The 57,671-nt window shown below is 34.7% G+C and carries 52 protein-coding genes (2 of these 52 cut by a window edge); 14 read left to right on the top strand and 38 right to left on the bottom strand.

What is annotated here, in order from left to right; all coding sequences use genetic code 11:
- The 3 genes from GTR01_RS21325 to GTR01_RS21315 form a co-directional block, all read right to left on the bottom strand.
- Positions 1 to 2,479, bottom strand: partial view of a hypothetical protein gene (locus tag GTR01_RS21325; protein ID WP_160139745.1) — the 5' portion only. 311 nt of this gene lie to the left of the window's left edge; the window shows 2,479 of its 2,790 coding nt (coding positions 1-2,479); it begins with the start codon at positions 2,477 to 2,479; its stop codon lies beyond the left edge, outside the window.
- A gap of 12 nt (positions 2,480 to 2,491) precedes the next feature.
- The gene (locus GTR01_RS21320; RefSeq protein WP_160139744.1) at positions 2,492 to 4,144 is read right to left on the bottom strand and encodes a T9SS type A sorting domain-containing protein; all 1,653 of its coding nucleotides are present in this window, start codon (positions 4,142 to 4,144) and stop codon (positions 2,492 to 2,494) included.
- 374 nt (positions 4,145 to 4,518) lie between these two features.
- The gene (locus tag GTR01_RS21315; protein WP_160139743.1) at positions 4,519 to 5,121 is read right to left on the bottom strand and encodes an SMI1/KNR4 family protein; all 603 of its coding nucleotides are present in this window, start codon (positions 5,119 to 5,121) and stop codon (positions 4,519 to 4,521) included.
- Between the two features lie 584 nt (positions 5,122 to 5,705).
- Between GTR01_RS21315 and GTR01_RS21310 the strand changes: the two genes are divergently transcribed.
- On the top strand, positions 5,706 to 6,164 hold the full coding sequence (locus tag GTR01_RS21310) for a hypothetical protein (RefSeq protein ID WP_160139742.1): 459 nt from the start codon (positions 5,706 to 5,708) through the stop codon (positions 6,162 to 6,164).
- A 44-nt stretch (positions 6,165 to 6,208) separates the two neighbouring features.
- On the opposite strand, the gene GTR01_RS21305 is transcribed toward GTR01_RS21310, so the two are convergent.
- The 16 genes from GTR01_RS21305 to GTR01_RS21230 form a co-directional block, all read right to left on the bottom strand.
- Positions 6,209 to 6,985 (bottom strand): hypothetical protein, encoded by a 777-nt coding sequence (locus tag GTR01_RS21305; RefSeq protein WP_160139741.1) that lies wholly within the window; start codon positions 6,983 to 6,985, stop codon positions 6,209 to 6,211.
- A 117-nt stretch (positions 6,986 to 7,102) separates the two neighbouring features.
- Positions 7,103 to 7,492: a hypothetical protein gene (locus tag GTR01_RS21300; RefSeq protein ID WP_160139740.1), complete on the bottom strand. Its 390-nt coding sequence runs from the start codon at positions 7,490 to 7,492 to the stop codon at positions 7,103 to 7,105.
- Between the two features lie 114 nt (positions 7,493 to 7,606).
- Positions 7,607 to 9,361 carry a hypothetical protein gene (locus GTR01_RS21295; RefSeq protein ID WP_228452308.1) on the bottom strand — a complete coding sequence of 585 codons (1,755 nt, stop codon included), beginning with the start codon at positions 9,359 to 9,361 and terminating at the stop codon, positions 7,607 to 7,609.
- Positions 9,362 to 9,371: 10 nt separating this feature from the next.
- Complete coding sequence (locus GTR01_RS21290; RefSeq protein WP_160139739.1) at positions 9,372 to 10,730, bottom strand: PKD domain-containing protein; 1,359 nt, start codon at positions 10,728 to 10,730, stop codon at positions 9,372 to 9,374.
- A 28-nt stretch (positions 10,731 to 10,758) separates the two neighbouring features.
- Positions 10,759 to 13,986 (bottom strand): SprB repeat-containing protein, encoded by a 3,228-nt coding sequence (locus tag GTR01_RS21285; protein WP_160139738.1) that lies wholly within the window; start codon positions 13,984 to 13,986, stop codon positions 10,759 to 10,761.
- Between the two features lie 12 nt (positions 13,987 to 13,998).
- Positions 13,999 to 16,122, bottom strand: a complete 2,124-nt coding sequence (locus GTR01_RS21280) for a hypothetical protein (protein WP_160139737.1) — start codon at positions 16,120 to 16,122, stop codon at positions 13,999 to 14,001.
- A gap of 98 nt (positions 16,123 to 16,220) precedes the next feature.
- Positions 16,221 to 16,433 (bottom strand): hypothetical protein, encoded by a 213-nt coding sequence (locus tag GTR01_RS21275; RefSeq protein WP_160139736.1) that lies wholly within the window; start codon positions 16,431 to 16,433, stop codon positions 16,221 to 16,223.
- Positions 16,434 to 16,507: 74 nt separating this feature from the next.
- Complete coding sequence (locus GTR01_RS21270) at positions 16,508 to 16,948, bottom strand: hypothetical protein (protein ID WP_160139735.1); 441 nt, start codon at positions 16,946 to 16,948, stop codon at positions 16,508 to 16,510.
- Between the two features lie 192 nt (positions 16,949 to 17,140).
- The gene (locus tag GTR01_RS21265) at positions 17,141 to 17,713 is read right to left on the bottom strand and encodes a hypothetical protein (RefSeq protein ID WP_160139734.1); all 573 of its coding nucleotides are present in this window, start codon (positions 17,711 to 17,713) and stop codon (positions 17,141 to 17,143) included.
- Positions 17,713 to 18,501, bottom strand: a complete 789-nt coding sequence (locus GTR01_RS24690; RefSeq protein WP_228452307.1) for a hypothetical protein — start codon at positions 18,499 to 18,501, stop codon at positions 17,713 to 17,715. Before GTR01_RS24690 ends, GTR01_RS21265 begins: the two co-directional genes overlap by 1 nt.
- Entirely contained in the window at positions 18,488 to 19,045 is a 558-nt protein-coding gene (locus tag GTR01_RS21255) for a hypothetical protein (RefSeq protein WP_160139733.1), read from the bottom strand. The genes GTR01_RS24690 and GTR01_RS21255 overlap by 14 nt, the downstream gene beginning before the upstream one ends.
- Positions 19,036 to 24,354, bottom strand: a complete 5,319-nt coding sequence (locus tag GTR01_RS21250; RefSeq protein ID WP_160139732.1) for a fibronectin type III domain-containing protein — start codon at positions 24,352 to 24,354, stop codon at positions 19,036 to 19,038. The genes GTR01_RS21255 and GTR01_RS21250 overlap by 10 nt, the downstream gene beginning before the upstream one ends.
- Positions 24,355 to 24,394: 40 nt before the next feature.
- Positions 24,395 to 29,077, bottom strand: coding sequence for a hypothetical protein (locus GTR01_RS21245; RefSeq protein ID WP_185155154.1), 4,683 nt, complete (start codon positions 29,075 to 29,077; stop codon positions 24,395 to 24,397).
- 280 nt (positions 29,078 to 29,357) lie between these two features.
- Positions 29,358 to 29,852 (bottom strand): hypothetical protein, encoded by a 495-nt coding sequence (locus GTR01_RS21240; protein WP_160139731.1) that lies wholly within the window; start codon positions 29,850 to 29,852, stop codon positions 29,358 to 29,360.
- Positions 29,853 to 29,985: 133 nt separating this feature from the next.
- Positions 29,986 to 30,336 carry an immunity 51 family protein gene (locus GTR01_RS21235; RefSeq protein WP_160139730.1) on the bottom strand — a complete coding sequence of 117 codons (351 nt, stop codon included), beginning with the start codon at positions 30,334 to 30,336 and terminating at the stop codon, positions 29,986 to 29,988.
- A gap of 605 nt (positions 30,337 to 30,941) precedes the next feature.
- On the bottom strand, positions 30,942 to 31,445 hold the full coding sequence (locus GTR01_RS21230) for a DinB family protein (RefSeq protein WP_160139729.1): 504 nt from the start codon (positions 31,443 to 31,445) through the stop codon (positions 30,942 to 30,944).
- A 533-nt stretch (positions 31,446 to 31,978) separates the two neighbouring features.
- Between GTR01_RS21230 and GTR01_RS21225 the strand changes: the two genes are divergently transcribed.
- Positions 31,979 to 32,491 carry a hypothetical protein gene (locus GTR01_RS21225; protein WP_160139728.1) on the top strand — a complete coding sequence of 171 codons (513 nt, stop codon included), beginning with the start codon at positions 31,979 to 31,981 and terminating at the stop codon, positions 32,489 to 32,491.
- Positions 32,492 to 32,543: 52 nt separating this feature from the next.
- Here GTR01_RS21225 and GTR01_RS21220 read toward each other — a convergent pair whose 3' ends face one another.
- The gene (locus GTR01_RS21220; RefSeq protein ID WP_160139727.1) at positions 32,544 to 33,143 is read right to left on the bottom strand and encodes a GNAT family N-acetyltransferase; all 600 of its coding nucleotides are present in this window, start codon (positions 33,141 to 33,143) and stop codon (positions 32,544 to 32,546) included.
- A gap of 386 nt (positions 33,144 to 33,529) precedes the next feature.
- On the opposite strand from GTR01_RS21220, the gene GTR01_RS21215 reads away from it, so the two are divergent.
- From GTR01_RS21215 to GTR01_RS21175, 9 genes are all read left to right on the top strand, one after another.
- On the top strand, positions 33,530 to 34,447 hold the full coding sequence (locus tag GTR01_RS21215) for a GNAT family N-acetyltransferase (RefSeq protein WP_160139726.1): 918 nt from the start codon (positions 33,530 to 33,532) through the stop codon (positions 34,445 to 34,447).
- Between the two features lie 9 nt (positions 34,448 to 34,456).
- Entirely contained in the window at positions 34,457 to 35,182 is a 726-nt protein-coding gene (locus tag GTR01_RS21210) for a class I SAM-dependent DNA methyltransferase (protein WP_160139725.1), read from the top strand.
- A gap of 79 nt (positions 35,183 to 35,261) precedes the next feature.
- Entirely contained in the window at positions 35,262 to 35,600 is a 339-nt protein-coding gene (locus tag GTR01_RS21205) for a nuclear transport factor 2 family protein (protein WP_160139724.1), read from the top strand.
- A 160-nt stretch (positions 35,601 to 35,760) separates the two neighbouring features.
- Positions 35,761 to 36,711, top strand: coding sequence for a helix-turn-helix domain-containing protein (locus GTR01_RS21200; RefSeq protein ID WP_160139723.1), 951 nt, complete (start codon positions 35,761 to 35,763; stop codon positions 36,709 to 36,711).
- A 15-nt stretch (positions 36,712 to 36,726) separates the two neighbouring features.
- Positions 36,727 to 37,467 carry a GNAT family N-acetyltransferase gene (locus GTR01_RS21195; protein WP_160139722.1) on the top strand — a complete coding sequence of 247 codons (741 nt, stop codon included), beginning with the start codon at positions 36,727 to 36,729 and terminating at the stop codon, positions 37,465 to 37,467.
- Positions 37,468 to 37,531: 64 nt separating this feature from the next.
- The gene (locus GTR01_RS21190) at positions 37,532 to 38,098 is read left to right on the top strand and encodes a Crp/Fnr family transcriptional regulator (protein ID WP_160139721.1); all 567 of its coding nucleotides are present in this window, start codon (positions 37,532 to 37,534) and stop codon (positions 38,096 to 38,098) included.
- A 187-nt stretch (positions 38,099 to 38,285) separates the two neighbouring features.
- Positions 38,286 to 39,365 carry a DUF418 domain-containing protein gene (locus GTR01_RS21185; RefSeq protein WP_160139720.1) on the top strand — a complete coding sequence of 360 codons (1,080 nt, stop codon included), beginning with the start codon at positions 38,286 to 38,288 and terminating at the stop codon, positions 39,363 to 39,365.
- A gap of 174 nt (positions 39,366 to 39,539) precedes the next feature.
- The gene (locus GTR01_RS21180; RefSeq protein ID WP_160139719.1) at positions 39,540 to 39,839 is read left to right on the top strand and encodes a thioredoxin family protein; all 300 of its coding nucleotides are present in this window, start codon (positions 39,540 to 39,542) and stop codon (positions 39,837 to 39,839) included.
- Positions 39,840 to 39,849: 10 nt separating this feature from the next.
- Positions 39,850 to 40,338, top strand: coding sequence for a DUF2938 domain-containing protein (locus GTR01_RS21175; protein WP_160139718.1), 489 nt, complete (start codon positions 39,850 to 39,852; stop codon positions 40,336 to 40,338).
- A gap of 112 nt (positions 40,339 to 40,450) precedes the next feature.
- Here the strand turns inward: GTR01_RS21175 and GTR01_RS21170 are convergent, their stop codons facing one another.
- The 3 genes from GTR01_RS21170 to GTR01_RS21160 form a co-directional block, all read right to left on the bottom strand.
- Positions 40,451 to 41,011: a DUF6624 domain-containing protein gene (locus GTR01_RS21170; protein ID WP_160139717.1), complete on the bottom strand. Its 561-nt coding sequence runs from the start codon at positions 41,009 to 41,011 to the stop codon at positions 40,451 to 40,453.
- 2 nt (positions 41,012 to 41,013) lie between these two features.
- On the bottom strand, positions 41,014 to 41,442 hold the full coding sequence (locus GTR01_RS21165; protein ID WP_160139716.1) for a GNAT family N-acetyltransferase: 429 nt from the start codon (positions 41,440 to 41,442) through the stop codon (positions 41,014 to 41,016).
- A gap of 67 nt (positions 41,443 to 41,509) precedes the next feature.
- Positions 41,510 to 42,079 carry an AAA family ATPase gene (locus GTR01_RS21160; protein ID WP_160139715.1) on the bottom strand — a complete coding sequence of 190 codons (570 nt, stop codon included), beginning with the start codon at positions 42,077 to 42,079 and terminating at the stop codon, positions 41,510 to 41,512.
- Positions 42,080 to 42,568: 489 nt separating this feature from the next.
- On the opposite strand from GTR01_RS21160, the gene GTR01_RS21155 reads away from it, so the two are divergent.
- Positions 42,569 to 42,766 carry a hypothetical protein gene (locus GTR01_RS21155; RefSeq protein WP_160139714.1) on the top strand — a complete coding sequence of 66 codons (198 nt, stop codon included), beginning with the start codon at positions 42,569 to 42,571 and terminating at the stop codon, positions 42,764 to 42,766.
- A gap of 710 nt (positions 42,767 to 43,476) precedes the next feature.
- Here the strand turns inward: GTR01_RS21155 and GTR01_RS21150 are convergent.
- The 6 genes from GTR01_RS21150 to GTR01_RS21125 all read right to left on the bottom strand — a co-directional run bounded on the left by GTR01_RS21150 (position 43,477) and on the right by GTR01_RS21125 (position 48,637).
- Entirely contained in the window at positions 43,477 to 43,797 is a 321-nt protein-coding gene (locus GTR01_RS21150) for a helix-turn-helix domain-containing protein (protein ID WP_160139713.1), read from the bottom strand.
- 34 nt (positions 43,798 to 43,831) lie between these two features.
- Entirely contained in the window at positions 43,832 to 44,275 is a 444-nt protein-coding gene (locus tag GTR01_RS21145) for a transposase (protein WP_228452306.1), read from the bottom strand.
- 1,010 nt (positions 44,276 to 45,285) lie between these two features.
- A complete protein-coding gene (locus tag GTR01_RS21140; protein ID WP_160139712.1) occupies positions 45,286 to 45,642 on the bottom strand; it encodes a winged helix-turn-helix transcriptional regulator in 357 nt (118 codons plus the stop codon).
- 326 nt (positions 45,643 to 45,968) lie between these two features.
- A complete protein-coding gene (locus GTR01_RS21135) occupies positions 45,969 to 46,604 on the bottom strand; it encodes an ATP-binding cassette domain-containing protein (RefSeq protein ID WP_160139711.1) in 636 nt (211 codons plus the stop codon).
- The gene (locus GTR01_RS21130) at positions 46,591 to 47,502 is read right to left on the bottom strand and encodes a hypothetical protein (protein WP_160139710.1); all 912 of its coding nucleotides are present in this window, start codon (positions 47,500 to 47,502) and stop codon (positions 46,591 to 46,593) included. Before GTR01_RS21130 ends, GTR01_RS21135 begins: the two co-directional genes overlap by 14 nt.
- Positions 47,503 to 47,530: 28 nt before the next feature.
- On the bottom strand, positions 47,531 to 48,637 hold the full coding sequence (locus GTR01_RS21125) for a hypothetical protein (RefSeq protein WP_160139709.1): 1,107 nt from the start codon (positions 48,635 to 48,637) through the stop codon (positions 47,531 to 47,533).
- Positions 48,638 to 48,810: 173 nt separating this feature from the next.
- Here GTR01_RS21125 and GTR01_RS21120 point away from each other — a divergent pair, with 173 nt between their 5' ends.
- A complete protein-coding gene (locus GTR01_RS21120) occupies positions 48,811 to 49,584 on the top strand; it encodes an MBL fold metallo-hydrolase (protein ID WP_160139708.1) in 774 nt (257 codons plus the stop codon).
- A 90-nt stretch (positions 49,585 to 49,674) separates the two neighbouring features.
- Here GTR01_RS21120 and GTR01_RS21115 read toward each other — a convergent pair whose 3' ends face one another.
- From GTR01_RS21115 to GTR01_RS21075, 9 genes are all read right to left on the bottom strand, one after another.
- Positions 49,675 to 49,920 carry a hypothetical protein gene (locus tag GTR01_RS21115; protein ID WP_160139707.1) on the bottom strand — a complete coding sequence of 82 codons (246 nt, stop codon included), beginning with the start codon at positions 49,918 to 49,920 and terminating at the stop codon, positions 49,675 to 49,677.
- 199 nt (positions 49,921 to 50,119) lie between these two features.
- Positions 50,120 to 51,619: a sodium/proline symporter PutP gene (putP, locus tag GTR01_RS21110; RefSeq protein ID WP_160139706.1), complete on the bottom strand. Its 1,500-nt coding sequence runs from the start codon at positions 51,617 to 51,619 to the stop codon at positions 50,120 to 50,122.
- 284 nt (positions 51,620 to 51,903) lie between these two features.
- Positions 51,904 to 52,548, bottom strand: coding sequence for a hypothetical protein (locus GTR01_RS21105; protein ID WP_160139705.1), 645 nt, complete (start codon positions 52,546 to 52,548; stop codon positions 51,904 to 51,906).
- 18 nt (positions 52,549 to 52,566) lie between these two features.
- Positions 52,567 to 55,134 (bottom strand): M1 family metallopeptidase, encoded by a 2,568-nt coding sequence (locus GTR01_RS21100; protein ID WP_160139704.1) that lies wholly within the window; start codon positions 55,132 to 55,134, stop codon positions 52,567 to 52,569.
- Between the two features lie 344 nt (positions 55,135 to 55,478).
- Entirely contained in the window at positions 55,479 to 55,811 is a 333-nt protein-coding gene (locus GTR01_RS21095) for a hypothetical protein (RefSeq protein WP_160139703.1), read from the bottom strand.
- A complete protein-coding gene (locus tag GTR01_RS21090) occupies positions 55,808 to 56,212 on the bottom strand; it encodes a hypothetical protein (RefSeq protein WP_160139702.1) in 405 nt (134 codons plus the stop codon). Before GTR01_RS21090 ends, GTR01_RS21095 begins: the two co-directional genes overlap by 4 nt.
- A 63-nt stretch (positions 56,213 to 56,275) precedes the next feature.
- A complete protein-coding gene (locus tag GTR01_RS21085; protein ID WP_160139701.1) occupies positions 56,276 to 56,542 on the bottom strand; it encodes a hypothetical protein in 267 nt (88 codons plus the stop codon).
- 44 nt (positions 56,543 to 56,586) lie between these two features.
- Complete coding sequence (locus GTR01_RS21080; protein WP_160139700.1) at positions 56,587 to 56,853, bottom strand: hypothetical protein; 267 nt, start codon at positions 56,851 to 56,853, stop codon at positions 56,587 to 56,589.
- Between the two features lie 44 nt (positions 56,854 to 56,897).
- Positions 56,898 to 57,170, bottom strand: coding sequence for a hypothetical protein (locus GTR01_RS21075; protein WP_160139699.1), 273 nt, complete (start codon positions 57,168 to 57,170; stop codon positions 56,898 to 56,900).
- Between the two features lie 266 nt (positions 57,171 to 57,436).
- Between GTR01_RS21075 and GTR01_RS21070 the strand changes: the two genes are divergently transcribed.
- On the top strand, positions 57,437 to 57,671 hold the start of the coding sequence (locus GTR01_RS21070; protein ID WP_160139698.1) for a cupin-like domain-containing protein. The gene runs 647 nt beyond the window's last position; 235 of the gene's 882 nt are visible here — the first part of the coding sequence; it begins with the start codon at positions 57,437 to 57,439; its stop codon lies beyond the right edge, outside the window.

The following is a 57,671-nucleotide window of genomic DNA, read 5'->3' as shown; positions in this document are numbered from 1 at the left end:
CTTCTATCTTTGCTATGGGATAAGCCTGATAATATCCCCAAATGGTCGTAACCGGAATATTGTCCTTTCCACGAGCCTGAACCAGATTTCCTTTATCATCATATTGTTCCATCAACCCTTCTGTAACCTGATTTTGGTTTTGCGTATTAAAGTTTGTCACAGACGAAGGATACAGAGATGAAGCAGCATCATATTTTGTTTCTGTTTTACCTACAAGAATTCCGTTCACTTTTACTTCCGTCTGCAATGGAACAGCAGTCATATTGGCATTTATAAGACGTGTATTATTCAGGTCTCCGGCATATTGTGTTTTCTTTTCAGTAATTTTTCCATCCGGAGCGGTTTCTTTCATGGTCGACAACTGAAAATTGGATGGATTAAATATAGATTCTGAGATATTTTGCAGTTGAGTTCCATTGCTATAATAAGTATTGGATACAATTTTGGATGATTTCAGCCACGATGCTTTTGATTTATAACCGGCACATCCTCCATATTCACTTACACCATTAATTTCATCAAACATATAGTCTATATTTTCATCTGATAATAATTGATTTTGCTGATTAAAAGTCTCCTTCTTTACCTCAATTCCAGAAGACACCATGTTATAATAAGGTCTATACCACGGGTCGTTATTCTGAACATAATCCTCAATTGTTTTAAAATAATGTTTAGTATATCCCAGATTATTGGAAGGTTCTCCATAAATTTCTTTGACATTGGTATATACTATATATTTATCATCATAATAATCTCTCTCTCCATCATTATTACCACACCTTTCGTTAGTAAAAATTTGCCCACTACTGCTATTGGAATCGGTGAACAGGTCATAGTTATAAGTAATTGTTTTCTTCACTTTTAGATCGGCAGTATAATACTTAATACTTTTAATACGTGGGATCCTATTATAACTGCCGTTTCTATAAGGACCGCTGGTATTGAAAACAGCATAATTAGTAAGTGAACCATTTCCATTTCCACTGATTTTAACAGTATAGGTATCAGCAGGCAGATCATAGAGTTTCACATCAAAACACTGTTTCTGGTAATTATCCATTTTTTTTCCTGCAGAATTAAAGAGCTCATAGGTTGGTGTAATAATGATATCACCATGCATATTTTTTATCACATAGGTTTCATTAGCATAAAAATACATTCGGTAAACTTTTTTCTGAGGAACCTGAAATGTATAATTACGGGTGGTATGAGTATCAAAATTAATACTATCTACAACCTTCAGGTATTGATAATTCGGATAATCAATATAGTCGTTAGACAGATTAGGATTTGCTTTTGTATATATTTCGCCTGCTTCAAAATTATATTCTACCAATCCTCCCTCCGGCAATGTCATACTCTTCAGAGCGGAAACAAAATATTTAGGATTTATTGATCTGGTATCCACAGAACATATATAATCTCCGTATTTATTAGGATCAGATAATGGGCCGTAATTGTGTAATGATTCAGCACTATAGGTAAATTTTCTTTTTTCTATTTCCTTAAGATTTTTATCCAATTTAATCAAGTATTCGAGACTACTATTCCAATAATCAAAGCTGTACTTAGAAATCAAATGTGAAGACTTATCCCATTGCGAAACAGATTTTATCTTATAAGGATCTTCATTCTCATTATACATCTCAACCAGATCATCAAACGTATTTTCAAAAGTTATTTTACCATATCTTGTAGAGATGGTTTCCAGTTTACAATATTGATACAGCTGAATACTTGATTGGTATCCTATATATTTACTTCTTTTTTCGTAAGTAAAATTGGCAATTTCAGTATTATTTTCATCTATAATCTTCGTTAAATAAAAAGCCGATCTATAGTTAAATCCTTTGATACTGGTATCATATCGGGCAATACTATAATCGTTAAAAATAAATTTGAACCCTTTAGCATCAGTTATGGTAAATGAATTTACAATAAGTGTTGCAGGGTTAGAATCGCGGGTATATTCTATTTTTAAATTATTTCCTGAGATATTATTTACTGTAAATGTATTATTTACCGTATCTCTTACAATCTTGAATTTCCCTGCATTTCCGGGGAAATTATAATAATAAATATCATCAAACTTATTTTTTTTGTAATCGTAACTGCTGGCATCCTGATATTTTTCATCAGGCTCATTACTATTTTCCTTCGAAATTACACCTCCTTTAATCATTGACCAACCAACCCCTACTTCAGTTCCTCTTTGTTTTGGACCGGAGTTATAGACATGATAATTTAAAACCACTGAAAGATCCAGGTTTTTATTTCCGGTAGGTAATGTAAATAAGGGAAGGGATATATCAGGAACTCCGGTAGACAAGGAAACCGGTGTATTGACATAAGATGCCATTGAGGAAACAGATGGAACAGGAAGTGAAGTGTCCCCAAAGTTTCTTTGAGTAGATGAAGTTTGCGACCAACTCCAATTAAAGAGTAGTATTAATACTAAAAATATTATTTTCTTCATAATTAATGTTTTCTATTTTTTAATCAGCTTTGCATTTGCTGTTTTATTATTATCCGTTTTTATCGTCACCAAATATGCTCCCTGTACCAGAGCCTGGGTATTCATCTTGGTCACTCTGTTTTTCGTTTTAAAGTTCTGAAGCTGTCTTCCGCTCATATCATACAGCATAATATCAGCATCCTTGAAGTCAAAGCCGATTTCTACATACGCATAATCGGATACCGGATTTGGATAGATTTTGATATCGTATTTTTCAATCAGATCATTGACCTGCTTATCACCCAGCTTTACAATCTTCCAGTTTTCTTTCCCTAATTCCTTGGCACTTGTTCCGGCTAAAACGATAGAACCGTCCCTATTGAGTTTCAAGTCCGAAAGTCTTTCTTCTTTTTGTCTGGATTCGCCACTCACATGCTTTCGCCATTGTTCATTTCCATTTCCATCCAAATAAAGCATCCAGAAAGTTTCGTCATTTTCTTGTATTCTTCCTTCTGCTTGAGTATAGCCGCCCAACAAAATTCCCTTTGAAGATTTGTCATCCACTGAATGAATCACACTCATTCCCATCAGGATATCACGGTTCTTGAAATTGTAGGATTTTTGCCACTGTTCATCGCCTCTTTCATTGAGAGCAATCAGCCATAGGTCTGTTCCTTCTTCAATCCCTATGGTTTTGTTTCCTGATCTTTCGGAACGGGATTCACCGCCGATGATGTAGCCATTTGAGGTTAAAGCCAACGTTCTGATATGATCGTCTGCTTTACCGCCAAAATTCTTTTCCCATTCTATTTTTCCGTTTTTATCCAGTTTAACGATCCAATAGTCACCTTCACCGAAGTTTTCGCTTTGTTTCGAGGTGCGGGATACGGGGGTTGTGGTACGAGGTTCGGGATTCGAGTTTTGAACGTTTGATACGGAACCCGAATCTCGCATCCCGGAACCTTTCTCAGATCCCGAAGCACGAACCTCGGAACTTCTTGAATAAATCCCCAGAAGAGCTCCGCCATCTTTAGTTGGAATTATTTTCTCTACTTCGTCTAAGCCTTTTCCACCTAATACGAGTTGTGAGAGTTCTTTGCCATCTTTGTCCAGTCTGATGATCCAGACATCTTTTGAACCGTAACCTTTGGAAGAGTTTTGTACGTTTCCTGCAACGAAAAAGCCTAAATCTGTGCTCTGAATTACTGCTTTGGCTTCTTCATCGGAAGCGCTTCCTAATGTTTTCTGCCAGATTTCATCGCCAAATTCGTTGATTCTGATCAGCCAGATATCTGAACCGCCTTTGGAATCATCTTTTTTATCCAATCCTTTTCCGGAATACGATGTTCCAGCCAGAAGAAACCCTCCGTCCTGAGTAGATACTGTTGCAGATAAATAATCGTGATTATTTCCTGAGAAATGTTTTTCCCAGGCTTCTTCTCCTTGTTGGTTTAATTTAACCAGATGGAAATCGTAACCGTTGTTGGGTTTACTTCCAGCCTCCAGCTTCCCGCTTCCTGACTGTATTGAACTTCCTGTAATAAGATACTGCTGATCGATTGTGGTGGTCACCTGACTTAGAAAATCCTGAGTTGAGGATTGGATATCTTTTTGCCAGAGAACATGCTGGGCAGACACCCCCAGAGCCGTGCATAATGTAAATGCACCAAGATAAATCTTTTTCATTCTCGTGTTTGTTTGAGCTTAATGATTAGTTTTGAAATTATCACAAATTTAACTTTTTTTAGCCCACCAAAATCATGTCGAAGTGATTTAATTTAAAATATTTTCAAGAATAGAGGTGTTTTATTACATTCTACAATCCTTCAGTGGCCCTACAAATCTACTACAGCATAGCGACAGAGTACGTCGTATTATTATTTAAATACAATCAAATTTTAAAATTGGATGTTGAAGCTGTTAAGGATATTTTATAGAGGTAAATTGTCTAGCTATTTTCTTTTCTTACGAAAATTAAAACCGTTTTTGATATCCAGATTTCTTTTAATAAAAAATGTGATTAAATGGATATTATTAAAACAGAAAATCCAGCAACCGGATTATTTTATAATGGGTGGCAGCCCTTGTAGAGCTCTTATTCTATTCAGCTGAAATAAGTCTTCCCCTGAAAATTGGCTTAGGTGGCTTTCATCCTGAAATTTATTCCAGCTATTAGATTCCTCTATTTCTTCGCCATATAATTTTGTGATTGCATCTGTGAAACAATGGGCAACAAAATCTAAATAGTAATTATCAGATTCTTTTACATGATCTTCAATTATTATTTCTCCATGAGCCACCATAAACTTTTGTTCATGATCCCATCGTAAGATAATTGGATTATTTTCATCCTCTCTAAAATCATAACAGATAAAGTTTCCGCCCGGATCCATGGCTATAGGATATACTCTTTCAGGAATTTTGTTTTTTAATTCATCATATAATGAAAGAATATTTTCTTGAGAATCTAAATTGAAATCAAGCAGCTCACCAAACGCCTTCCCTCTCAGTCTCGAAGTATCAATGGTATTAGGTGAAGGTGTAGAAGCATTATAAATACGTACAATATCGATATAATCTGGCGGAAATTGTATTCCCCACTCTGTTTCTACTTTTTGAATAGAATGTATATCTTTTAAATCCTTTTTAAATAGCCATTTCATTAAAAGTTTTCTATTTTAATCAATGTAATTACACTCTCAAGATTATATATTTTCTTCAAAGGGATAGATGAGTACTCATTCTTCCACTCTTTTTGAAAGAGTTCTCAAAATCAAAAGGCTAATTATAATCAATATAGACCCCAAAAAAGCATTGCTATAGGACGGTATTGAACTTTTCACGATCAGTTCATGGTTCTCTTCTTCATCATTATGGATCTTTATGGCAGCGTAATTACAGCAATAGTTTTCACGTTCCTTACAAAGCTTATTTACACCATCGCTCTCATCAGTAACCTCAACAGCCCTTCCCTGCGCGTTAATACATTGAGAAATTCCTATTAGAATTGGAACAAAAATGAAATATAATCTGTGCATAAAAAGATAGTCATGGTTATTTCCCTAAAATATAAATTTTTGTCATATATAACGATATATAAAAGGATAAAATGATCCTAAGAAATAAAAACAATACAATATTTTTAAGATTTTCTAAGATACCCTGCCACAAAATGAATAAATATTCGGAAAATATAACAGTTGTACACAAGAAAAATATTAAATAAATTACAAAAACTTTTTATCCTATGGATTTCAAAAAAATCAAATATTTCTTTGTTTCATTTTTAATTGCAGGGTTTATTTTCAAAGGCAATATATTACCTATACCTTATCAGATCCGTTACATAATTGGCTTGCTTATATTAATTGCCTATGTTTATGGAGTCTACACTCTTATTTACCGCCCCGTCACTTCAGTACCTAAGCTTAAAAACCACTTGCTATTAAGACTTGGAATTCTGATCTTTTTTTTCTGTCTGGCCGGTATTACGCAATGGCTTCTCAACGGCCAAAACACCAATGCGGGAACAGGATATATCTCTTTTCTTGTTATCGTAGTTTTAGGATATGCACTCCTGATTTATACTATTATTGAATCCCTATTGCTATTTACAAAGAAGAAATATGAACAGACCGCTATTACCCTGGCATTAGCTTTTGCTGTTTACTGCTTTGTAATTTTCAGTGGTTTATTTGGTTTTTAAATGTTGAAATTCCATTCAGATGGGAAAATATTCACAACAGAGTCTTACTGTTTTACCTGAAAGTTTTTAAAATCAAAAGGGATTTTCTGTACAGATTCTCCGTTTTCAATGAACAATTCAATAGGGATATTGTTTCTTTCCTCTTGGGTCATTCCATTTTTAAGTTTATAAAACTTATAGATCATCCCTATTTTAGGATATTCTAATGTGATATTATCGTATCCGAAATCCAAGTCATCTATTGTAGATATAATGGGAATAACCTCGTGTTCTTTATCCCTTTTTATGGCAACAATAAGGTCATAATTATTAAAATCTATCTTTTTCTTCTGATTGTCTTTATGAATAAGAAAGTCTTTAAACGTTGTATTGGCAGACTCTAACGATACAAGCCCAAAATAAAGGCCGGAGTTTTTAGCAAGAATAGATTTATCAATAAGGTTCACATCTTTATTGACATCCTTTACTTTGCCCAAAGTAAAGTAAGAATGGTTTTCCTTGGATGGTTTAAAATATTTAACAACTCCTTTAGCATTTACATTCTTTAATGGATCTTTTGGAAGGTCATAACGAACCACAATATTGCCTCTTTTATAACTATTTTCTGCATCTTGATTATCAATCAAAATGTTTCCTTTTTTATCTGTAGCTTCAATAGACTCAAATTTTATTAAATGAAACTTATCTATGGGCTTGTCATCCAATTTAAAACTCAATTCTATAAAATCATACACTAGAGAGGCACGGTCAAAATTAATTTTTTGCTGAGAATATAAACTTGTGCAAAGAGTGATTCCTACTAAAAGAAGTATTTTTTTCATATTTTTTAAAAATTTGAGATGACACATTATACCTCAATATCCTTTAAATTATTTTTAAAAATTACGATTTTCCCATTGACTGGTAAAATAAATATTCTCGGACTTTAATATTTTTTATTATTTAGCACGCTTTTTCCAACTGAGAGTTCTATCAGTATCTCCTTCATAAAAAGATTGAGCTGCCTCCAATGCCTCATCCACACTTACAATGGCAGAAGAATCATAGACTCTACTTTGTCCACCAATCATCATCTCAACCTGCTTATTTTCTGACCATGGTTTACGTTGTATTAAATCATGATAAATTTCTTTTTTTTGAATTGAAACCACATAATCTTCATTCCCTCCGGCAACAGTTAAAATACCATGATCAGATTCAATAATAACTTCTGTAAATTCAGATTGATCCAGGCGAATTATAAAGTCTTCAACCATATTGAAATTTTTAACCTCAACATCCATATACCCGCCAGCCTTAGTATGCCAACGATCAAAAATCATTCTCATATCATCTTTTTTTCATTAATTAAAATCACGCATCATTTGTCTGCCTGCATATCATAAAAATACCATGCCATAAACAACATGGTATACTATTTCATTAAAATGTTTTTACAATCTTTAAAAACTATAATTGTACCCCACAGTACAAGTCATCTCATTGAGACTTGGGTTTTCAACAGCCTGATCGGTTTTTCTAAACATTTGAATAAAATTAAGATCAAAACTATGTCTCTTCCACGGAATATAATTTGCTCCTAACCGGAAATTAGTCACATTAATATTCGCTGTAGCACTTCCCGAGTGATTATAGGATGCTCCTACACTGGTTTTCAGTTTATCCTCTTTAAGAAAGGCTTTGGTAACCGTTATTGCAGGCCCCCAGATGCTTGATGTCTGAGAAGCGGCATACGTATGGGTAAAATTGAAAGAGGTTGCAATATTCATTTTTTTCTGCGGAAATCCTAAACTATAATTGACATTCGCATTATGAAATCTGGATAATCCTCCCCTTCTTACAATTCCATTTTCTCTGTTCACCATATCATTCAGGGAATAATTAATATTAATATTCTGTACTTTTTCTTTAGTACTGGAAATAATGTAATTCACATTGATATTGGTATTCTGTGAGATCTGTTTATAATCAATAGAATCCTTTGGCTGCTGAATCAGCAGTGGGTTATTATTGATATTATTAAACTGATTCAGCTGTTTATTGGTAAACATTGTAAAGTTGGAGTAACTTGCCGTAATCATAAGTTTATCAGAAGCCTTCAGGTTGGCATTGATTGCTCCCACCCAACGGCTTGTTTGTTTAAATTTATGCCCGTCCAAATTATCTCTTTGTCTTCCTATATTTCCGGTAAGTGACAGCTTATCTTTCCATAGCGTGAAAGCTGTATTTAAGGTAATATTTTCAAGATCATTATTAAAGTAATAAGCACCTAATGTTCTGTATCCCGGATCAATTCTTTCATATCTTACCCCAAGCATTCCTTTTTTAAGTTTAAGGTTTACTCCACCGTTATAAGCTGAATAGCTTTGCATAGATGAGTTAGGGGAAAGAAATTTCGATGCCAGCCCTTTTTTTTCTGCTCCCTGAGAAGTTGCTCTTAGGTCTTCTACTAAAGCTGTGTTGGCATATTCTCCATAGACTTCCAGGTTTTTATCAATCATAAAACTTCCTGTCATCGATAATACAAGATTTTCCTGTGGCAGAACTCCTTTTGCATCGGGAGCTACAGCAAGAGAACCTAAATCATCCTTTGCATAAAATCCTATCACTCCAAGCTTATACCTTTCTTCTTCCCATCTGATATGGGCTCCATATCCCATTCTTCGGTAGGCAGGAATTGTATTTGGATTTCCATCATCCTCAACGGCTTTATTTAATCTGCCCGTCATTACAGCCACTTTCAGAGGAATGTTTGGGGTAAGCTCAACGCCTGCTCCTGTAAACAATAATCCATTAAAGGTATAAGGAGTGAAAGTCATATTGGCATCTCCAATATAAGCCTTTACCCATTTATATTTGGGAGCAATACTCAATCGGTTGAACTTAAAGGGTACCTGATAACCTAGCTGGCTTCCCTGATTGGTAAAGCTGTAAGAAATAGGCATACTCCATCTGTAAAGACCCAGATTAAGATTCCCATTTAAAAAATAGGTAAATGGTGCTCTTCCACTATACACATTGGAACTGTAAAAAACGGAGTTCGCTGAAATTCCGCCACTAATTTTAAAGGGATTCTTTTTTAGTTCTTCCATCGTTCTTTTTCCTAGGTTTTCTAAATCTACCTCCTGCGCTTTGCTCAATGTAAAAACTGTAGTTAAAAGCAATAAAACAGTGCTTTTTGTATAAATTCTCTTCATATAAAAAGCTTTAAGGTTGTTTTTGTACTTTAATATCAACTACTACATAAGAATTTGGCCCATTGGTAACAAAATTCTTGATTTTGATCGCTCCTTTTCGTCCGTCAGCAGTCTGAAACAGAACTACTCTAGGCATTACCGAATTGGTAAACGGGGCTTTTCCGGCATTTGTTTCAGAAACATTTATGGAAGAAAAGTCATTCCCTGAGTTCAAAACATCAAAACCTGAAGGAGAAAGCTGCACCCCTACAGATTCCTGAGAATTGATGACTTTAGTATGGCTTGCATTAGGAATTGCTATGAAACCTGTGTTCTGAACTTCATCGGGTGCCACAAACTGGTTATACAAGAATGAGGAGTTCAGTCCAAAGAATGCAAAATCTATTTTGGAACCATTAGTCTGATTCGCTTCTCCCTGCTTAATCACTGTTCCCAGTTCGGAAGAGAAAAAACATCCGATAGCAGCATGGGCACTGTTGATTCCCAATTGAATATCACTGAATGACAACAAATTCGTATTGGGCAATACAGTTACCTGCTTTTGTTGTGTTTTAGTCTCTTTATCATTGGTAGATTTTAATATAATAGTATAAGTTCCAGCTGCAGGAAGCGTAATATCAGGATTTACCTCTGTAGAAACTGCCGGAACTCCACCTGCCACTATCCATTCATATGTGGTAGCATTTGTTGATAGATTATGAAGATGAAGTACTACAGGAGCCTGATAATCATTATCAATGGCATCCACCGTCCAGTTGAAATCCACTGTCATAGCAGGTTTCACGTTGATCGTTTTTTGTGTGGAATATGTTTCCAGGCCATTAGAAACTGTCAGCTTAATCAAATGATCTCCCGGGCTTGTAAATACAACATTAGGATTTTCTTCATTGGAAGTAGATGGATTTCCGCCCTCAAATTCCCAAAGATATTGAGTGGCTCCCAGCGATTTATTAATCATTTTTAAGGTAACCGGAGAAATATCACTACCCTGCATCTGCCAATCGAAATCGACGATTACTGCGGCATCTGCCTTCACTTCAATCTCTTTGGCATCAACATTTCCATCTTTGTTGGAAGCTTTTAATTTTATTTTATAAACACCCGGATTGGCATACGTTATGGGCTGTGGGCTTTTTTCAGCAGAACTGGTGACTGATGCTCCTTCAAATGACCATTCATAAGTATCTGCACCTGTAGATTTATTAGTGATTTCTACTTTTACAGGAACAGAAAAATCGTTGTTGACCACTTTTATACTAAAATCAGCCTTTACAGGTATGCTTTCTTCTACAGCGCAGGCATTAAACATCCATGCACAGGCAACCATAAGGAGAAGGCAGACTATGTTTAGGTTTTTGTGAGTTCTCATTTGTTTTTATTTTTTGTCATCATGGTTATTATTGTACAAGCATTCTTTTTACCAATGCCTCACTTCTTGTTTCTAATATGATAAGATAGGTTCCTGCCGGAAGTGAAGTGCTATAAGGGATTGTAAAGTAGGTAGATGAAGGCATATCAACTGCAGGATAAGCTTCATGAGAAACCATATCAACAATTCTTACTTTTATAGGTGCTGCTATATCAAGTCCTACCAATACTTTGAATACTCCTTTATTTGGGTTAGGAAGGATGGTAAATTCTCTTACATTGGAAGCTTTTACCGGAGTGGTATTTACACCTGATGTATTTTCTTCCACAACAACTTTTTTATAAAATGTTTTTACACATTCACCTTGAAATCCTTTCAATCCGATTTCATAAGAACCTGTTTTGAAGAATTTCAATTCCAGAAATTCATCTGTTTTATTAAGAATCTGGATATCTGGTGTATCAGGAATAATCCATTGCACTTTCTCAGGTTTGGTTGGTGAGGTATTGACGAGCACAACAGTTGACTCAGTATATGCATGGGTTGTCAGCATCAACTGCGGATTTAAAACATCCATAGAATTTTTAATAACAACCGTATCTGTTGCGGTACAACCTTTGGAATCCGTAATCAAGACAGTATATGTTCCTGCTTTGGATAAGGTAACAGATGCGTTTGCAGAAATCACTGTACCGCTCTGGTCTTTCCATTGATAGGTTGCTCCCGCCTCATTGATGTCAACATTATAGGTCTGAGTGTCTCCCAAACATAAGGTAATATCTGCCCCTAAGTCTACTTTAAGCTGAGCTGGATCTGTAAGGGTATAGTTTCTGAAAATACTACAACCATTGGCATCTGTAACGGTCACATTATAGGTTCCCGCTGGAATACCTGTATTATTTAATCCTACTGTTCCATTTGACCAAACGACATTGTAAGGTGCCTTCCCTCCTGTTACATTAATTTTAATCTCACCGTTAGCTGCTCCAAAGCAAATTGGGTTTGTTACTGCAAGATCGTTAATCAACAACTGATCCGGGCCTATAATCTGAGTACTGCCACTCACTTTACAATTTTTAGAATCGTTGACCAACACAAAGTAATTCCCTGCTGATAATCCGGTTACCGTAGGAGTTGTGTCATTGGTATTCCATTGATAAGAATATGCTCCTGTACCACCTGTAGCATTTACAGATACTTGACCACTGCTTTGATTATAGCATGTAATTGTACTTGCTGATAAGGTAATGGCTAATGCTGCTGGAAATACGAGTGTAAATTGAGCATCTGTCATATTATTGTTTGTATCTTTTACAAGAACCTTGTATGTTCCGGTTGTAAGATTCCCCAATGTAGACTGTGTAGCTCCTGCAATATTCTGGAAAAGACCACCATTCTGAATCTGCCATTGATAAGTATATGTTCCTACTCCTCCAGCAACTACTGCTTTCAAAATACCATCCTCGGCTTCATCCGGCGTACCGTTTCCATTAAGGTCTGCCTTATATTGATAATCATTGGCAATATTACAGGAGATCTGTTTTTGAACTTCAATATTGGAAACTAATGGAAGTGGCTGATCGATGATAAACTCCTGAGAAATAATTCCACAATTTCCAAGCTGGCTTGAGGCACTGGAATAGTTTTTATCTTTTACCGTTAAATAATATTTACCTGCCGAAAGTCCATCAAGCTTAATCATAAACGGATTATTTACAGCATCAGTTGTGATTCCTGTAGTGATCAAAGTTCCATTGGCTGCATCTTTTCGCCATTCAAAATCATAGGAACCATCGGCTTTAGGAGTTCCACCAATAATTCTTACGGAAATATATCCATTGCTCAATCCATATCCTGTTGGTTGAGAGATCTCGGTTTCAGATGTTGGAATGGCTATTGCCGCCGCAGGCTGAGTAATGGTTACCGTAACTTCTTTTTCATTACCGTTTTCTTTTGCTACGCAAAGGTTAGAATCTCTTACTTTTATTTTATAAACACCTGCTGCCAGATTTTGTATTTGAGTATTTGTGCCGTTACTAAAATTAGTCCAATCAAGATAAGGCTGATTGTCTTTGGTTACTTTATATTGAAACTGATTTTGTCCGCCTCCGGCTGTTAATGCAATCATCCCATCATTTCCCTGGAAGCAATATACATTCGTTTGGGAAGTCATGGAAAACGTCACTGGAGTTGGCTTTACAATCTCAAAACTAATGGTATGATTAGCTCCATCGGTATAAGTAGCATTGGATCCATATGTTCCCAGCATATCCAATTTATATTTTCCCGGAGGAAGTCCTTGGAGAGTATATGATGTATTGTTCTGAAGTTCATTCGTAATATCCTGATTCAAAACAGCGGCTCCTGTATCTGTATTTACCAAAGATATCTTTAGGGTTTCACCAGATGCTAATGCTCTGTCAAAGTTTAAAAGTACACTTCCGTCTGTTGAATCAAAACATTTAACAGGAGATATGGTACTTGAAAGAATATGAGGTGCCGATTTATAATAAGAAAATGCTATAATATTGGATGTTGAGGGTGAATTGGTACAATTCTCCATATTCACACGGATGTAAATCGTCTTACCAAAATCATTATCTGTAAGAAAGTCTTTTCCTTTTAGATGAAGCACCGGAACATTATTGAACTGTGCAGGAAACGGGGTAAAATTATTGGTATTCCCTACCGAAAATTCCCAGTTATAGTATTGATTGTCTATATTATCCGGCAGTGTAATTGTTAAAAACTCTTCTCCTGAAATATTTACATTGTTTCCGGTAGGAGTATTAAGTGTAACCACTGGTTTTATAGTTTCCGTAGAGTTTCCCGGCTGATTAAGTCCGCCAAACCCATAGTTTATTTTATCACAAATACTGATATTATGCTCATGCGTTGCATAATCAGTGTCTTTACAGCCAAATGTTCCTCTATCTCTATGAGTAGTACCATACTTTACTCTTACAATTTTATTGGCTTTAGTAAAGTCATGTTCTCCTGAAAACCCTGTATTGGCAATACCATTTCCGTTATTAGGATAATTAGTTGATCCCTGCACAAGCGTTACGTGGGAATTATCTTGTTTCTGTACTGCAATCCATTGCAGACCACCTGTTATATTATTACCACAACTACTACCATCAAATCCGACGTATCCTGTAACTGTAAAACGATATGTTGCTGTACCGCCTACCTGAGACTGTCCCCAGGAATAAGCATAAATCAGGATCAATAAAAGGAGTAAATTCTTTTTCATGTGTTTGTTTTTTTAATATTCGATACTTATTTTTTCAGTCTTTGCCACCTGATTATTTTTCAGCATTGGCTTTAATAAATAAGTGTAAGTATTTCCTACCTGGATTGACTTGTCTTCCAAAAAGTTTTGTCCCCCTGTCAATGTTCCCCAAAGACTTGGTTTTTCTGTCCCTTTCTGACGATAAACAATGATCTCCCCTACGCTATCTCCACTGATCTTCCAGTTCAGTTCAATCTGTGCTTTACTTTTGCTGGCAGAACCGGATAGATTGGTGAGGATAGATTGTGGTTCAAAACTGTTGCTTCTCAAGGTCATTTCCTGTGATTTATCTGACTTTAGCTGGCTTTTGTCTATCGCAAGCATGTAATAGGTGTACTGCTTGTTAACTTCCACATCTTTATCCGTGTACACATAATCCGGCTTGATTTCTTTGGTTTCATAGATCATCTTCCAGCTTTTATCTTCTGAATCTTTGGCCTGACGGTATAACTGATGGGAAGCAACATCATCACTATGACTTTTCAACCAATGCAGGGTTATTTTTCCATCATCTTCCAGTTTATATTCTGTGAATACTGGAGCTTGTGGTCTCACCTTATCAGGCTTTTCCAGTTCAAGGATGATGGTTGGTTTTGATTGATTTTTGCGTCGATCTGTTGCTGTGATATAATAATATACTTTAGAATTCAGGTTCTCCAGTACGACTTTATCTTCAAACTTATTTTTGGTGATTGCCTGTGGAGTAAGTCTTACCAATTCATCTCCTTTTTGAATTCCTCTGAAAACATGATATCCTTCAAGATCCTTCTCTGTATTGGCTTTCCATTCCAGGTGAGCAACTCCCAAAGAGTCTATTTTTCCTTTAAAACCTGTTGGAGTTTCGGGAGGTGTTGTATCATTAGGCTGTGCCAGTACTGAAAAAGATTCACGTTTGTCGCCCCCTTTTCCAACGGCCTGTATTTTATAATAATTGGATGGAGCAAGGCTTTTGGTTATCAAGTTTCTTGTTGTAACCGGAATTTTATTTTTGATTGTTTTATAACTATTCTGAGCATCGGTCTCGGAGTGAAGCAACTCAAAAGAAACAATATCCTTTTCGGCTTCTTTAGGAAACTCCCATTCTAAGGCAATGTTTTCATCTTCCCCGATATTAAGTTCTGAAATCCTTGGTGTAGCTTCCATGCTCTTTTTACCAGCACCGGAAACAATATCAGAGTAAGGCCCATAATCCCCAAAAATCGTTTTTCCACGGATACGATAGCTGAATTTTGCATTGTTCTGTTTCAGAGAGTCTACAAATACCATTCCCTGGGTTTGCCTGCCATCATTATCATTCATATTCATCACCGGAAGGTCTCCCAACTCTTTAAAAGCTGTTCCTTCCTGAGCTCTCTCCACATAATAAGCGGTATAAGTCTCACGAAGCTGCAAATATTCCCAGGATAATGTTACGGTCTGGTCTTTAAATATTCCGATAAAATCCAGTGGCTTAGGCAATTCGTTGGTAGCTGCAATAGAAGCCAGTGCTTCTCCTTTTACCGGCAGGATATTTATTGATTTACCATCCTGAATTGTGCTTACCATGTACAGATACCTTTCATTAGGTTTTACATCAGTATCGGTGTACCCCCATCCGGCAAGTTTGGCAACCTCAAAATCCAGATCGGCGGCCATAAGGGCATAAGCAAAACGCTGCTCAATCTCGGCAGATTTACTGACTACTCCTTCGAGTTTTCCTTGCTTTTCTCCCATTTCCACCTCAAAGCTGTCTCCGAAAAGTGACTGAGCTACAATGGCTGCATTATCATTTTTCTCTACTACCTCCTTCCACTCATTTTCTGATGCCGCTTTGAAAATTCCAAGGTCTTTTTCTTCAGGTTTCGTAAGAACTTTCCCATTTCTGGCCAGGACATATCTTTTTAAAGAAAATCCAGTTTTATTGGCTCTTTGCCATGCCAATGGCTCGTCTACCGCCCATCTCAGCGATATTTTATCTTTTTTAGCATCTGTTTTAAGACGGATATGAGGGGTAACAGGTTTGTCAGCATCCTTTTGCTGTCCCCATACAATACTGCATAACAGCATTGTGAAAAGCAATAAATGTTTCTTCAATGTATATTGTGTTTTTATGTTCATTATTTTGTTTTGGTTATTAGTTTTTTGTTAGGTTCTGAAGATTTTTCATCTCTTCCATCCAATAGGTTCACATATTCAACTGTTTCTTGGTTCTATTATTAAACATTGATGCTTGCAACATTATATTTCATCTTATCATAATACAGGCTACTTATCTTTCTGGAGTCTCTAATAATTTTACTATTCCAATTCTCATCAACATCTTTTTCATCAAAATGATATTCATAATCCAGCCATAAAAATTCATCTTTTAAATTTTTATAGGTACCCGCATGGTTTGAATAGTTATCTTGAATAGTTTTCCAATCCATTATTAATAATCAGTATACTTTGAATAGTTTTATATGCAATTTTTAGTTCATATTTTACAGATCAAATATCCTTTCTACCTATCTCCATTATTATTTAACAAATTATATTTTTTCATTATAATATCTCTTAGCTTTATTATATCACTCTTGTACTCTACATTGTAATTAGATAGTATTTCCTTTATTAGATTTATTAACAAATTATAATTAGACGTTCTTATAATTTTAGGATTCTTATATTCATTAATCAAATACTTTTCAACAAAAAGCATCGATTTAAATCTTATAGTCATCGAATCATCAAAACCTCCTAATGTATTTATTTTACTCTCAATTACATCTATAAGTGAGTGTATATTTATAATCGCATTTTCCAATTCAAACCTCTCTTCATACTCTTCTTTACTTCCTGCTATATTGAGTAGTTTCATTTTAAGATGCTCTCTAATATTTTGTTTTTCATCAAAACTCTTTAGATTCCATATTTCGTTTCGTATAACAAATGGTTTAAGCATATCAATTCATTTGAATTCCCATTTTCAATTTTTCCGTAATCATTATAAAGTTTATACAGTTCATAAATTTCATCTAGTATATCCATAGTATTTCTCAACGCTTATTTGGTATATTTTCCATTAACAGCTGACTATATTTTGTAGTCACTACTTTATCAGTTTTTTTATCTATTTGTAAGTATACTTTTTAGATTATCCATTTATTTTTTCAATATGTAAATAAGACCATTTTTGATATTCTTTTAAATTATCTGGTGATAATCCATTATTGCTGAGAAATTCATTTATTAAATCATAATCAATTCTATTAAAATCCTCTCCTAGCTTAGGAATATCAAATTCTTTTTTCATTACTTCAGATATTCCAAAATTGTCAACCAAACAAATTTTCTCATGCCCATTGTGTTTGAAATATTTCTGAGATATTGATAAATCAAGCTGTCCTCTATTAAATTTTGCAATTCTTCCATCGCCTATAGTTGATTGATAATATGCAAAGAGTATGATTGTATTAAATTTACTTGAGAGCCTTCTTAAAAATTCATCATATAAATAAACAGAATAATTAAATTCAAGTTCTATTTCACACCAATCGTTATTATAATTATTGGATAAAATGATTGTTTCATTACTATTTTGGGAATAATACAACGGTTTAGATTCTTCAATGATCTCTTGTCTTCCAATGATATAGTAATTTTTTAATTCATCTAAAATTACCTTTAGATCGTTCAATTTTATAAATGCTTTTGAAAATGTTCCCATTATTTTAATATTTGCCCAAGTTCTTCCAACGAATTCACTACTGTTACTCCTTGTTGTTTAATTCTATCTATCATATTTATTTGTGCAGGTGTCGCATCACTTAAAGGTTTATCTATATACAGAATTACCTTCTTATTATATGGATTACAAAAATTGTCTAGATCCTTATTTAACAACTTCGCAAATTGTGTCTCTTTTACAGAACTAAACGAAGCTTTAACTTCAATAATTTCATCAGCAGTTCCTACATCTATATCCGTAATATTTGGATCTATTTTTTGACCAAAGGCTGTAACTTGTTTTTTACCATTTACAAAATCACCTACTTTCCCTTCAATAATTCTTCCTACATTATTTGAATTTGATATATCTAAATTTTTAGAGTTTATTATTGAATTATTGATATCATTACTTCTTTGTTCACTCCACCTCAATATTTTTCCTGCGGGATTTGTATATTCAATCTTATTACCATTTTTCGCTATATTTCCAAATACACTACCTAAACCGTCCGCTTCTTTCCACTTCTTATACCCACCCGCCTTTTCAATAGCGCTCAGGTTTTTAGAAACGAGGTTCAGTTCATCTGCATTTTTCCTTAATGCAGGAGCTTCCTCTGCCAGAATCTGCCATGCTTTGAAGCCGTCTTCTTCATTAACAATACTTTTAAAGACTGCATTGCCTTGGGACAGATCGTTTACAAAGTCATCAAAATTGCAGGACTGTGCTGATAAAAGACTGATAAGCAGCAGTCCTATTACCGTTAATAAGTTTCTATACCACATCATTTATGAAGTTTTTATTTTCCAGGCTGTACTCCAGAGTTTGGGCTTCTCCTGTTAGTTTATCTTTGTATAAAAATTTAACATTATCCCCTTGTCGCCACATTTTTTCAAATTTCAGTTTCTCGAAGGGATATGTTTTTTGCAGCAGCTTTTGCTCTTTCAAATCTACTACCCAAACACTACGTTGTCTTAGAACAAAAAGTTTATCGTCCCAGAAGTTGTTTTCAATAAAAGTATTATTTGTTCCTATCTCTGCATCATACTTTTTCAAGCTAAGATCATGGGTATTCATAACCATCAGACCATAAGGAATAAATACAAATGCTCCATCTCCGGATTCAAGTTTAAATTTTTCTAAATCTGCTTCCAGTCCACACCCTTTTCCTTCATAGTCTAAAAGAGAATGGATAAACAAATTATCATCAACATACAACCTGAATCTCCATAAAGTAAATCCATAAAAAGGTTCATCAAATTCTGTTGCAATCAGTTTGATGTTTTTGAATTTAGATTCAAAAGTGTGGGGTCTATCTAATGCTAAGGACATAATATCGTTTTTACTTTATTTCTTTTATAAATTTGGTAGGCTTCTATTGTTTTATCCAATTTACCGGATTTTTCTGCATTTTTAAAATACGTAAGCCTACTTTTATCACCGTTGATATAGACTGCAATATCATCTGCTACATTTTGAGGAAGTTTATTCAATGCAGTCTGAATTTCTGTCACTACCGCTTTACCTTCTACAACACATATTCTCCATTTTTTATTAATTCTTACCAACGCTTGAACATCATCAAAATAGCTTGCATCCATTGCATGAAGTTTTTTGGAAAATTCTATTTGTTCTCCAGCAAGGTTCACGTTTTTCTTAAACCAAGGGGCTACATCTCCAACTTTCAAGTCTACATCTGTAGCTTTCTTGCTCATTTTAAATGAGAAGTAATAGATTCCATCATCTAATTTATCTGCCAACATTCGGGAGTCATAAGTGTAAACCAAATCATCAACACCTTCTCCATTTTTCAGGATAGGACTACCAAATCCACCTCCTAAGCTTGTTTCTTTCTGGAATCTATCGATTCTTAAGTCATAGTCATTTCCTTTAACAATTTTATTGATTTTAGAGAACCCACTATATGGAGGCCAGTTAATTCCGTTCCAATCATTCAGATTGTTATCTTTAAATAACTTATAAAGCTCATCCCATTTATCAGCGCCCCATAACCTATAGGCTTCACGAGCTATATCTCCCTTCGCTCCATTGGCAAAATCTCCTACTGTTTTAACAAAATCGTCATATTTTACATTTTTGTAAACAGCATCTACAAGTTTATCTACAATTCCCAGAGCTTTCCAAACCTGCTCTTGTTTAGTAAGCAACTCTCTCTCTGCAGGAGGCAGGTTATCAAGATTCGTAGTAAGTGTTTTCCATTCAAGATATTTAGCAGTCAATAGATCTCTTAACCCTTTATTCTCCTGCAATAATTTCTTTGTAGCCTGAGGAAGACTGCTTATAAACTTATATCCACCAACACTAAGGTTTTTCACTCCGATAATACCCATTCCAAGGTTATAAGCATTGATTGCTTTTCCTAGATTACTATCCGGATTTACAGTTTGTGTTGTAACAGCTATATTTCCAACTGCTCCAGCCACTTCAGCCATTGCCCATGCACGGCGTATCCATGTCACTTTAGTTGCCAATGCAGTTCCTCCACTCAGATATATAGTAGCTATATCCAGTGTTGTAATAACACCTTTTTCAATATAATCATTACGTATTTTATCTTTGCTGTACTTCAGGAGTATGGCGGGAACAATATAATTGCCATTACCAAAATCATAACCATCTATTGCGGATTGTATTAAAGGGATTTTATCTGCATTTGGTATCATAATTACAGGACTCAATGGGGAGACATCTGTAATCTTTTCTTTATTTTCCGTTTTAGACATCCCAGACTCATGGGCAGTCACCGGATTATGATGATACGTGGTGTAAACATCAAATAAACCTATATTACCTGTTGATTCATCATAGACTCCATCATTATGTTTTGATGTATAGCTCTGATAGATAATTGATGAAGTATCACTAGAATAGTCTACAGGATTAAGGTTAATAACTCTTGAAGCAAAATTATCTGTTTCAGATGGCCATCTATCGGCAATTGATGCCGGATATTTGTTAAACATAGACACCAATACCCCCATAAAATTGGTGTAATTATTACCTCCATAAAGGATAATTCTATCCTGTAAATGACTGACAAGATTTTTGATTAATTCATTATTATTATTTTCTAAAAGAATATAGAAGGTCTTGAAATTTTCTGCTTTAATAGAAGCAGCAAGTCTTACAATAGCGGACTCCTGATCGTCTTTTATGGTACTGTCGTATCCTAATTTTTTAATTAATTTTTCGATCTCTGTATAAGACAATAATCTTAATGAACAATCATCTACATTTTTAATTGTCTCAACAAGTAATGGCTTATCATTAGAATCAATGATCGCCCGAAGTTTGTTATATCCTTTATTAATAGCAACTACATCTTTGCCTACACAAATATCATCAGAGATAACACTACTTCCTGAACCATCCAAACAAGGTACAGTACTCAAATACTTGATAGAGTTGGCATCTGTAACTTGAGTAAGATCAAAGCCTTTTTTATCTTTAATATAATTCCAGGAAGTCGTATAGTTTTTATTGTATCCACAAGATCCATAATTCCAGAATAATGTAATTGTAGGATTCTTTGTTTTTTCTTGTTGTGAAAGCAGCGTAATGGCAAGTGGCTCAGATATTCCTTTAGCATAATAACCATTTTTACCATTTCTATTTTCCCAATAATAGTCTGTTCTTTCTGAACAGTCGTTGTTTTTACACATGGCAATTCCATGAACTGCCCCATTTGGAGTTTTCACATCACCAGAAAGATAAATACTAGATCCACTAAATTTAAATGGCTCCCATTCTGGTGTCAATTGAGTGACTGAAAACTCTCCCGCACTCTGTCCCTGGAACGCATAAAGCTTAAATGCCGGATCATTGATCTGCTTCCATTCCAGATGAGAAAGTTCTTCTCCTGGAGTATAATCCATCAATAGATTCGTTCCTTTTTCTGGAGTTCCGTAGGCTTTCCAAGGGTGTTCCAGCTTGAATACACCATGTCCTAATTCGTGGGCTCCTGTTTTGGCAGGGGTATTTCCATACACATAACCAAACTGGCCATTCAGGCGCATATATCCACTCTGTCCGGTTGAAGATTTCTTATCTGTTACAAACAGTACATATCTTGCATCAGTACCTTTATAAAGTGCGTTGATCTGCTGCTGTTGAGGACTATACGTACTCATCAGATCAGAATCTTCACTGTTGATGGTATCACCGCTTACAATAGAACTGATATTCAGGATAGGTTCTTCCTTAACATTGAATTTCACTCCAATTTTATTGTAAATCTGGTTCAGTTTAGCACCTTGTGCCTGCAGATTAGATTGTGAAGCGGCATCCAGCGGAACCAAACTCACATTGATATCTTCAGGACTCAGATGTACAAGACGGAAACTGCCGATTACTTTCTGTTTTGAGCCTGTTTCTTTAGGCATCAGCACCGCAATCACCTCTTCCTCTGCATAATCAAATGTGCCCGGAAGTTTTAACTGATAGTTTCTTTCTGTGGCTGTCTTATTAACCTCTGTAGCTTCAATAGCTTTTCCTGTTCCTAAGGTTTTAAAGATGATTTTTGCATCTTTAAAGGAAGGATCAGAAATACTTACTTTCGCGTCAAATAATTCCGTCTGCTTATTAACAGTAGCCTTATAAGGAACATATATGGTATTATTGTCTGCATCTTTTACAGAAGGATATTTGGATGTTGGAAGCTTTGTTTTTTCCGGTGTATCAAACGCAAACTTACCTGCAGCGTCTTCTTTCCATTCTATTTTGATTCCTTTGGCTGTATATTGATTGACAGCAGCATTACTTCCACTTCCTGAAACGCCGTCTGTATTGGTTGAATTGGACGCTCCACCTTCAGCCACCTTGCCTGTTTTGGTAACATTTCCATTTTCATCTACCGTCCAGATGTTTCCGTCTTTATCCTTAATCTCATAGTCTTTTCCGCCTGGGTAATCCTGCTGGCTTGGAGATCCGCCATTACCGGAATCACCATACACTGTAATTTTTCCCGGTGGTGGTGTTGCCGTATATTTAATATCTACAATCGTATAATCTACGGTAATCTCTTTTACTCCTGCATCTCCAAAAGTTTCTCCTAATCCTCCGGAAGCATAGTGTACTGCCGTTTCATTCGGATCATAAGTGGTTTCAACCGTTCCTTCAATCAGTTTTTTATCTGTATTAAGCTTGATATTGGTAAAGCTTACCTTGATTTTTGTATCCGCTAAATAAGGAACTTCAATAAAGCCTGTTCCTGTATAAATACCATTGCTCCCTTGGGCTGACAATACCGTTACCGGGAAATCTCCGGCTGTAAATACTTCATTATTCCCCAGCATGCTCTGCAATGGATTTTTATTGGCAATATCCACTGCCGGCATGATCCCACACTGATAATTATTGTTTGAAGAACTGCCGTCTGTTGTGAAAAACTGAATTCCACTATAGCTATAGGCATTTCCGGCACTATTTCCTGAAGTCGTTGGATTGGTATCTCCAAAGGTTTGAGTGCTTCCGCAGACTGTACCTACCCGATACTCATATTCTGTCTTATCTTCAAGTCCTGTAAGAATTGCTGTTGCCTGATAACTTTGCTGGGTAGCCCATTCTGCACTGCTTCCTTTTTTTCTGTATTGAACATTGTACAAACCACCCGGTTGTCCTGCAAGACTCCATCGGATCTCTACCCTTCCTTTACCCGCATTTTTAGCCATAAGCAAAGTAGGTACCGCACAATTCTCTACATAATCGAAATAGAAAATTTCCGAAAGTCCATTATTCTTATAAACTCCGTTATCATCTGTAGAATTGGCTCCCAATACAGGGTTTCCTGATTTTGCCTGCACCTGCCAAGCATATCTTTTGCCTGGCATAAGTTGGGTTTTATCTATTCCATAATATAAAGTAGGGGCATACGTTTCTTCTCTCCAGAGTGGCGGAGCTGAAAGAAAGCCGGAAATAGGACTCTGCCCCTGATCCCAAAGTTCTTTTAAAGTAAAAATATAACGGGTATTCGGAGCAATTTGTCGTGGCATCCACTGAAACACAACACCACCGCCACCACCATAAGGAGCCAATGCCTGTATTTTTTCTGCATTTTGCGGAAGAGTAAGCATCGGTGGATCATACTGAACCATAAAAACCGACGTACATGTCTTTGAAGAAAGATTATTCTTTGTATAATAATCATATGCCTGAAAGCAAAACTGATATACTCCATCTGCCAGAGGTTTTGAGTATTGCACTGCATTAATTCCGGCCAGGTTTTGTAATTCAAAAAGGGAACGTAAATCTACATTACTCAAGGTCACATTACTTCCCGGATACAGCATAAAAGGACTCAGCCCTACAACAAAATCATTAGATCTTGCAATAGGAACTGCATTAAGCCCTGCCTCCAGAGAAAATTTAATTCCCGTCTGATGCTGTGGTTCCAGAAGGTCAGTCATTAAAACCTGTAGCTGCAGCTTATTGTCTGTACTGGTTGCATAATCTGCAAGCCGAAGACTATAAGGAGGAATAACAACAGGAACCAGCTTCACAGGATATTGCTGTCCCGTCACTTTCACTGGCATAAGACCTGAAATCAATAATAAAAATAGCGCAATAACTTTAGTATAGTAGTGCTGTCTTTTTAAATATGATTTAAAACAATCTTCAATCATGTTCTGTGTTTTTATATTGAGTTCTCAGATAAAGCACGCTTTATTTGAATTTATAGTTAATTTGTTTTTCTGATCCTTGTTTGTCTCCCGGTAAAACATATTTGGCCTTAACATTATACTTTACGGAAGGGATGGTTCCAAACGTGGATTCAAGTAAAGCATTAATGAGTGGAGACCTCGAGTTTTCAGGAGATCCTACATATTTAGAGGCTGCTTTAGAAATCAATTCGTACCAGTCCGCTTTATAATAACTGAATAAGTCATATTTGAAAGGGAAAGTTTGTTTCAAAAATGCATTGCCTTTATCATTCCCCAAATATTGCAGATATGAAGTAAATACCGGGAAAGCGTTCGTAGGCGGAATTCCTGTAAAGTCATCATCACTCTCAGCTCTGTTCAATTCTAATCCGTCAAATGGATAGTTATTGTATAAAAGCCCTTTAAATTTACCCGCAAAAGAATCCTCCATTAAAGCAGTAAGATTAATCAACGGTTTATTATCAGTATATTTTGAACCTGAAATTTCAGTAGCATCAAAATACTCATCAGCATTCATATTATTCTGCAATGTCACTACGTCGGAACTTAATTTGATCCATAAAGGATTGAAATTCAAAGCAGATAGCTTATCAGAAAGTGTGTTATACTTACTGGTTCTGAATACATACGAAAGCCTGTCGATCTCACCATTTTTAGAAAGATTTTGAGCTTTTTTAATTTCTGTAGTTACAGAAACTGCTGAGCCATCAGTGCCCTCTTCTGTTTTCTCTGTATTTTCTACGGTATCATTTTCAGAGGCACTATTAGATCCGTTCTTATTTTTTGCAATCAGTGCCAGTGTATAATCTTTCTGCTTAGCAAGATCCGGCACTTTGAAATTCACAATATTATCAGCAGTATTATAAGAGAAACTACTTTCTACTGGTGAATCTGCAGCAAAAACGGTTGAAGTACTCCAATTAGGATCATCAAACAAATAGTCTTGTCCTCTTTTTAGCTTGATATAACCGTTGGTACTTTCTCCTTTATAATAGTTTTCCTGCTCGGCTACCGGATAAGCATATTTTATATTTGACAGAGGAATTGCTTCTGGTGCTGAACCTGTTTTAAATGTACGTTCTTCAATTTCTACTGCTTTTTGCCCATCAACCATCACTATTTCATACATTCCATTCTTTTTCTCCATAAAACTTACCTGAGCCATTGCTTTCAGTGTTTTGTTAGGAGGCAGAATATCATCAGAAATAAAATTGGCAAAGTCTTTAGAATTAGCATATTCTATAACTCCTTTAATTTCTTTACCTTGATCATCAACAATGGTCATTTTCTCTACAATGACTTTGTAAGTATGATCTCCATCATCTTCAGGAATTACGATAGGTTCGTTCACTCGAACGCCAAAAGTAGCTTGAGGAATAGCAAAAACATCTACGTTCGTTTCATCTTTTCTCGGGGTTAAGTCTGTAATAATCTTCATACCGCCAAGCACTGATGAATTTTCAAGAACACATTCTTCACCAAACTCCATCTTAAATCTAAAACGACCTTTTATCAAGCCACCAAGCAGGTTGTAATATCCGCCAAGATATCCTCTTACCCAATATGGATTGGGGCCTTTCGCTTGTAAAAGAGCGGCAACTCCTGCTTTAATAATTGGAATTTTCTTTTTGATAAACCAAAGCTTTATTTTAATACCTAGCTCCCCTTGTAAATAAACATAAGCCTGGCCGTTCGCATACCATCCATTAATCCCTATTCTGTCTCCACCACGATTGGAACATTTAGCTTCACCATAGTTTTTAAGCATAATATCAGTTCCTAAACCAGCCTGGAAACGTGCATATAGGAATAATGCCGTCATATCACCCGTATCAAATTTAAGGTGTGTACCGAAGGCAAAACCTTTTCCATCACCAAGAGCGTTAAGATTGCTCATATAATCAAGATCCTGAACCTGAAGTCCCAAGATTTCTGCTACTTCAACCGGTGGTGGCGGACTGCCCGGAATGCGGGTTCCTACCATAAAGTAGCTGGAAGATTGTAAATAAAAACTATCAAACCCAACTTTAAGCCCGATCATGTCCGTTGGAGTACCAATGTGCATATACCATTCATCCGGTGCAATATGTACAACAGCCCATCCGGCACGTCCATTAGGCCCAATTCCTTTGATAATTCCTTTAGCAATATCAATAAATACATCCAGACTTGCATGGAATACATTATTGTTAAAATCATAGTTCATGGCCAACTTAGCATAGATGGCACCATCAATTTTTTCGGTAACGGGATATTGTTCGTCAACCTTCTTTGTATCCAGAAATGTGTTGACTGTTTTATTATTTTTCAGGTCATTCAAAAACTGCACATTCTCAGTCATTTTTTTGAATTTATTCTGAACACCGGCAAGTGCATCTCCAGGAACTAACTTTGTAAGATCAGCCATTACTACAGCTTCACCTATAAATCCGATATTGGCCAATCCACCATTAGGATTCGTAGAAATACTGAAACCTGCCATGATGTCGATGGTTTTGTTTGTCGGAATAGAACCGTAAATACCAGCTCTCAATGCTAATCCCACAGTATTATCAGGTTTTAGAACCAAAGCTTTATTTTCATAGGTAGGATTCATAGTGAGTTCACGATCAGGAATCATTCGATAAAATGCACCTCCTGTAAACCCGGTAATCTTCAATGCAGTAGCCTGAATACTAAGTCCTTTTACAGACCCTTCAAATCCCCAATACCTGAAAGTACTGTATCCAAAAGCTGCGGCTACTTCAACGGTAATTTTACTTAGTGATGTGATCTCTGCTTTAAGATTAGCTTTAAATCCATTTCCGTATAACGGATCCTTGCGCATGATCTCAAGACTTCCGGAGATCTTACCCACTCCAATATCTACATTGTTAAGTGCCAGTTTAGTAAGGTTAAACCCATCATACTTCCATCGTTGTCTGTTATTTTCACTTACGATCAAGCCATTAATCATCATTCCGCCTGTTGCAGAAAAGCGTTCTTCCTGTAAACCAACGGTAACATTAAACCCTAAATTAGCCCGCGATCCGTCTGCGATCACAACGATATTACTGATACTTGCCGGAAAACCAGCTAATTTCTGTTCTCCTTTTACTCCAAAATATTGAACTGTTACAAATGGTGCTTTCGTCTGTAATGTAAGTCCCTGAAACTCGATTCCTTTAAAATCGGCATCTTTTTTACTGTTAGGATCATTATCATCCGCAGAAGAATTAGCTGCAATAGCCATGCTTCCGTTAAGAATTGCTTTAGGAAGGAATTCTTTATTTTTCACACGCATTTCAATGGAAGAACCGGCTGCAATAGTTGCCTTGGCACTCCAGATATCAAAATTAATATCATTGAGAGTTGTCACAGAGATCAGATATTGTTCTTCTGTTATAGCCCCTCTATACCCTAGATAATTGGGAATGGTATTTGTAGAGTTGTCATTATTCTTTTGAACCGGAAGTTGTATTTTCCCTTCCAGGTTTGCCCCTACAATTTTAGAAGCAGCAAGATCAATTCCTATTTTATCCAAAGAATATCGCCAGGCATTTTCTCTATTGGTTACCCCGCGCTCTATTGGGAAAATATTATTGGCTGCGAAGCTTCCGGAAACCCCGTAAGAATCAATCAACAAATTATTAGCTTCAAAAGAAACGCGTGTATCAATATGATCTTCTGTTTTGAATTCTTGGGGAAGGCCGATATTTAAAGTCTGTACATATAATCCTCTCCAGGATTCTGTCCCGCCAATCAGATAGCCATGGGTATTATAATACTGAGGAAATTGCACGCTTGGATCTGTTCTCAGGTCACTCAGATCCAAAATAGCATTATTGACGAAGAAAGAGAAGTATCCCTTATCCTGATTTTTAATCTGAGAAGTAATAGCAAAAGGACTGATGCTCACTTTCACCAAAATATCATTCCAGTCGCTTGCTTTAAGAGCAAAATCACCACGAACCCTGTTGGTACCATTATTTCCAATTTCAGGAAGTACAGCTCCTTTGTTATCTAAGGGCACAAGCACATTTCTGGAGATCTGAACATTCCCTTTTAAAGAGAGTTCTTTAATCCCCTCACAATCCATTGTAACGTAAGTCTTATCATTGATGCTTTCACCGTTTTTAGTAATTCTTCCTCCTTCAAGAGTAAGCATCCACTGGTTTTGGTTAAAAGGCATATTGATATCTCCCAATAACGAAAGTTTTGCATCACCAATGATCTTTCCACTATAGGATAACTTAATATCTTCGGCTCCGAAAAATAATGTTTTCTTCCCGTTCTCTGCTCCTTGTTGTGGTGTGGTTACTCTTGCATATACATTAATCATAGCATATTCGGGAGTAAATTTAGCCTTCGTAACAACAATACTGTATTCTACATTAGACTTGTTTTCTTTAAGTCCGATAGGTAACACGGTAAGCTCATTGGGATTAATCGTACTTGTAAAGTTTCCGCTTTTTTCAAGTTCTTTAAAAGCACCCATTGCTTTACCTATCTCTTTATCGTTTTCAGGATCAGTTTCGACGAACCCTGAGAATTGATCCAAAGGAAATAGGGATACGTTTGAAGCGGGTTTAGTGGGAAATGTTTTTTTTGTGTGTGATTGAAGGGAATCGGTTTTATTGTATTCACGAGCCTTTATAGGAACAAGAAAAAGGCACATAATAAAAATAAAATATATTTTCGCCATGGTTATTGTGTTTCGTGCAAAAATATATTTTTAATTCCACATAGAGGGAATAAGTACTAATAAAATTAGTGTTAAAAACGTATAACAACTATGCTATACATAATAAAATCAACCTATTAGCACTTATTTCTTATAATATTTTTACATGTAAGCCTCATGAATAAGGAATATTAAGGGAAAAATCTCATATAAATTTCCACATTGAGGAGCCTATTAAAATTAAAATGCAAATATCATATTACTCTTTCCTTTTGACACTTGCTATGGTAAGTCATTTTTATTAATTAAAATAGTAAGTCGTAGTAAGGTCTCCGTTAAAATCCGGTCTGTTATCCTGTTTTTTTGTATTGAGCTCAAAAAGCTTTTCCCCATTCTTATGGCCGGCACGTATTTTTAGTGAAAACCATCCATTTTCAAGATTCAGCCGGATGCTATTTTCATCGTTAATGGTTGAAATATCTTTTAAATATCCAATACCTACGACTCTTAACTCGTTATTGGAAGTCTGAAATATCCAGCCATCAGATTGTGCTGCCACTTCCTCATTCCTTAAAATATGATCTTCATTGGCAGAAATACAAAATGAATAATAATCTTCTTCCACTCCTATCACGGGAATAGCAATTCCGGATCTTGTGATGACATCTCCATGCTCGTTCTCAACAAAATATTTCAGGATATTATTTCCCGGCAGATTATGGTCTTGGAGATATTTTGCTAAAAGCTCAGGGCTGTATATCACAAAGCCTTTAAGTTCTGAAAATATTTTCTTCATATTATTTTTTATTAGATTGGTTTAAAATAGGTTGGCCAAATCCGGCTCTACTGATTCTTTTGTGATTTAACAACAAATACATTCAACCCCAACATTGTTTACACTCCCATAATATTCTGATAGATTACGAACATTAATCCAGTTCTGCTCTTGAAAATAAATCCTTTATCAGAGTTTCATCTTCACATGCTTTTTTAAAATCCAGTATAAAATCCTTCAATTCATTTTCATCAGAAGAATAAGCGCAAAACATTCCGCCTTCAGGATCAAATCGTATACTTGTACCGAGATCTGGTCTTTTCTCATCTAAAAAGACATTTGCTAAAGAATTCCAATCGTAACCGTTCCCTTCAAAACCTTCATCTGCCCTTGCATCAAAGATCTCCTGTTTATAATTTCCGACATCTAGACATACCGAAAAACTATTGTTATGTTCTACCCAGAAGAAAGGTTTAATGGTTTCCTTAAAATGATTAATGTCCATATTCTTAGTATTTTTTATTCTTTTCCAGCATCAACAAATACCCCTGAAACAAAAAGTCTCAGAAAAACAGTTGAAATTAAATTTGCTCATGGAAATGGTAGCTTTATGAAGTATTATGGATCAGATACTGTTTTCACAGCGTATGTTCTTTTCCTTTTCTGAATGTTAAGATGATTCTTTGAATGCTATCATACTCGTAAATTTTAGTCGTTAATAATACTTTGTTATAGTGTGATGGTAAAACAAATATAAAGCGGTTATTTATATTCAAAAAATTTTAAGGCATCAATCTGAAAATTTGTAGTAGTTCTACGACTTTTTGAAGATAATTCCATGAATTAAGATATAAAAAACCACGTAATCACTTCTATTTTAAAATAATATAAACAACATAAAACATTTATAAAAAACACATTTTTTACACTATTAAGAGATATATTTAACTATTTTGACGGTATTTAAAAAAAAACCACTTGCAAACCAGCTTTGTACAGCCATTCTATTTTATTGTTGAAGTTCTAGTTTTTTCAATAAGTGTTGGTTATTATCAGGCAATCATTTTTTCAGAATCTTTTTAAATGATAATATCTTCCAACCTGTTATCCTTATAGCTTAACACTCAAATCCTGTACTTCTTCCGCTGAAAAGCCAAAGATCTGTGGTGTTTTTATATCCAGAAGGTTGAGATAAATATAAAGCTCTGCACGATGATGAATCTCATGTTCTACCATTGCCCTGAGCCATTTCCATATTGAGATAGGGTTATTGGCTGGTGTTAAACATTTACGGCTAAGATCTTCATCTGAAAGTCCTTTGATGATTTCTATAGTTTGACGGTGCATCTCATTAAAAAATATCACACTATTTTCATATCCATCCGCCAGATCTTTTCCACAACCTTGATAAGCACTCTTCCTTCCTGAAATGGTTTCACCATACATATACCTTTCTATTGCTGCAATGTGCCTTATCTGATCTCCAATGGTAAATTTCCCTGATTTATAAGAAAAATCAAGATGCTCAGGAGGTACAATTGCAATAAGCTTATTCGTTCTTGCTCTGATTTTTTCATAATAATCAATGAATGCTGGTATAGATGTAATTTCCATTTTGAAAGGTTTTTAGTCATTAATAATTATTATTTTTCTCATTGTGAATATAAGAATTATAAAAGCTTCTCCATTTATTTATCAATCCCTATTATTCAAAACACTAAAAATAATCATCAACAAGGGATGATGAAATTTACATAATTAACAAATACCAATATTTTAATTATAAAAATCACAATAATGAAAATAGAACTTTCTATAGTACTTGTTGGTTTAAGACTGAAAACCGGAGCTATAAAGTTCTTTTTTTATTCAAATTTATTTCTTGTTAAAAATAAAAACCAATAATTCAATTTAACAATAAAATTATTCATTTGTATCATAAAATTCACTACATTTAGAAATATATTATTGATTCTAGTCTATGCTAAAGTCATTAATGTATCGGCGCAGGAAAAACAAGAAATATTCAGATTACCTGTGCAACATGTATGCACTTTTATAAATAACTGCACAGCATTATTTAAAGTTCTGTTTCCAAAAGCAGATCATTCTGACCCATTTTCACCTACTAAAAACCATGAAATATTATGAAAACAAATGTAATTACCCGACTTTATGTCATTGCTGTTTTATGTCTTTTCTCTTTTTCTTTTGGAAAAAATTCCAATCCTACAGACAAAATTACGATCTATGAAAAATCAGTAGCAGAAGCCACAACCAGCAGCAGCAAAGTTTTAAAAACTAAAAATGGAGTGCGATATGAAATGGTCATCATTTCTAACAACAAGGGAGAAATAGCGAAAATAGACCTGCTCTTCACGAGAGACAAAAATGTTCTTATTGCGTGTATCAGCAATTGTCCGCAATCTCCAGGAAGTATAGATACCCAATGTGCATTAAGCTGTCTTGGAAGCTATATGGGAAAAGATCTTAACGATCCCAATATTATTTCGAAAATCCCTTTCTTCCTTTATTTTCCCATATTGGGCTTAAAATCCAAATTGGAAAACTGCATCAAAACCAATACTGCTGAGCAATGCGTTAATGATAATATAAATGAGATTGACCACTTAGTTGACCAGATTCTAAAATATATATAAATCTACTTGATAAAACCCCTGCCATTGTAAAAAGCAGGGGTTCTTTTATTATTTAAAATGTATTGATCTTCTGTTGTAAGTTTTGCTTTACGATATTCAGCCACTCTTCTCTTACAATGCTTAGTACTGCAACATCTATCCTATTGAGTTGTGAATCAAAAGCAAAGTTTCTTAAAGTTCCTTCTACTACACAACCAATACTTTTCATTGCATTAATACTTCTTTCATTTCCGGAATTGGCTTTAAAGCCTACTCTTTCAAACCCCATTTTTTCAAAGGCGAATTCAAGAAGAAGAAATTTACAGGTTTTATTAACAAAAGTTCCCTGATATTGCTTTCCATACCAGGTGTAGCCTAATTCTAATGTCTTATTAATGGTACTTATTGCATAAAATCGGGTGCTTCCAATGATTTTATTCTCAGATTTTTTAATAACAGCAAAAGGATATTCCGCCCCTTGTTCTCTCTGAAAAATAGCATTATCTATGTATTTTTTTAAGTTTTCTGCACCGTCAGCACCAAAGGCATTATATTTCCAAATTTCTGGTTCATTCATTGAAAACTCCAGAAGTTCATTAAAATCTGTAGAAAGTAATGGCCGTAATAAGAGTTGATCATTCTCTATAATATAATCATCTTTACAATGTATCATCGAATATATTTATATCAGTTCAATCCATCTTTGGAACTCATCAACTGACAGTTATTAAGATACATAAATACAATTTTTTCTGCTTCTGTCACTTACTTTTTGTAATTTAAACGGAAATTGTAATCCAACTACTTTTTATGAAGCCATCACACCAAACTCTACTCATGAATATCATCAAAAAAAGACCGGATCACAGAAGAATATTATAATACGAAGCCCAAGTTAGAAACGGTGATGATGTTACTTTGAATACATTCAGTTTTCAGGCTCCTGAGTTTTATGAAAAGTTGGGCTTAGAAAAAATCTTAACAAGCTGTAACAAACCACTATAGAATAAGACAAATATATTGAAAACTTGAACTGAAACGATAGTAAACAGATGAACAATGAAGACAGAAAACGTTTCCATCAACAACCAAAACTACATTTTACACCTCCAGTATCAGGACAATGAAAAACTCCGCCTGGAATTTAACCGCCTGACAAAAAAGGTTTGGAATTTTGATTTTGAAAATTATTATCAATCGGGATTCTGGGATGACAGTTGTATTTTATATTCCTTATTTGATGGTGATACCATTGTTTCGCATATTACTATAAGTTTATTTAAAAGTAATATTGATGGCAAACCTAAAAATTTCATTCAATTAGGAACGGTAATGACTGACGAATCCTACCAAAAAAAGGGACTAAGCCGTTTTTTAATGGAAAAATTTCTGCATGATTTTAAAGGAAAACATGATGGAATCTTCCTTTTTGCCAATGAAACAGTATTAGATTTTTATCCTAAATTCGGATTTACCCCAACCAAAGAATTTGAAGCCTTCCAAGCTATTGAAAATCTTGATCTTTCTATCCCACATAAAAAGAGAAAATTGGAACTGGATGAGGACAATGATTTAAAATTATTTGAAGAATTGGTAGAACAATCAGTTTCCAATACGATGTTCCCAACAAAAAATAAAAGTATAACCTTTTTCTACTGTTATGCCAATCCAGAAATGGGATATAAAAATTCTATCTACTTTCTAGAAACGCTTAATTGTGCTGTTATCATTGAGATTCAGGATAAAACTCTGCATATTGTAGAGGTATTCAGTCCTGAACAAGTGAATCTTAATCACGTTATTGCAGCTTTTGATGGTATTCCGTTTGATGAAGTTGTGTTAGGTTTTAGCCCTAAACAGAATGATTTCCAGTACAGATTATGGAAGGATGATGATGTACAGCTTTTTGTAACTCCTGAGCTATTATTGGTTTTTGAGAAATATCAGATCATTGTTCCTTTACTTTCTCACACCTAAAAGCAGATTATGAAACAGAATATTTATGATAATCCGGACTTCTTTACCGGATATAAAGCACTACGCGATGGGGATAAAGGCCTAAATGAATTATTGGAACAACCCATCATGAAAAGATTGCTCCATCCTGTTCAGGATAAAATAATTCTGGATATGGGATGTGGTTTGGGGCATCAGATACAATCATTATTGATCCAAAATCCGAAACACATTATTGGAGTTGATATTTCTCAAAAAATGCTGAATGAAGCTCAAAACAGGATTTCTTCTTCAAAAGTTGAATGGATATGTTCAGCTTTGGAAGATTTTGACTTTGGAATGAACAGATTTGATCTGGTTATCAGCTCAATGACTTTACATTATATTGAAAATCTGGAAACTATTTTTCAAAAAATATACAACGGATTAAAAACAGGGGGACAATTTTTATTTTCTATGGAACATCCCATCTGTACTGCAGCATTAAAGCCTTGGGAAGAATTGAATGGTGAAAAATACTGGTTAATCAACCGTTATTCTGAAGAGAACCTTAGAAAGCAAGATTGGTTTGTTAAAGATGTAGAAAAATACCATCATCAATTAAGCACCATTATTAATGCTTTATTAAAGGCAGGTTTTATCCTCAAAAATATAGAAGAACCAAGCCCTGATAAAGAGTTATTACAACTTCGACCTGATTTTGAACAACATACCCATCGACCTCCTATTGTTATTATTAATATTGAAAAAAAATAAACATCCCCGTATTTTGTGACGATCGTCACAAAGAAGATCACTTCTGATCTATTAATTTTGCTTTACAAAAACAAAGTTTATGAGCACTACAACCCAAAATGTCGCGGAACAGTTTATTCAGTATTTAAATGAAGAGGATTTTGATAAGGCAGAAAACTGTCTGGATCCTGAATTTAAATTCATAGGGGTACTGGGAACAAGAGAGAATGCTTCTGTCTATATGAAAGACATGAGACAAATGAAGTTTAAATACCAGATTATCAAAACTTTTTCCTCAGGAGAAGATATCTGTTTCTGGTATACTATTGAAATCGGAGGTAAAGCGATTGAATCTTCGGGATGGTATCAGATCATCAATGGAAAGATACATTCTTTAAAAGTATTATTTGATCCAAGACCATTACTGAATGATCAATAATGGTATTTCGAATATATAATCATACGGCAGCTATTCCTTGAGAGTGGCTGTCTTATTCAAAATATCTATGTAATTCATAGATATTTTGCGGTGTAAGAGCCGAAATCTGTTCCTATCTTTATAGCAACAGACCCTTTTTGGGGAAAAAGAATATGTGAATATGAAACAGTCTGAGATCAGGGAACTGAAAAATGAACAAGATTTTAAAGATTTTTATCTGAAGAATGCACCAGCCTCTTTCTGTGAAGAATGCAGCAACATCACTTATGCCCATGGAAATGGCTTTTTAGAAATAGCCAAACTCGAAGATCTCAAAAAAGGGCAAAAACCTGTAGAAGGAAAACAGACAAGACGAAAGTTTTACAGCATTGTCTTGCTTACAGAGGGGGAAATAGAAGAAAATATTGGGCATCAACTTTACCACTTTATGCCTGGAACCCTCTATTTCATTGGAGAAAATCAACTGCATGCGGTAGAGCGTTGGAGTGAAGATGTACAAGGAATTTTTTGCATGTTTGACGCTGATTATTTCCTACTCTGCATTAAACATCAGATCAAACTCAATCAATTTCCTTTTTTTCAGGTAAACCATGAACCGTTTATCAAACTTTCGGAAAGAGAAACCCAAATGATGGAGCATCTTTTCTGGAAATTAAACAGTGAAAAGTGTCAAAAGACCACTTTCAACGATGATCTTCTCACCCGCATGTTTCTGAATGTAATCCTTTTAGAAGCAGAACGTATTTACAATAAACAAACCTCTGCCGATATTTTCTCTTTATCCAGAAAAGATCAATTAGCGGCACAGTTTCAGCTCCTGGTCAACCAGTACTTTATGGATAAAAAACAAGTCACGGATTATGCAAAGCTTCTGCATGTACATCCCAACCACCTCAATGGAGTCATTAAAGAAGTCACAGGATTTCCTGCCAGCCATTTTATACAAAAACAGTTGATACAAGAGACTAAATCAAGGCTTATCCAAACCAGTGACACTGTTTCTATGATTGCCATGGATCTTAACTTTACGGATGATTCTTACTTTGGCCGCTTCTTTAAAAGGCAAACCGGTTTTACCCCACTTCAATATCGTAAAAACCATAAACATTAATCAAATTAAACTCAAATGCACACCACCAAAATCACATCCCCTATTGTTCTGGAATACTGGCAAGATCAGTTTCAGGGTGAAGTATTATGCGACACATCCAGTTTTACATTATTTTTAAATGATGAACTGGAAGAAGACACTCAAATTATGACTTTAGAATTTCCAACCGGAAAAAGCTGGGGCATTATCAATTCTAAAGTTTCTCAACATTTCAAAAACAGCAACCTTCATACACTGGATTTTGAAAAATTTGTGGATATTTTAAAAAATAAAGACATCTTTCTGTATGGAGCAGACTATATTTTTTATTTCCCGGAAGAAGAAAAAAACAACCTTTTCAATCTTACTATATCGGAAAATACCCGCCCTTTAACAGAGCATGATGCTGAACATTTTTCTACTTTCGAATCTTTGTCTACAGAAGAAGACCTGGATGGTGCTTTTGTTGAGCTGGATCACTGGAAAGTATATGGAATCTTTGAAAATCATCAGTTAGTGACAGCAACAAGTATGTACCCATGGGAAGATACCAAACTGTCGGATATAGGAGTCATCACCTTGGATAAATTCAGAGGAAAAGGATATGCTAAACAGGCCGTACAGGTTATTTCAAAAGCAGCATTAGAGGATGGATACGAACCACAATATCGATGCCAACTTGACAATACAGCTTCTGTTGCACTCGCTAAAAGACTAAATCTGAGCTTATTTGCCAAATGGAATTTTATATCACCGGAATCCATAGAGAAATTATAATCATAGCATAAATACGTGACGACCAAAAAGTAAAACAATGATAAGCCTGAAATAGCATGCACATATGAAAGAACATATTGAAAAGATTCAATCTCTTATTTCCCATTTTGATCTGGAGACTGTCAACGCCCTTGAAAGAATAACAAGTACTGAACGGTTTAAAAAGGGGGATATTCTGTTACAACAAGGTGACATATGCAGAAAAAGCCATCTTATTGTTGATGGTGTTGCACGAAAATTTACCTATTCCGACAAAAAGGAAATAACCACTGAGTTCTTTTTTAAAGAGGATCTTGCTATTTCCTTTACAAGCTATATCAATCAGAAACCAAGCAAAGAGGTCATTGAATGTCTTACTGATACAACAGTAGAAACGGTAGACTATAAAGCTTTTGAAACCATCAAGAAACAGTTTCCAATGCTTATGGAATATGATATTCTAATAACAGAACTGTATACAATCTGGTTAGAAGACAGACTTTTTGACTTTCATGCTCTAAATGCTACAGAGCGATATGAAACTCTCTTGAAAAAATCTCCAGAGTACTTTCACCACCTTAAACTTACCCATATTGCTTCTTATCTGGGGATTTCTCTTGAAACATTGAGCCGGATTCGAGCTAAAAAGTAAGTAGATATTATTAGCGCTATCTGGATTTATATAAAGATCTTTTGTATTCATAAAAACGAATACAGATATAAAGACATTATACCTTCCTTCTTCCATCTCCCCGCTTCCAACTTCTTTCATTTTTTTGACTTTTATCAAAGGAATATCCATCTTCAACATTGATTTTTGCTGCAAATTATTATTCAGCATGAAAAAAAGAATTATCGGATTTGATCTGGCTCGGGCGTATGCTATTTTCGGGATGTTTATTGTCAATTTCAATATGGTATTTGGGAATCATGATGCCACTTCCCTAGTTGGAAAATTTCTGGTGCTTTTCAGCGGACATTCAAGCACTGTTTTTGTGATCCTTGCAGGAATGGGAGTTGGCTTGATGACCAACAGAATACAGGAATACTCTGATTTGGATAAAAAAAGGCTTCGGAGCACCATCTTTAAAAGAGCGGCTTTTCTTTTTGTATTCGGAATGTTATTTTGTATCTGGTGGCCAGCTGATATTCTTCATCTTTACGGTGGATATATGAGTATCGGAGCACTGCTGGTGTTTATGGATAAAAAGTATTATCTGATGGCCGCAGCGATTACTATTGCAGTATTTCATCTTTTACTTCTGATGATTCCGTTTGAGAGCGGCTGGAATTTATCCAATCTTGAATACCCTGAATTCTGGACACTTTCCGGATTCATTAGAAACACTTTCTATAATGGCTGGAATCCTATATTTCCATGGTTTTCCTATTTTGCAATTGGTCTTTATCTGGGAAGGCTGGACTGGAATCAAAAGCAAATTCAGCAGAAGATATTCAGTACAGGCCTTATGATTTATCTTCTTATTGAAGGTATCCGCTATGGAAGTACATTTCTGAATTTGAGTACAGAAGCCCGGGAGTTCATCAATGCAGATTATATTCCTCCTACATTGCCTTTTGTTCTGAATACGATTGGTTTCGGAATGATGCTTATTACCGGTTTTATGTTTATCAGTCAATACATTTCTGAAAAACCCTGGGCTATGGATCTGGCAAGAACCGGTCAGATGACTCTTACTCATTATGTATCTCATCTCAGCATTGGCCTTATTGTATTTGCTTTATTCCGGGGAACTAACTATTCTGAAGTGATCAGCGGAAAAAATACAGTAGAACCTCTGTATATTCTTTTGTATTCTTTAGGATTTTTTATTCTCAGTATGTATTTCAGTAAACTTTGGGGTAAAAAACACAAACAAGGCCCATTAGAAATACTGATGAGAAAAATAACAAATTAAAAAACACATTAACAACTCATTATAAAAAACGATTCACATATTATGATAACTTTCATCTTTTCAGCTTCCATCGTCAATTCTTAAAAATCTTTGATTTGTACCATTTTCACTCCGATTTGTGTCAGCAAAATCATGTGAGGTGTCTCTAATTTTGTCTCAATAAATTTAAGAACAATGACAGAGAGAAATCAAAACGTACAGGAAATTGATTCATTGATGCTTTTTCAGTTTTACGCTGAATGGTGCTACCCATGTAAAATGATGATGCCTGTAGTAAATACTTTAAAAGTGAAGTTGGAAGACTGGCTGAATGTACATCAGGTAGATGTAGATGAACAGCAGGAATTGGCCGTAAAATACGGAATCCGATCTGTTCCTACATTTGTGGTTTTAAAAAACAATGTAGAAGTATGGCGCAGTTCCGGTGTCCTTTCGGAAATGGCATTAGAACAGAAACTGAATAGTTTAAGATAAATCTAAAAAAATGAATGTGTTAATTGATGCTGTGTTACTTGGGATAGGAGCGACCATCTTTATGGATGTATACGCTCTTATCATCAAGAGACTCTGGAATATTCCTTCTCTCGACTATCGTATTTTAGGACGTTGGATCGGACATTTCAAAAAGGGAACATTCAGCCATTCTAATATTATACAAGCTCCCCCAATCCAAGGAGAAAAAGTTCTTGGATGGATGGCTCATTACTCCATTGGGATTGTATTTGCTTTTGCTTTACTTTTTATTTGGGGAGAAGACTGGCTGATGCATCCTACTGCTTTTCCAGCTATTTTTATTGGCCTTGCCACAACCTTAGCACCATGGTTTATGATGCAGCCTGCTTTTGGTTTCGGGATTGCAGCCTCTAAATTACCCAATCCTACCGTTGCCAGACTACGAAGTCTACAGACGCATCTTATTTACGGGATTGGCCTCTATCTGGCTGGATTATTAATTTCCATCTTATTGAAATAAGGATATTAAATCCATAGATTAAAGTATAAAAAACGGGCTAAAGTCCGTTTTTTTTAAATATAGCTGCAAGTAATGGTGAATAATCAGCAGTATTTAATTATAATTTTGAATCTTAAACCCATCCTACTTTCTTTCTCCATTTGAGATATTCCTCATCTCTGCTGTCAATTTCCGGGATTTCTGCCTGATCCGGGATTTGATGTATTTCTTTGTTTGATAATGGTGGCAGGTTCATTTTCTCTCGTTCGTTGTTCAGGCTTTCCTTGTCCTCCACTGGATAAGGAATTCCGCCAGCAATGAGCTGAGTCCCATATTTCTGAGGTTTGCCTTGAAAAACCTGAATCCTGTCGTACAGATATGCTTTATTTTTAAGATGAATATCATGACTATTTGCCTCCATCATCTTATAACATTCCTTCATAAATTCCGGTTCACCAATAGAATGTTGAATAATAAGCCATGCCGCATCACTTGCCTTAGCGCCTACTTTTGATAATGTTGGAAACCCAATTTCATTTATGATCTCTCTAAGTCTTTGAGCATTGGCTCTATGTACACGTTCCATTTCCTGGTGATATCCCTCTGTTAATTTTCCTTCTGCCAACAATTTCTCTCTGATTTCAAGATCATCATCTGCAAGACGAATGATTTCTTTTTCAAATAGATAATCCATTTTTATTGTAATTTTTTCATGAAATATTTAGGAAACTCCGTATAGCCTTGTCTATCATAAAACCGGTGTGCTTTTTCTCTATGGAAATTACAGTGTAATTCTATTCTATCACAATTTCGTTCCCTGGCTACTTTTTCACAGTATTCTTCTAAAAGTTTTCCAATTCCTGAACTTCTATAGTTTTCCTCAACGGAAAAATAACTAATTCGGGCAAAGTCTCCTTTGAGAGCAATTTGCGGAATAATATGAATAGAAATAAATCCTATAACATTTCCTTCCCAATCTTCTGCAACAATAAGATATTCATCAGAATCTTCTAAAAGACTTTTAATTTTGGAGGGTAAAAACTCTTTAGTATTGGGATATCCCAGTTGATCTAATAGTTTTATCACAACTTCCACATCCTTTTCATTCATTTTTCTCAAATTCATGGCTAAAAAGATTTAGAATATATTCAACCTTTTAAAGATACAAATAATGATCTTTCATAAGGAAAACTCAGTATTTACATTTTTCAAGAGTATCAAGAATAAATCTGACTCTTTGATCGATAGTAAGTTTTGGAACTTCAATTACACGATACCCATATTCCTGATAGATTTTGTGCATACATTCAAAAGTTTCTTCAGCTACTTTTAAAGTTTGTTTTCTTTCGGAATCATTTTCATAGATTTCTTTCCAAGGTGGAAGGATAAAGACACTTTCGTTATATTCCATTTCACGGGCTATACGATCCATTTCTTTGGGGATAGAAATATTTTCCAGTTTCAGATATCCAATAGTATCTATTATTCCACGATCAAAAAAGACAGGGTCAGTACCGTTTTTTTGGATCATCCGCTTATAAGTTTTTACTGAAGCATCAAACATCAATTCGGCAAAAAGCTCTTTATTAATCCAGGGTAACCCATTTCCATTGAGATTCAATTGTTCTTTAATAATTCTCCGGCCTTCTTCTGCTGCAGTTGTAAATCCTATATGATCCAATTCGTTCAACAAGGTTGTTTTCCCGGCTCCAGGGCCGCCAGTAATGATGTAAAATGGTACACGATTATTTATTATTTTCATAGTATAGATTAAAGTTTTGTTTGAATAAACTCAAATATTTTTGCAAGGATAATCTTCGTTTTTTATTTTGCATTGAGCAAACAATTCATTAAAGATCAAATATTTAGAATTAAAATATGGACAGAAAGCTTTATGTATATCTTTTTCCCTTTCTAGTTCTAGTCTCTGTAATGATCACTCTCAACAAGAGTATGACCGCACCTTTAATTTTCCGTTAAGAAAAGAAATCAGTCGATTATCCGTTGAGAATTATAAAGAATATCGTAAAATTATTGAAAGGTATTCGAAAATTGCAGAACAAGAAGATTATTCAGATGCAAAAGCTTATTGCTATAATACAGGAGATTTTACTAAAGTCACTTTGCTATTGAAAGATGCTGATGATATTCTTAAAAGCTAAACAACATGATGCTTCAAGCCTATCTTAATAACACTAAGGCTATGCAATATATGAAAAAAAGCAGTCCGGAGCAGTAAAAAATATATCAGATGGACAGAATCTATCTGGTAAGAGCCGATTTTCTATCGACCACAGAAAGATCTGACTCTGCAGCATTTTATATTCATAAAGCCATAAAAAATTCAAGTACAGAGCTTAATCTTATCAATTCCCAGGGTTCTATGGCTGAATTGAAATTATATTATTTTAAAATGGATTCACAGATATATACATCAATAAGACTCTGAATGAGATTGAAAAAATAAAGAAAAAACAGGTGTGCATATCTATCCTTATCATCGGCTCTTATTATTCAGAAATTTAACAATATAAAAAGGCTGAAGATTGTTTCAAAATTGGCCAGAAAAAATGATTCTGCTTTTTGATCCAGATTTACAAGTTGGTATCCTCGCTTTATCTCTCAACTCAAAATGCTTAATCCTGATCCGGAGAAATTAGAACTCATATTCTGTGCAATGATTAAATTGACTTATTCATCGAAAGAAATTGCTCAAAACATGGCAATCCGGCATACTTCAGTACAAAAAGGAAAAGAAGGCTCAGAAAAAGACTTAACATTCTGAGTGATGTAGATATTTATGAGTTCTTTGGACAGTTAAACGACTAGAATTCTAAAATCAAAAACCGCAATTCAGGAACTATATACTGACATTCAATTCCGGCAGTCATAAGATAGATTTTTTCTTAAAAAAACAGCTGTATCAAAAGCAGATTGGTCACAGAAGATTGATAACTTAGTATGATAAAGGACAATCTGTTTTTAACGCATAAGAATGATGAACAATATCTGCATATAGAGGTTTCATTTTAAAAATTAATTTGATTCCCCCTCTCTTAATTATTCCTAAAGCGATCCTGTCTGAAAAGTAGAACTTAAAGTTATGGTAATGCGTTCTTTTGATACAACTGTATGGTTTTATTAAATGCTATATTGCTTCTAAGCAAATAGTCTTCTCCATTTGGTTACTGTATTTCTGCTCAGTTTGAAATGATGAGCTAATTCACTGTTGTTGAGTTGTTTTTCTTTTTGAAAATTCAGAATACTAAGAATGGTCTCCTTATTATAAGAACGATGCTTCTGATTGTCTCGATATTCTTTATGAACTTCAAAAATCCTGTTATTGATCTCTATCACATCCAGATAAGACAGCTCTTTTTTAGCTATCATTTCTCGGAGCTCATTCTTTTTTTCCGGGAATTTTAGAGTGAGGATATCATTAAATATTCTTTGATAGTTGGGAGTGTTTCGATTCTTCATATTTAATTTGGTATTTGGGTTTAGTTTTTATCCTTTATTTCTTTTTTCTTTCGCTGTATTTTGCAACCCATTTATACAGGGTTGTTTTAGGAATACGATACTCTTTAATGATCTGAGACTTTGTTTTCTTACCGGAAGACATCTGCTCCAATACAAAGTCTATAATTTCTTTGGTATATAAATTTTTTCGAAATTCAGGAAAAGCGCTCTTTTCTCTTTTATGTTCGGTATTTTCCTGTTTTCCCGGTGGAGAAAACAAAATCAGATGCTGTGAATAAAGCCTGAAAAAATCATATCCCAGTATTTTACTGAATTTGAGAAGAATATCCGTTGGTAAATTTTCACTCTGGTATAGGTTTTCAAGTTCTTTCTCTGTACATTTCATAAAATTACAAAGCCGAAGAGTATCAACATCTTCTATTTCAATTTTTTCTTTTATTAAACTTCCTATATGAATCTCTTTAAAGTTAATAGACATACTCTTTGTTATTCTTTTTCAAAATTATTTACTCTGTAACGCTATCATGGGTTTTAATTTTTACATCAATAACATCTGTTGTTTCCTTGTTTATCAGACAGTTCCAATACCAACCTATTAAAGCTTAAAAATCAAATAAAATTTATTATTCAAATTGTTATTTGTTTTTTATCAATCAGAACTTTTATACCGATATTATTTTTTGAAAATTTTTTCTTGAGAGAAACTAAAAGTCTTCAAAAAATCTATTGGATTTAAGAAGACCTTTAGTTAAAAAATCATCATTTAACTTAGTGTATTAACCCATTGTGTTTTTATGCCCTAAAGATGGGAACTCCATTCTCAATAACCAAAAAAATGCATCAGACACAGATAGGACATTGGTGTAAAACACACATTTTCAATTGATTATATTCGAATCACAATCTTAATAAAAAAAAACATCATTACCTTTCTGACACAACAAATACAAAAGGGTGGTTAGAAGACTTCGCAAAATTGGCCTCCCATTTTTATCCTAATCACAGAATTGAAAAAAAAGCTACCTGAGTGCTATCATTAGTTTTTAATCCGGCATCAGGGAATATGGAATACGGATAATCTCCGGCATTTATCATACTTCTACTTTGACCATACACATGTACAGTATTGGTAGATATTCAGTAGATTTCCTGCATTATTTTGAATCACTCTAGTATGAGGCAATGTACTTCACTTGAAGTATTAAATTTAGCATGTACTTTTCATCTAAGAAATCATGCAACGTCTGTAGATGATTCTAAAAATAAATCTTGAGTATTAAAAAAATTGTTTTTCACTTAATTCCCACAAAAAAACATACTGCTTTTTTTTAATAAAACCGAAGAATAACTTCATTTTCTTGATCCGGTCTCTGAAAAGAAATTTCCCCCATGAAAATACAAGCCTGCATATCCATCGCAGATACGATCAATCAATCCCTATTCAAAAGAAAAATAGGATGGAAAATTAATAGACAAAAATAAAAGAGTTTAATCTTTGGGAGGAAAAGTAATTCCCTCTGCCTGAATCAGATCATAGCCATACTTCATGATGGTTTCAATAACAGGAATAGATTGTTTCCCTTTCTCAGTAAGACTGTACTCTACCTTTGGGGGAACAACGGGATATACTTCACGATGAATCATTTCTTTACTTTCTAGTTCCCTGAGCTGGCTGGTCAACATTTTGTCTGTAATATGAGGAATATCCTTCTTCAGCTCACTGAAACGAAGTGGCTTTTCTTGTAACCTCCACAATATGGGCATCTTCCAGGTGCCGCCAATATGGCTTAAAGCGAACTCAATTGGGGTATAATACAATCTTTTATCGTGGAAAAACTCTGGCATAATTATTTTTTCTTAGATTACTTTCAAAAAGGTAAGTACAGAACTAAAAGGTAAGTATATCGTTTTTTGATAGCTCATTGTGCAAATTTGCATAAAAAAATTATGAAATCGAAAAGAAATCTTTTTGTTCCAATGATCTGGATTATCGGTTTTTGGGGTATGGTATTGAAAATGTAACGGCTTCTAGTATTATATGTTTGATTTCAGCAATGATTATGTTATTATTAAAAAAGAAATTGATAAAATCTAAGCTTTAATATGAATAAAAAGTCCTTACGGAAAACCTGAAAGGACTTTTACTATTTAAAGTATTCCCCATCTTTATTTTAAAACCTAAGTGTATTCAATTCGCTAAACGCTTCTTTGTTATATATTGTTTCAATAGTTCCGTTTTGCAGCAATGCGATTTTATCACAGGTATGAAAAAGAGTTTCAATAATATGAGAGCTGATTATCACAACTTTATTCTGAGATTTTAGTTGTCTGATAATATCATAGAGCAGATGCACTCCTTCAAAATCAACTCCGTTGAAGGGTTCATCCAGAATATTGATGGATTTATTCAGCATGAGCATCCCAATGAGTGCCAGTTTTTTCTTCATACCACTCGAATAATATTGTACATATTTTTTTAATGGAAGATTAAATTTTTCAATGATTTCTTGAATCTCATCTTCTTTTTTGGAAGAGAAATAAGACAGATATTCTTCTCCTGTAATATAAGGATAAAAGTAATTTTCTGTTTCCAGATAGGAGATTTGCTTCCGTTGTAAACGTTCATCTTTCCAGGTTATACTTCCTGAAAACGGCAAACTTTGATATATGGATTCAAACAAGGTGGTCTTCCCTGCCCCATTCTTTCCCAGGATTCCCAAGATGCATCCTTCATCAATCGATAAATTTAAGTCGTTTAAAACTTTCTGGTTCTTAAACTCTACCTTTACATTCTTAATTTCCAACATAAGTTTTGATATTGTGGTTAGCTTCTTTGATATTGGAATTTATCATCCAAAGCGCAGGAATAATAGTCATACTACACAGGAAGTATTCAAAATACACGCCCATATTGTAATCGCTTTCTTTATTTTTATGTTTATAGTTTTTATATTTTCTGAGAAGAATCAACAGGAGATAAAGGTTCATAAAGGCAAAATAGTACAATACATATAAGCTTTGATAAGGATTTAAGATCAAAAAAGAGCAGCCAACCGGTATAAGCAGGGCATTAAAAAACAAGGTATTTTTTCTTATTTTTTCTTTCAAAGTATATTTTTTGAAATACATTTCAAGCATTTCTTTACTTTCATGCGGCTGGTACACGGGAGAAATAAAATCAAGGACAAAAGTTCCTGCTAAGATCAATGTTGCCGGATGATACGATGAACATACAACAACGATGAATCCCAAAATCACTTTCCAACTATTCTTCCTTAAAAAGCCTTTCCACTCGAACAGGCTGTTGGGTATAAAGTTCCAAGCCAGGCTCAGCCAAGGTTTTGTTCTTGGAGGAATAAAAGTGAGTAAAACAATCAAAAGATATAAAATAAGACCTGTTTTTTCTATTTTATAATGAATATTTGCGAATAATAGAACACTATACATAATGGATGTTTCCAAAATAATGATCCATCGCCAGCCTTGCACAAAGACTTTCTTCAGAAAAGGGATATCTTTCCTTTCTCCATGAAAAAGAGCAATAAGGATAAAAAGGGAGACCGGATAATAATAGTTCTCCGGCATTTTTACTGTAATCAGAGCACCTAAAACAAGTAAAACAGGAATGCTTACTTTAGGATTCAGGTTGAGTATTCTAACACTCTGATTAAATCTGAACTTAAAATGATTGATTAGTTTTTTCAAAAGATTCTGATGATATCTAAATAATAGTTTATTGAATGGGTTTTATCAAATACAATTTGTTTTCACGGGTTGTAAAAAGCTGAAAATTGAGATTTTTATCTGAAAAATACAAATAAGGTGCGTATTTTTTTTCCAATTCAGCTTTCAGTTTGCGAATATCTTCTCCTTTAGTATTATAAAATTTTTCGGTAGGAAAGTTTTCGTTAAAGGACATTGCTTTTTTAAATTTCAGAGTATCTCCTTTTATTAAAAGCTGGCAATACAAGTCTCCATTCCAACTTTTTGAAGTGGTGGATATGGCTCCTCCTGAAGCACTGGAAGTAAATTTATCCACTTCTTTTCTTTGGAAATAAACGGGCATGATATTCGGATATCGGTGGGGCTCCAATTCTTTTTTTTCAAAACGTCCTTCTCCAAAAAGGCTGTTATTGTATCCCGGGTTTGCTCGTGAATATATTCCTTTTGATAGCTTGGTATTGGTAAACAATTGATACCATTTGCCATTCATATAGTATGTGGTACATTCTGAATCGCCATCATGATCTCTTAAATAATCATCAGCCTTTTCGACGATATTCTGAAATTGGCGGATCTGCTCATCTTCACTCCATTTCAGATCTTCATTTTGAACAATCATAGGCTTTCGCAGGGTATCACCATCTTTGATCCATGTTTTGTAGTATTTTTTATTGTAATTCACAATAAAGTCTCCAAACAACAATTCGTTCCAGTTATCACGAGTACTTTTATAAGTATAGCGATCTATAATATTCCCATCCTTATCCAGTTTATAAAAATGGTAATCCATATAAAAACGGGTACTTCCTACAGCACCATCATCTTCTATTTCTTTTTGGTTTCGGTCTTTTGGAATCTCGTTGGTCACAATAATGACATGACCTTCTAAACTTATGAAATGTTGAATTCCGGAATAGCTTTCCCACATCAATTTTATTTCATGATGCCCGAAAGTGATCGATTGGGTGCTGTCTATATACTGATAGTTTTTATATTTTTCAGGGAGTGCCGAGCGGTTCATCTTATTGAGAAGATAGACATCCAGTCCACCAAAATTGTAAAATAAAACAACAGCCAACAGGAAAACAGCTCCTATAATGAGCGTTATTTTTTTCATTTTAATTTATGATTATTTAAAGATAATTATTTTTTTTTCACACCCTTGGATAAATTCCATTATAAAGTATGAGTATCTCTAAATATGTCATCATCATCCGAAACGGAAAACAAATTCTACTTATAATTTGTAATTTGTTGATGAAAATCTAACTTTTAAATATCAATGAAAATATGAAGAGAATACACCACCTCAATTGTGTGAAAATAGCCATCCCTATGAATGATGATGTAATCGGGCACTGCCTGCTGATTGAAGAAGATAACAATCTTTTGTTGATTGACACGGGAGTGGGAGTGCAAGATATTTTACATCCTCATAAGAGACTTGGTGCTGAATTGATAGAAGCTGTCGGGCTTCAATTAGATATAAAACGTACGGCTTATCATCAGATTGTTGAGCTAGGATTAAACCCTTCCGATGTAAAAGATTGCATTATTAGCCATCTGGATCATGACCATACCGGAGGATTGGCAGACTTTCCTGACGCAAAAGTTCATGTTTCAGCAGAAGAACTTATTAATTTTTACAGTGATAATCCACGCTACATTGAAGGACATCTTGACCATAATCCACCTATTGAACAATATGGAATCTCTGATGAACAATGGTTTGGGCTTGAAGCAAGAAAAGTGAACACTTCTCTACAAACAAAAATCTATCTTATTCCTTTGTTTGGGCATACCCTTGGGCATTGTGGAGTCGCAGTAGAATGGAATGGAACATGGATATTTTATATTGGAGATGCCTACTACTTAAGAGCCGAACTGGAAGACAAACTTCACCCGGCGGGACAATTGGCTGAAGCCAGAGCTGATGATAATATCAGACGCTTAGAATCCATGGAAAAAATAAAAACTCTGATGAAAGAACATCCGGAAGTAGAAATTTTCGGGTATCATGACCGTGAGGAGTTTATAAAATATAATTTAGAAAGCCAATTTTAATAATTGGCTTTTATAGTTTAAAATAGGTAATCATCTTGCTTATTTGATCTACCAATCGTTTTGAATACGGATCTAAAATTAATCATAAGCTTAATGTATTAATTTTGAGAGTTCTTTTAGAAACTCATCTTTTCCCATTTCAACGCTTCCTATTTCGTTATAGTAGACATCATCAGATACTCTAATCGTATCTTTTTCTTTTTCAAAGGTAAACCGATCAAGATTAAGATCCATATAATCATGTTTTAGAATGACTGCATACAGCTTTTCCAGTATTGATTGATTATAACTGGATAAAGCACTAAAAAGTTCTTGTATAAAATCCTGTTTGTCCATCTTTATATTGTATTGAGATCAAAGGTTTTAATTCTATATCTATTTGTTTGACAACTCTTAAAACGCCACAACATAATGATAAATTTACGTCTATTTTCAATATCTTTTATTAATGATTCCACATTTTTCAGAATAAGGTATCCAAAACAAAACCCTCACTATACAGCAAGGGTTTGTTTATATTATATTACGGTTACTATTATAGTTCCTGCATCACTTTTTTAACTTCATCAAATTCACTTTCAATGACCGTATCAGGCTTATAAGTAGCTAAGGAAACGATAATATTGGTAAGCAGGGAAAGAATAAATCCTGGAATGATCTCGTACCAGTCTTTCAACGGATGCTGAAGATATACCCATGCTAATACTGTTATTCCTCCTACCAACATTCCGGCAAATCCTCCCTGCCACGTTGTTTTCTTCCATAAAAGAGATAACAGAATTAATGGCCCAAATGCTGAACCGAAGCCTGCCCAAGCATTTCCAACCAGATTAAGAATACTGTCTTTAGGGTCTAATGATAAAAGTACAGCAATAACCGCTACTAATAAAACAGAAAGTCTGCTGGCCACCAACAGTTGTTTAGGAGTTGCTTTTTTATTCAGGAAAGCTTTATAAATATCTTCCGTTAATGAACTTGAAGTCACCAATAGCTGAGATGAAATGGTACTCATTACGGCTGCAAGAATCGCAGTAAGCAGGAATCCTGCAATAAACGGATGGAACAGAATACGTGAGAAATAAATGAAAATAGTTTCAGCTTCTGTTTTTGATCCGTCAAACTTCATCATTGTTTCAATATCGAACTTTTGCAGGTAAGCAATTCCAACCAAACCAATTGCTAAGGCTCCGGCCACAGTAAAGATCATCCATGTAATCCCGATTCTTCTCGCTTTAATTAAATCTTTTGGTTTATCAATCGCCATAAAACGAACTAAAATATGTGGCTGCCCACAATATCCTAACCCCCAAGCCAATAAAGACACAATACTTACTGTAGTGGTTCCTCTGAATAAATCCAGATATTTTGGATCTTTAGCCTCTATCAAGGATAATGTCTCTCCTACTCCTCCAATTTGGATAATAGCCACAATTGGCACAATCACTAAAGCTAATACCATGATCGTTCCCTGTACAAAGTCCGTAAGACTTACTGCCAGGAAACCGCCTAAGAAAGTATATAAAACCACTACTAAACTCGTCAGGAGCAACCCTACTGTATAATCCATTCCGAAAGCCGATTCAAACAACTTTCCACCGGATACCATTCCTGCTGACGTATAAAGGGTAAAAAATACCAGAATAAAGATGGAAGATGTAATCTTCAGAAGATGGTTTTTGTTTTTAAACCTGTTTTCAAAAAATACTGGTAATGTAATCGCATTTTGGGCAACTTCGGTGTAAATCCTAAGTCTTGGTGCGACAATAATGTAATTGAGGAATGCTCCAAGTGTTAAACCTATTGCGATCCATGAACTGGAGATACCAGACAAGTACATTGCTCCTGGAACTCCCATCAGCAGCCAACCACTCATATCAGCAGCTCCTGCAGAAAGTGCCGTAACAGCTGCCCCCATTTTTCTTCCTCCAATTAAAAACTCTTCCGAGTTATTTGTTGATTTTCTATAAGAATATATGCCTATACCTATCATCAATAACAGATACAACCCCACAGAAATCCCTTCATATAATTGCATATCATTTTTTTTATGAAGCCGAATATAGCCATTTTCTGAGAAACTAAACGCCTTTTGCAAGGTAATAATGTTATCAAACAACCGAAAAAACAATGTAAATTTTCAATAACAAAATGATTTGCTTTTAATTATTTTCTACTAAAAAGAATTGAAAATTTAAATTATCAAGATGGAATTCAAACTATACATTTGGGATGATTGTATAGGTATAGAATCTTACTTTTCAATGATGGTAAAGCATGATTTTTAATATCATATATCCAAATATTTGCAATAAAAAACAATTACCAACCAAGAGAATTTGCTACATATATATTTTCAAAAATATTTTGTTCCAGGCATTTCTTTTCAGGTAAAAAAAGATCTCCTTTTTTGTGAATGAATACTTTTATCAAATCTCCTCGGTGATGATATCCATTTAAAATTATTGCATTTATCCCTTCAAGTCCTACCATTTCAATACCCTTCTTTAGACGGACTGAAGTGCTATCAGCATCAAGAAAATGTAAATCGAGATCGTCTATATGCATTGTTTCATCAACGATAAACTGGGTTAGATTACGGGCGATATTAAAGGCAGAATATGTATTAAATGCTCTGTCAGCAACAGCATAATCGGATTCTATCATATCCAGATACACTTTTCTACCTGAAGAAATATAGTCTTTGTACCTGAATGTTATATCGAATGGAAGCTCAATACTATGCCTTCTGAAAGCTCTCTTCCATTGATCAATTTTTTCCAGAAGAGTTTTATTTCCATATTCCCATAGAAACGAGAAAACATTTCCATTAATATTTAATAATTCTGCAAGTCTGAATTCTTCATCACGATCATAAAATACCCACGAACTTGTAAACTGCCCAAGGTCTTTAGAATCCAGATATTTTGCCAAATAATAGTTATTTACATCTGCATAATACTTCATATACAAATTGTTTACATCTTATTTTAAAAGGGTCTGGGCTCTCCTCAAATTGTCCGTTGCCTGTAAGATTTTATTTTTTAAAATACTGTTGTAATCAGGGTTTTTCAAAAGGAATTGACTGACCGCTTCAAGCGCTTTGGGATCCTGATAACTGCTAAAGGTGGAACGAAGCCAATTATCCGGAAAAAATATAGCTCCTGTCTGTTGGATTTCCTGCAGAATATCTAAAGTTTTAGGAAGATAGTGAACAGAAGTTTGCTGTCTTAGCGGATGATGCAGATAACTTAATGCAGCCCCAACAGCTGATTCATTGGTTCTGTTCTGTTTTTGCATAAGCCCATTGAAGAAATCATCACGCACTTTCTGATCGGAAGAAGCAGCTTGCATAATAATCTTAAAACGGGTGATGCGATCGGGGTTTTCAATTCTTGTCAGCTGTTCATTCAGTAACTCTTTATTATTTGAATTTCGCAAGGACAAAGCAAGAGCCAGGTTTGTGAAATCTTCATCATTAAGAGATACATCTTGTGGTGGTGTCTTCGATTTCCAGATTTTATACAAAGTATCATATGCTTGCTGTGACTGGAAAATATCCTGGTAAGCATCAAACATAATCTTCTTATTATTTTTTGCGGTCTGTACCTGTAAAGCTTTCCACAGTTTTTCCTCAATATTTGCAGATTCTTTCAATCTGGCATTTTCAGGGAGGAAATTCCAATAAATAGAGGTAAGATATCCGGTAATTAAGCGAAGGTTCAGTTCTGTAGTTTCTTTTGGCAACTGCTCTGCAAAAAAGCTTAATAAGTCCTGAGTCTCAACTCCTGAGCTATTCAGCATATTCTCATATAGGGAAATATAAGCACTGGCACGACTAATCGGATCTTTCACTAAGGAAAAATTTGAGATCACCGCTTTATCTGTTTTGAATACGCCATAGCCTATTCCCGATGAATTTTGCAGGATAAACAAAGGTTTCGTTTTCCCTTTTAATTCGGAAATATCCTGTTGTTTTCCTTCTAGCTTTACATTAACTTTTTCAACCCGGTCTGTATAAAATAAACTGATTTCAAACTCCTGTGGCCAAGATTTTTGTTCTTTTCCATATTCAGGTTTCTGAAAAACGGTAAAGCGTTCTATTTTTTCGCCTTTGTATTGTATATTATAATCGACAAGAGGTCTTCCGGGATCATTCACCCATACTTTATTCCAACTCTGCAGGTCTTTTGGGGTATGTTTGTCAAGTATCGTAATAAGATCCGGCCAGCTGGCATTATTGTAGGCATATTTTGATAGGTATTCGCTTACTCCTTTTCGGAAAACGTCTTCTCCTATTAATAATTCCAATTGTCGCATCATAATCGGAGCTTTATCATAAATAATTGGCCCATACATCATCCCCGCATTTTGCAGATTATCTAAAACCTGACGAATTGGATTTGCTCCCAAAGTACGATCTACAGAATAAGCCGCTGGATAATGGGCTGTTAAAAATTTGAGATCATATACACTTTTATCAGTGGAAGCTCCGGTACTTTTATCTGCCATAAAATTGGCAAAAACTTCTTTCATCCACACATCATTAAACCAATCCATCGTTACCATATCACCAAACCAAAGATGGGCTACTTCATGAGCAATAAGATTAGAACGGCTGTTGAGTTGGTTCTGTGTTGTATTTTTATCTAAAAACAAAACGGAGTTCTTAAATAATATAGCACCCGGATGTTCCATACCTCCGAATTGAAAATCCGGAATAACAGCCATCCCATGCTTCTGGAAAGGATGCTTGATGCCTGTCCATTTTTCATAATAAGCAAGAGAATTTCGGTATATTGAGAAAATAGAATCCATGCTGTTTTTAATCTTCACAGAATCGGTTTCGCGGTATAACATTCTTGAATCCTGCTGACTGATTCTCTCTGTATGATTTTTAAAATCTCCGGCTGCAAAAGAAAACAGATACGTTGGAAGTAAATCTGACTGATTAAACTTTAATGTTTTCTGTCCTTGTTGCACAAAAGTATCCTCTAGTTTTCCGTTGGATATTGCACTCCATTTTTCAGGAATTGTCAGCTTTAGTGAATATTTTGCCTTCAGATTGGGCTGATCAAAACACGGAAACATGGTTCTTGCACGGTCTGGTACAAATAAAGCATACAGATAACCGTCACGTCTGTTCAATGCTCCATCTCCTGCCAAAAAATTAAAATGAATCTGATTGGAACCCGATTTCAGGTATTGAGCATCAACAACTACATGTTCATTTTCCAGAATCGGTTTTATTGTTTTCCCATTCACTGATACTGATAAAAGCGAAGTAGGGTCTTCTTTAAAGTCTATTAGTAATGCTGTTTCATTTTGTTTCTTATAAGTAAATGTAAGCACTTCAGTTCCTGCAATTCTTTCTGATTTACTTTCAGGAATTTTCAGGTTGAGTTCATATTGAATATCACTTAATGTACTTTTTCTCCACTGAGCCAGTTCATAAGATACTCCAGATTCGATCTTAGATGAAGATTTCATTTGGGCATGGTAACCACTGTTGAAAATAACAAGAAATAATGCTAACAGACGTACTTTTTTCATACATCAAATATAAGTATTTTAGCGGGACACGGGTGTGACACTCGCACCAGCTTTGGGACAGTAAAAATTATTTTTTAATTCGTATCCTTATACCCTAGACCCCATATCAATATAACAATTGAAATAATAATAAATCCCCAGGACAATCTTCTTATTTCTTTCTTTTTTTCACTGCAGAATAGATTAAAAGACAACTTTTGATCATTGAAAAAGATAAACAAAATGACCGCTGATAAGAGATCTATTGTATATCCGGCAAATATATCTATCAAATTCATTTTATTTTTATTTATTGTTTACTCAGGTTATCTATTTTTTCATAGTGTGCAGATGTTATGGATGATTTACTCTTCCCAACAGGACACGCATAATGCCATATTATGATCTGCCAACAGCCTCATTTCATCAGGGGAAAATTCCATATTGCATTGTCCTGCATATACTTTATAAAGCCATACCGAAACAGATCCTCCAATAATCCCTATTTTTTCCAATTCACTAATTTTATGTTCAATAAGCGATATAAAATAAGGAATTGCCCTGATAAATACTTTATCACTTTCCTGAACAGAAAGTTCCCAGTCATAATCTGTTTTACTGGGTTTCACGCCCAAAATAGTGGTTATCTGAGGGAAAAGCTCTTTAGGAGCTTTTATTTTTAATACATACTCTGTCATTTGTTATTATATACGATTACTATTCGATCTAAAAAGGCTGCTATCTTTATAAATCTTTCTTTAAAACAATCTATCGAATGCCATGACATTCCTGCTGTATGAACTACCAAAGCGGTATTTTCCTGTAATAAAAGATAGGAAACAACCATCACCTTTTCAGAATATTCTGCATCTTCTAGTTCAAAATCTTCCCCGATGATAAGACTTATCTCTCTTTTTACCTCTTTAATGGAACGATTCTTCATCTTCTCATAATAAGAATATACTTTTAATGAATTCTCATCCGGAAAATTCAGGAATATGTATTTCCCAAAATGCTTCTTTAAGTCACTTTTAAGATGCTCGGACTTTGTGAAATCATGATCATTTACAATATACAGTTTACCTTTTTCCAGATGCATGTTGGTTATTTTATAAGTTCTAAAAACGCTAATATGGTAATAGAAATAATATCCAATGTTTTACTATTTCATAATAATCTTTCTGATAACTTCATATAAAATAGTCAATATGACAGCACCAGCTATGATCATCGCCCACCAATAAGGAAGCACCCAAAACAGACAATACTTTATTGCATTGATACAATAAATGAAAATATTATCTGACGTATAAACCAGATGAAAAGCATCATCTGCAAGTCCTAAAGCACATGCCAACACAGAAAGCAGTAATACATTTAAAATGAAAATTTTTATACTATTCTTTCGCATCGTTTGCTTGTTTTTCATTCCGGTTTTTTAGTCATGTGTTGTTTTTAAATAAAGTTACTCCATTATTTCTTTATGATTGTATATAGCCAGAATACTGCACACACACCTAATAATCCCAGATAAAACCAAAACATCCAGATATAATAAAATATAAAAGAAAGGTCAATATCTGTAATGAATTTGTCTGCAAGAGTTACTGCTATGATAGAGGTAATCCAAAATAGAAATGATAAAGCAACTCCTATTTTGTACCAGTTTATTCTCCTCTTATACAAGAAATAGGAAACAATGTAAGGAACCAAAAACAGAATAAGTATGATAAGGTACATAATATGGTTATAAGTTTAAATGTTTAAGCCCAAAAAGGAAATCGCTAATCTCCCTCTTCGTTCTGAAAAAAATTGGCAAACTCATCATCAATAGCATAGTTTTGTGCCAGACTTTCTGACCAGCAGGGAGCATGCACAATATGTCTTCTCACTTCCCCAAAGGTATACTGGTCTCTCAATCTTCGGCTAATCAAAAAGTGAGATTCTCCCTGAGATAAGCCTTCTTTTTTTAAATTTTCTATAAGCTGATCAAGAGATGTCTCTGTAGTGTATACTTTATCAAAAACAGAGTCAAAATATTCTTCGGTCTTTTCCATCTTTTTATTTCTTTTATTTTTGTTTCTACAAACCTATTTTGAGATTAACACAAGATACATACTATTCTCTCACCCTCCTATATTATTCTCTCATGGAATTAAATTTATTTTTAGATAAAAATCACTCAAACAGTGCTATTAATAAAGGCTTTACATAAAAAATATTCATCTTATCTTTTTATTTATTTATATTAATTCCAGATAAACGAAATTATTTCTATTTTTTATCATAAATTATTAATACTTTAGCTGTATAATTGAAACGAATGGGCATACTCCTTAAACCAATTGATATTGTAGATGACATTTCACAGGAAGAATTCCGTGAAAAATACTTAAAACCACGCAAACCAGTGGTTATCAGGAACATGGCTAGAAATTGGCCTGCATATCAAAAATGGACAATGGAGTACATGAAAGAAGTAGTAGGCGATGTAGTTGTCCCTTTATATGACAGTGCTAAAGCTGATCCTGCTGCTCCTATCAATACCCCTACTACCA

Source organism: Chryseobacterium sp. c4a (assembly GCF_009900745.1).
Taxonomy (GTDB): domain Bacteria; phylum Bacteroidota; class Bacteroidia; order Flavobacteriales; family Weeksellaceae; genus Chryseobacterium.
The sequence above is the reverse complement of the archived record's forward strand: the minus strand, read 5'-3'. Positions and strand labels throughout refer to the sequence as shown.

Bases quoted from the DNA above. Each gene is read 5' to 3' on its own strand.
- GTR01_RS21320 (WP_160139744.1), bottom strand. From the start codon at position 4,144: ATGAAAAAGATTTATCTTGGTGCATTTACATTATGCACGGCTCTGGGG.
- GTR01_RS21315 (WP_160139743.1), bottom strand. From the start codon at position 5,121: ATGAAATGGCTATTTAAAAAGGATTTAAAAGATATACATTCTATTCAA.
- GTR01_RS21310 (WP_160139742.1), top strand. From the start codon at position 5,706: ATGGATTTCAAAAAAATCAAATATTTCTTTGTTTCATTTTTAATTGCA.
- GTR01_RS21305 (WP_160139741.1), bottom strand. From the start codon at position 6,985: ATGAAAAAAATACTTCTTTTAGTAGGAATCACTCTTTGCACAAGTTTA.
- GTR01_RS21300 (WP_160139740.1), bottom strand. From the start codon at position 7,492: ATGAGAATGATTTTTGATCGTTGGCATACTAAGGCTGGCGGGTATATG.
- GTR01_RS21295 (WP_228452308.1), bottom strand. From the start codon at position 9,361: ATGAAGAGAATTTATACAAAAAGCACTGTTTTATTGCTTTTAACTACA.
- GTR01_RS21290 (WP_160139739.1), bottom strand. From the start codon at position 10,730: ATGAGAACTCACAAAAACCTAAACATAGTCTGCCTTCTCCTTATGGTT.
- GTR01_RS21285 (WP_160139738.1), bottom strand. From the start codon at position 13,986: ATGAAAAAGAATTTACTCCTTTTATTGATCCTGATTTATGCTTATTCC.
- GTR01_RS21280 (WP_160139737.1), bottom strand. From the start codon at position 16,122: ATGAACATAAAAACACAATATACATTGAAGAAACATTTATTGCTTTTC.
- GTR01_RS21275 (WP_160139736.1), bottom strand. From the start codon at position 16,433: ATGGATTGGAAAACTATTCAAGATAACTATTCAAACCATGCGGGTACC.
- GTR01_RS21270 (WP_160139735.1), bottom strand. From the start codon at position 16,948: ATGCTTAAACCATTTGTTATACGAAACGAAATATGGAATCTAAAGAGT.
- GTR01_RS21265 (WP_160139734.1), bottom strand. From the start codon at position 17,713: ATGGGAACATTTTCAAAAGCATTTATAAAATTGAACGATCTAAAGGTA.
- GTR01_RS24690 (WP_228452307.1), bottom strand. From the start codon at position 18,501: ATGATGTGGTATAGAAACTTATTAACGGTAATAGGACTGCTGCTTATC.
- GTR01_RS21255 (WP_160139733.1), bottom strand. From the start codon at position 19,045: ATGTCCTTAGCATTAGATAGACCCCACACTTTTGAATCTAAATTCAAA.
- GTR01_RS21250 (WP_160139732.1), bottom strand. From the start codon at position 24,354: ATGATTGAAGATTGTTTTAAATCATATTTAAAAAGACAGCACTACTAT.
- GTR01_RS21245 (WP_185155154.1), bottom strand. From the start codon at position 29,077: ATGGCGAAAATATATTTTATTTTTATTATGTGCCTTTTTCTTGTTCCT.
- GTR01_RS21240 (WP_160139731.1), bottom strand. From the start codon at position 29,852: ATGAAGAAAATATTTTCAGAACTTAAAGGCTTTGTGATATACAGCCCT.
- GTR01_RS21235 (WP_160139730.1), bottom strand. From the start codon at position 30,336: ATGGACATTAATCATTTTAAGGAAACCATTAAACCTTTCTTCTGGGTA.
- GTR01_RS21230 (WP_160139729.1), bottom strand. From the start codon at position 31,445: ATGGAAATTACATCTATACCAGCATTCATTGATTATTATGAAAAAATC.
- GTR01_RS21225 (WP_160139728.1), top strand. From the start codon at position 31,979: ATGAAAACAAATGTAATTACCCGACTTTATGTCATTGCTGTTTTATGT.
- GTR01_RS21220 (WP_160139727.1), bottom strand. From the start codon at position 33,143: ATGATACATTGTAAAGATGATTATATTATAGAGAATGATCAACTCTTA.
- GTR01_RS21215 (WP_160139726.1), top strand. From the start codon at position 33,530: ATGAAGACAGAAAACGTTTCCATCAACAACCAAAACTACATTTTACAC.
- GTR01_RS21210 (WP_160139725.1), top strand. From the start codon at position 34,457: ATGAAACAGAATATTTATGATAATCCGGACTTCTTTACCGGATATAAA.
- GTR01_RS21205 (WP_160139724.1), top strand. From the start codon at position 35,262: ATGAGCACTACAACCCAAAATGTCGCGGAACAGTTTATTCAGTATTTA.
- GTR01_RS21200 (WP_160139723.1), top strand. From the start codon at position 35,761: ATGAAACAGTCTGAGATCAGGGAACTGAAAAATGAACAAGATTTTAAA.
- GTR01_RS21195 (WP_160139722.1), top strand. From the start codon at position 36,727: ATGCACACCACCAAAATCACATCCCCTATTGTTCTGGAATACTGGCAA.
- GTR01_RS21190 (WP_160139721.1), top strand. From the start codon at position 37,532: ATGAAAGAACATATTGAAAAGATTCAATCTCTTATTTCCCATTTTGAT.
- GTR01_RS21185 (WP_160139720.1), top strand. From the start codon at position 38,286: ATGAAAAAAAGAATTATCGGATTTGATCTGGCTCGGGCGTATGCTATT.
- GTR01_RS21180 (WP_160139719.1), top strand. From the start codon at position 39,540: ATGACAGAGAGAAATCAAAACGTACAGGAAATTGATTCATTGATGCTT.
- GTR01_RS21175 (WP_160139718.1), top strand. From the start codon at position 39,850: ATGAATGTGTTAATTGATGCTGTGTTACTTGGGATAGGAGCGACCATC.
- GTR01_RS21170 (WP_160139717.1), bottom strand. From the start codon at position 41,011: ATGGATTATCTATTTGAAAAAGAAATCATTCGTCTTGCAGATGATGAT.
- GTR01_RS21165 (WP_160139716.1), bottom strand. From the start codon at position 41,442: ATGAATTTGAGAAAAATGAATGAAAAGGATGTGGAAGTTGTGATAAAA.
- GTR01_RS21160 (WP_160139715.1), bottom strand. From the start codon at position 42,079: ATGAAAATAATAAATAATCGTGTACCATTTTACATCATTACTGGCGGC.
- GTR01_RS21155 (WP_160139714.1), top strand. From the start codon at position 42,569: ATGGACAGAATCTATCTGGTAAGAGCCGATTTTCTATCGACCACAGAA.
- GTR01_RS21150 (WP_160139713.1), bottom strand. From the start codon at position 43,797: ATGAAGAATCGAAACACTCCCAACTATCAAAGAATATTTAATGATATC.
- GTR01_RS21145 (WP_228452306.1), bottom strand. From the start codon at position 44,275: ATGTCTATTAACTTTAAAGAGATTCATATAGGAAGTTTAATAAAAGAA.
- GTR01_RS21140 (WP_160139712.1), bottom strand. From the start codon at position 45,642: ATGCCAGAGTTTTTCCACGATAAAAGATTGTATTATACCCCAATTGAG.
- GTR01_RS21135 (WP_160139711.1), bottom strand. From the start codon at position 46,604: ATGTTGGAAATTAAGAATGTAAAGGTAGAGTTTAAGAACCAGAAAGTT.
- GTR01_RS21125 (WP_160139709.1), bottom strand. From the start codon at position 48,637: ATGAAAAAAATAACGCTCATTATAGGAGCTGTTTTCCTGTTGGCTGTT.
- GTR01_RS21120 (WP_160139708.1), top strand. From the start codon at position 48,811: ATGAAGAGAATACACCACCTCAATTGTGTGAAAATAGCCATCCCTATG.
- GTR01_RS21115 (WP_160139707.1), bottom strand. From the start codon at position 49,920: ATGGACAAACAGGATTTTATACAAGAACTTTTTAGTGCTTTATCCAGT.
- putP (WP_160139706.1), bottom strand. From the start codon at position 51,619: ATGCAATTATATGAAGGGATTTCTGTGGGGTTGTATCTGTTATTGATG.
- GTR01_RS21105 (WP_160139705.1), bottom strand. From the start codon at position 52,548: ATGAAGTATTATGCAGATGTAAATAACTATTATTTGGCAAAATATCTG.
- GTR01_RS21100 (WP_160139704.1), bottom strand. From the start codon at position 55,134: ATGAAAAAAGTACGTCTGTTAGCATTATTTCTTGTTATTTTCAACAGT.
- GTR01_RS21095 (WP_160139703.1), bottom strand. From the start codon at position 55,811: ATGACAGAGTATGTATTAAAAATAAAAGCTCCTAAAGAGCTTTTCCCT.
- GTR01_RS21090 (WP_160139702.1), bottom strand. From the start codon at position 56,212: ATGCATCTGGAAAAAGGTAAACTGTATATTGTAAATGATCATGATTTC.
- GTR01_RS21085 (WP_160139701.1), bottom strand. From the start codon at position 56,542: ATGAAAAACAAGCAAACGATGCGAAAGAATAGTATAAAAATTTTCATT.
- GTR01_RS21080 (WP_160139700.1), bottom strand. From the start codon at position 56,853: ATGTACCTTATCATACTTATTCTGTTTTTGGTTCCTTACATTGTTTCC.
- GTR01_RS21075 (WP_160139699.1), bottom strand. From the start codon at position 57,170: ATGGAAAAGACCGAAGAATATTTTGACTCTGTTTTTGATAAAGTATAC.